The organism is Lysinibacillus sp. OL1 (assembly GCF_004332175.1).
Lineage (GTDB): Bacteria > Bacillota > Bacilli > Bacillales_A > Planococcaceae > Lysinibacillus > Lysinibacillus capsici.
The window spans coordinates 1-57,671 of record NZ_SJDS01000012.1 but is presented as its reverse complement, the minus strand read 5'-3'; the positions used below and the strand labels follow the sequence as shown (position 1 = coordinate 57,671).

General features: G+C 37.7%; 58 protein-coding genes and 1 riboswitch (1 of these 59 running past the window's edge). Of the genes, 41 read left to right on the top strand and 17 right to left on the bottom strand.

All coding sequences use genetic code 11. The features are described from left to right. The 5 genes from EW028_RS19150 to EW028_RS19130 all read left to right on the top strand — a co-directional run. A protein-coding gene (locus tag EW028_RS19150; RefSeq protein WP_004225614.1) for a DEAD/DEAH box helicase crosses the window boundary here: on the top strand, nucleotides 1-198 show its 3' end. Its footprint begins 951 nt before the window's first position; only the last 198 of its 1,149 coding nucleotides appear in the window; its start codon lies off the left edge, out of view; it ends in the stop codon at nucleotides 196-198. Between the two features lies 1 nt (nucleotide 199). Next, entirely contained in the window at nucleotides 200-1,429 is a 1,230-nt protein-coding gene (locus EW028_RS19145) for an aminopeptidase (protein ID WP_131521954.1), read from the top strand. Nucleotides 1,430-1,455: 26 nt separating this feature from the next. Then, nucleotides 1,456-2,358: an SGNH/GDSL hydrolase family protein gene (locus tag EW028_RS19140; RefSeq protein ID WP_131521953.1), complete on the top strand. Its 903-nt coding sequence runs from the start codon at nucleotides 1,456-1,458 to the stop codon at nucleotides 2,356-2,358. 141 nt (nucleotides 2,359-2,499) lie between these two features. Further along, the gene (locus EW028_RS19135; protein WP_131521952.1) at nucleotides 2,500-3,657 is read left to right on the top strand and encodes an exonuclease SbcCD subunit D; all 1,158 of its coding nucleotides are present in this window, start codon (nucleotides 2,500-2,502) and stop codon (nucleotides 3,655-3,657) included. After that, nucleotides 3,654-6,734, top strand: coding sequence for an AAA family ATPase (locus EW028_RS19130; RefSeq protein WP_131521951.1), 3,081 nt, complete (start codon nucleotides 3,654-3,656; stop codon nucleotides 6,732-6,734). The genes EW028_RS19135 and EW028_RS19130 overlap by 4 nt, the downstream gene beginning before the upstream one ends. A 40-nt stretch (nucleotides 6,735-6,774) precedes the next feature. Here EW028_RS19130 and EW028_RS25920 read toward each other — a convergent pair whose 3' ends face one another. Both EW028_RS25920 and EW028_RS19125 read right to left on the bottom strand, forming a co-directional pair. Further along, a complete protein-coding gene (locus EW028_RS25920) occupies nucleotides 6,775-6,897 on the bottom strand; it encodes a hypothetical protein (protein ID WP_004225603.1) in 123 nt (40 codons plus the stop codon). Nucleotides 6,898-6,952: 55 nt separating this feature from the next. Beyond that, nucleotides 6,953-7,276 carry a magnetosome magnetite crystal formation protein family gene (locus EW028_RS19125; protein ID WP_009371560.1) on the bottom strand — a complete coding sequence of 108 codons (324 nt, stop codon included), beginning with the start codon at nucleotides 7,274-7,276 and terminating at the stop codon, nucleotides 6,953-6,955. A 125-nt stretch (nucleotides 7,277-7,401) separates the two neighbouring features. Further along, nucleotides 7,402-7,509, top strand: a riboswitch (TPP riboswitch). A 134-nt stretch (nucleotides 7,510-7,643) separates the two neighbouring features. Here EW028_RS19125 and thiT point away from each other — a divergent pair. Together thiT and map are read left to right on the top strand one after the other, a co-directional pair. Continuing rightward, nucleotides 7,644-8,204: an energy-coupled thiamine transporter ThiT gene (gene thiT / locus EW028_RS19120; protein ID WP_131521950.1), complete on the top strand. Its 561-nt coding sequence runs from the start codon at nucleotides 7,644-7,646 to the stop codon at nucleotides 8,202-8,204. Between the two features lie 162 nt (nucleotides 8,205-8,366). Further along, a complete protein-coding gene (map, locus tag EW028_RS19115) occupies nucleotides 8,367-9,122 on the top strand; it encodes a type I methionyl aminopeptidase (protein WP_131521949.1) in 756 nt (251 codons plus the stop codon). Between the two features lie 28 nt (nucleotides 9,123-9,150). Here map and EW028_RS19110 read toward each other — a convergent pair whose 3' ends face one another. Continuing rightward, on the bottom strand, nucleotides 9,151-9,864 hold the full coding sequence (locus EW028_RS19110) for a hypothetical protein (protein WP_131521948.1): 714 nt from the start codon (nucleotides 9,862-9,864) through the stop codon (nucleotides 9,151-9,153). A gap of 199 nt (nucleotides 9,865-10,063) precedes the next feature. On the opposite strand from EW028_RS19110, the gene EW028_RS19105 reads away from it, so the two are divergent. Both EW028_RS19105 and EW028_RS19100 read left to right on the top strand, forming a co-directional pair. After that, complete coding sequence (locus EW028_RS19105; protein WP_131521947.1) at nucleotides 10,064-10,888, top strand: polyphosphate kinase 2 family protein; 825 nt, start codon at nucleotides 10,064-10,066, stop codon at nucleotides 10,886-10,888. A gap of 161 nt (nucleotides 10,889-11,049) precedes the next feature. Continuing rightward, nucleotides 11,050-11,637, top strand: a complete 588-nt coding sequence (locus EW028_RS19100) for a GNAT family N-acetyltransferase (protein WP_016995361.1) — start codon at nucleotides 11,050-11,052, stop codon at nucleotides 11,635-11,637. Nucleotides 11,638-11,709: 72 nt separating this feature from the next. Here the strand turns inward: EW028_RS19100 and EW028_RS19095 are convergent, their stop codons facing one another. The 3 genes from EW028_RS19095 to EW028_RS19090 form a co-directional block, all read right to left on the bottom strand. Further along, nucleotides 11,710-12,273 (bottom strand): beta-class carbonic anhydrase, encoded by a 564-nt coding sequence (locus EW028_RS19095; protein WP_004225593.1) that lies wholly within the window; start codon nucleotides 12,271-12,273, stop codon nucleotides 11,710-11,712. Between the two features lie 183 nt (nucleotides 12,274-12,456). Beyond that, nucleotides 12,457-12,591 carry a hypothetical protein gene (locus EW028_RS25915; RefSeq protein WP_004225590.1) on the bottom strand — a complete coding sequence of 45 codons (135 nt, stop codon included), beginning with the start codon at nucleotides 12,589-12,591 and terminating at the stop codon, nucleotides 12,457-12,459. Nucleotides 12,592-12,731: 140 nt separating this feature from the next. Then, nucleotides 12,732-13,973 carry an aminopeptidase gene (locus tag EW028_RS19090; RefSeq protein WP_193767403.1) on the bottom strand — a complete coding sequence of 414 codons (1,242 nt, stop codon included), beginning with the start codon at nucleotides 13,971-13,973 and terminating at the stop codon, nucleotides 12,732-12,734. A gap of 191 nt (nucleotides 13,974-14,164) precedes the next feature. Here EW028_RS19090 and motA point away from each other — a divergent pair, with 191 nt between their 5' ends. Further along, nucleotides 14,165-14,968 (top strand): flagellar motor stator protein MotA, encoded by an 804-nt coding sequence (gene motA / locus EW028_RS19085; RefSeq protein ID WP_004225583.1) that lies wholly within the window; start codon nucleotides 14,165-14,167, stop codon nucleotides 14,966-14,968. Then, nucleotides 14,952-15,704, top strand: a complete 753-nt coding sequence (gene motB / locus EW028_RS19080) for a flagellar motor protein MotB (RefSeq protein WP_131521945.1) — start codon at nucleotides 14,952-14,954, stop codon at nucleotides 15,702-15,704. Before motA ends, motB begins: the two co-directional genes overlap by 17 nt. 66 nt (nucleotides 15,705-15,770) lie before the next feature. Here motB and EW028_RS19075 read toward each other — a convergent pair whose 3' ends face one another. Then, on the bottom strand, nucleotides 15,771-15,992 hold the full coding sequence (locus EW028_RS19075) for a DUF1128 domain-containing protein (protein ID WP_016995366.1): 222 nt from the start codon (nucleotides 15,990-15,992) through the stop codon (nucleotides 15,771-15,773). Nucleotides 15,993-16,169: 177 nt separating this feature from the next. Between EW028_RS19075 and EW028_RS19070 the strand changes: the two genes are divergently transcribed. Further along, nucleotides 16,170-16,496, top strand: coding sequence for a YtxH domain-containing protein (locus tag EW028_RS19070; RefSeq protein ID WP_131521944.1), 327 nt, complete (start codon nucleotides 16,170-16,172; stop codon nucleotides 16,494-16,496). A gap of 22 nt (nucleotides 16,497-16,518) precedes the next feature. Beyond that, the gene (locus EW028_RS19065) at nucleotides 16,519-17,436 is read left to right on the top strand and encodes a YihY/virulence factor BrkB family protein (RefSeq protein ID WP_004225576.1); all 918 of its coding nucleotides are present in this window, start codon (nucleotides 16,519-16,521) and stop codon (nucleotides 17,434-17,436) included. A gap of 174 nt (nucleotides 17,437-17,610) precedes the next feature. Here the strand turns inward: EW028_RS19065 and EW028_RS19060 are convergent, their stop codons facing one another. Together EW028_RS19060 and EW028_RS19055 are read right to left on the bottom strand one after the other, a co-directional pair. After that, complete coding sequence (locus tag EW028_RS19060) at nucleotides 17,611-19,515, bottom strand: heavy metal translocating P-type ATPase (RefSeq protein ID WP_131521943.1); 1,905 nt, start codon at nucleotides 19,513-19,515, stop codon at nucleotides 17,611-17,613. A 272-nt stretch (nucleotides 19,516-19,787) separates the two neighbouring features. Beyond that, complete coding sequence (locus tag EW028_RS19055) at nucleotides 19,788-21,326, bottom strand: fumarate hydratase (RefSeq protein WP_131521942.1); 1,539 nt, start codon at nucleotides 21,324-21,326, stop codon at nucleotides 19,788-19,790. A 188-nt stretch (nucleotides 21,327-21,514) separates the two neighbouring features. Between EW028_RS19055 and EW028_RS19050 the strand changes: the two genes are divergently transcribed. Continuing rightward, the gene (locus EW028_RS19050) at nucleotides 21,515-22,315 is read left to right on the top strand and encodes a YwqG family protein (RefSeq protein ID WP_131521941.1); all 801 of its coding nucleotides are present in this window, start codon (nucleotides 21,515-21,517) and stop codon (nucleotides 22,313-22,315) included. 41 nt (nucleotides 22,316-22,356) lie between these two features. On the opposite strand, the gene EW028_RS19045 is transcribed toward EW028_RS19050, so the two are convergent. Further along, entirely contained in the window at nucleotides 22,357-22,542 is a 186-nt protein-coding gene (locus EW028_RS19045) for an SE1561 family protein (protein ID WP_131521940.1), read from the bottom strand. Nucleotides 22,543-22,914: 372 nt separating this feature from the next. On the opposite strand from EW028_RS19045, the gene EW028_RS19040 reads away from it, so the two are divergent. Both EW028_RS19040 and EW028_RS19035 read left to right on the top strand, forming a co-directional pair. After that, nucleotides 22,915-24,099 carry an MFS transporter gene (locus EW028_RS19040; protein WP_131521939.1) on the top strand — a complete coding sequence of 395 codons (1,185 nt, stop codon included), beginning with the start codon at nucleotides 22,915-22,917 and terminating at the stop codon, nucleotides 24,097-24,099. A 238-nt stretch (nucleotides 24,100-24,337) separates the two neighbouring features. After that, a complete protein-coding gene (locus EW028_RS19035; protein ID WP_131521938.1) occupies nucleotides 24,338-24,973 on the top strand; it encodes a hypothetical protein in 636 nt (211 codons plus the stop codon). 325 nt (nucleotides 24,974-25,298) lie between these two features. Here the strand turns inward: EW028_RS19035 and rlmD are convergent, their stop codons facing one another. From rlmD to EW028_RS19020, 3 genes are read right to left on the bottom strand one after another with little or no spacing between them, the layout of a single operon-like run. Further along, complete coding sequence (gene rlmD, locus EW028_RS19030) at nucleotides 25,299-26,678, bottom strand: 23S rRNA (uracil(1939)-C(5))-methyltransferase RlmD (protein ID WP_131521937.1); 1,380 nt, start codon at nucleotides 26,676-26,678, stop codon at nucleotides 25,299-25,301. Between the two features lie 37 nt (nucleotides 26,679-26,715). After that, nucleotides 26,716-27,540 (bottom strand): polysaccharide deacetylase family protein, encoded by an 825-nt coding sequence (locus EW028_RS19025; protein ID WP_009371550.1) that lies wholly within the window; start codon nucleotides 27,538-27,540, stop codon nucleotides 26,716-26,718. 58 nt (nucleotides 27,541-27,598) lie between these two features. After that, nucleotides 27,599-28,516 carry a TIGR01777 family oxidoreductase gene (locus tag EW028_RS19020; protein ID WP_131521936.1) on the bottom strand — a complete coding sequence of 306 codons (918 nt, stop codon included), beginning with the start codon at nucleotides 28,514-28,516 and terminating at the stop codon, nucleotides 27,599-27,601. 204 nt (nucleotides 28,517-28,720) lie between these two features. Between EW028_RS19020 and recX the strand changes: the two genes are divergently transcribed. The 3 genes from recX to EW028_RS19005 are packed head-to-tail and all read left to right on the top strand — an operon-like array spanning nucleotide 28,721 to nucleotide 30,120. After that, on the top strand, nucleotides 28,721-29,524 hold the full coding sequence (recX, locus tag EW028_RS19015) for a recombination regulator RecX (protein ID WP_036219262.1): 804 nt from the start codon (nucleotides 28,721-28,723) through the stop codon (nucleotides 29,522-29,524). After that, nucleotides 29,521-29,850, top strand: coding sequence for a YfhH family protein (locus EW028_RS19010; protein WP_036076977.1), 330 nt, complete (start codon nucleotides 29,521-29,523; stop codon nucleotides 29,848-29,850). Before recX ends, EW028_RS19010 begins: the two co-directional genes overlap by 4 nt. After that, nucleotides 29,851-30,120 carry a YfhJ family protein gene (locus EW028_RS19005; protein ID WP_048394780.1) on the top strand — a complete coding sequence of 90 codons (270 nt, stop codon included), beginning with the start codon at nucleotides 29,851-29,853 and terminating at the stop codon, nucleotides 30,118-30,120. A gap of 36 nt (nucleotides 30,121-30,156) precedes the next feature. Here the strand turns inward: EW028_RS19005 and EW028_RS19000 are convergent, their stop codons facing one another. Beyond that, nucleotides 30,157-31,143 (bottom strand): metal-dependent hydrolase, encoded by a 987-nt coding sequence (locus tag EW028_RS19000; protein ID WP_054549020.1) that lies wholly within the window; start codon nucleotides 31,141-31,143, stop codon nucleotides 30,157-30,159. A 197-nt stretch (nucleotides 31,144-31,340) separates the two neighbouring features. Between EW028_RS19000 and mutY the strand changes: the two genes are divergently transcribed. From mutY to EW028_RS18910, 18 genes are all read left to right on the top strand, one after another. Continuing rightward, the gene (mutY, locus tag EW028_RS18995) at nucleotides 31,341-32,390 is read left to right on the top strand and encodes an A/G-specific adenine glycosylase (protein ID WP_048394777.1); all 1,050 of its coding nucleotides are present in this window, start codon (nucleotides 31,341-31,343) and stop codon (nucleotides 32,388-32,390) included. Nucleotides 32,391-32,467: 77 nt separating this feature from the next. Then, nucleotides 32,468-32,647 (top strand): gamma-type small acid-soluble spore protein, encoded by a 180-nt coding sequence (locus EW028_RS18990; RefSeq protein ID WP_004230485.1) that lies wholly within the window; start codon nucleotides 32,468-32,470, stop codon nucleotides 32,645-32,647. Nucleotides 32,648-32,965: 318 nt separating this feature from the next. Next, the gene (gene ntdP / locus EW028_RS18985; RefSeq protein WP_004230486.1) at nucleotides 32,966-33,517 is read left to right on the top strand and encodes a nucleoside tri-diphosphate phosphatase; all 552 of its coding nucleotides are present in this window, start codon (nucleotides 32,966-32,968) and stop codon (nucleotides 33,515-33,517) included. Nucleotides 33,518-33,696: 179 nt separating this feature from the next. Continuing rightward, on the top strand, nucleotides 33,697-35,442 hold the full coding sequence (locus tag EW028_RS18980) for an ABC transporter ATP-binding protein (protein ID WP_131521935.1): 1,746 nt from the start codon (nucleotides 33,697-33,699) through the stop codon (nucleotides 35,440-35,442). Nucleotides 35,443-35,737: 295 nt separating this feature from the next. Further along, on the top strand, nucleotides 35,738-36,751 hold the full coding sequence (locus tag EW028_RS18975) for an ABC transporter ATP-binding protein (RefSeq protein ID WP_009371539.1): 1,014 nt from the start codon (nucleotides 35,738-35,740) through the stop codon (nucleotides 36,749-36,751). Further along, nucleotides 36,726-37,706, top strand: coding sequence for an ABC transporter ATP-binding protein (locus EW028_RS18970; RefSeq protein ID WP_131521934.1), 981 nt, complete (start codon nucleotides 36,726-36,728; stop codon nucleotides 37,704-37,706). Before EW028_RS18975 ends, EW028_RS18970 begins: the two co-directional genes overlap by 26 nt. A gap of 30 nt (nucleotides 37,707-37,736) precedes the next feature. Further along, complete coding sequence (locus EW028_RS18965; protein ID WP_131521933.1) at nucleotides 37,737-39,353, top strand: ABC transporter substrate-binding protein; 1,617 nt, start codon at nucleotides 37,737-37,739, stop codon at nucleotides 39,351-39,353. A 226-nt stretch (nucleotides 39,354-39,579) separates the two neighbouring features. After that, nucleotides 39,580-40,584 (top strand): ABC transporter permease, encoded by a 1,005-nt coding sequence (locus EW028_RS18960; protein ID WP_131521932.1) that lies wholly within the window; start codon nucleotides 39,580-39,582, stop codon nucleotides 40,582-40,584. A gap of 12 nt (nucleotides 40,585-40,596) precedes the next feature. Then, nucleotides 40,597-41,493: a nickel transporter permease gene (nikC, locus tag EW028_RS18955; protein WP_131521931.1), complete on the top strand. Its 897-nt coding sequence runs from the start codon at nucleotides 40,597-40,599 to the stop codon at nucleotides 41,491-41,493. 278 nt (nucleotides 41,494-41,771) lie between these two features. Next, the gene (locus EW028_RS18950) at nucleotides 41,772-42,389 is read left to right on the top strand and encodes a TerD family protein (RefSeq protein ID WP_131521930.1); all 618 of its coding nucleotides are present in this window, start codon (nucleotides 41,772-41,774) and stop codon (nucleotides 42,387-42,389) included. A gap of 30 nt (nucleotides 42,390-42,419) precedes the next feature. Continuing rightward, the gene (locus tag EW028_RS18945; RefSeq protein WP_048394760.1) at nucleotides 42,420-43,001 is read left to right on the top strand and encodes a TerD family protein; all 582 of its coding nucleotides are present in this window, start codon (nucleotides 42,420-42,422) and stop codon (nucleotides 42,999-43,001) included. Nucleotides 43,002-43,035: 34 nt separating this feature from the next. Then, complete coding sequence (locus EW028_RS18940; protein ID WP_016994007.1) at nucleotides 43,036-43,611, top strand: TerD family protein; 576 nt, start codon at nucleotides 43,036-43,038, stop codon at nucleotides 43,609-43,611. 321 nt (nucleotides 43,612-43,932) lie between these two features. Then, complete coding sequence (locus EW028_RS18935; protein ID WP_131521929.1) at nucleotides 43,933-45,126, top strand: HpcH/HpaI aldolase/citrate lyase family protein; 1,194 nt, start codon at nucleotides 43,933-43,935, stop codon at nucleotides 45,124-45,126. Next, on the top strand, nucleotides 45,107-46,465 hold the full coding sequence (locus EW028_RS18930) for a phosphoribosyltransferase family protein (protein WP_131521928.1): 1,359 nt from the start codon (nucleotides 45,107-45,109) through the stop codon (nucleotides 46,463-46,465). Before EW028_RS18935 ends, EW028_RS18930 begins: the two co-directional genes overlap by 20 nt. Continuing rightward, on the top strand, nucleotides 46,462-47,562 hold the full coding sequence (locus EW028_RS18925; protein ID WP_131521927.1) for a cysteine protease StiP family protein: 1,101 nt from the start codon (nucleotides 46,462-46,464) through the stop codon (nucleotides 47,560-47,562). The genes EW028_RS18930 and EW028_RS18925 overlap by 4 nt, the downstream gene beginning before the upstream one ends. 11 nt (nucleotides 47,563-47,573) lie before the next feature. Beyond that, the gene (locus EW028_RS18920) at nucleotides 47,574-48,386 is read left to right on the top strand and encodes an HAD family hydrolase (RefSeq protein WP_131521926.1); all 813 of its coding nucleotides are present in this window, start codon (nucleotides 47,574-47,576) and stop codon (nucleotides 48,384-48,386) included. 95 nt (nucleotides 48,387-48,481) lie between these two features. Then, the gene (locus EW028_RS18915; RefSeq protein ID WP_131521925.1) at nucleotides 48,482-50,113 is read left to right on the top strand and encodes a YceG family protein; all 1,632 of its coding nucleotides are present in this window, start codon (nucleotides 48,482-48,484) and stop codon (nucleotides 50,111-50,113) included. 22 nt (nucleotides 50,114-50,135) lie between these two features. Beyond that, nucleotides 50,136-51,170: a toxic anion resistance protein gene (locus EW028_RS18910; RefSeq protein WP_131521924.1), complete on the top strand. Its 1,035-nt coding sequence runs from the start codon at nucleotides 50,136-50,138 to the stop codon at nucleotides 51,168-51,170. 122 nt (nucleotides 51,171-51,292) lie between these two features. Here EW028_RS18910 and EW028_RS18905 read toward each other — a convergent pair whose 3' ends face one another. Beyond that, nucleotides 51,293-52,381: an FUSC family protein gene (locus EW028_RS18905; protein ID WP_004230503.1), complete on the bottom strand. Its 1,089-nt coding sequence runs from the start codon at nucleotides 52,379-52,381 to the stop codon at nucleotides 51,293-51,295. 135 nt (nucleotides 52,382-52,516) lie between these two features. After that, nucleotides 52,517-53,803, bottom strand: a complete 1,287-nt coding sequence (locus EW028_RS18900) for a glutamate-1-semialdehyde 2,1-aminomutase (protein WP_131521923.1) — start codon at nucleotides 53,801-53,803, stop codon at nucleotides 52,517-52,519. A gap of 129 nt (nucleotides 53,804-53,932) precedes the next feature. Between EW028_RS18900 and bcp the strand changes: the two genes are divergently transcribed. The 3 genes from bcp to perR all read left to right on the top strand — a co-directional run bounded on the left by bcp (nucleotide 53,933) and on the right by perR (nucleotide 55,914). Then, nucleotides 53,933-54,409, top strand: a complete 477-nt coding sequence (gene bcp, locus EW028_RS18895; protein ID WP_131521922.1) for a thioredoxin-dependent thiol peroxidase — start codon at nucleotides 53,933-53,935, stop codon at nucleotides 54,407-54,409. Then, complete coding sequence (locus EW028_RS18890; RefSeq protein WP_131521921.1) at nucleotides 54,406-55,350, top strand: D-2-hydroxyacid dehydrogenase; 945 nt, start codon at nucleotides 54,406-54,408, stop codon at nucleotides 55,348-55,350. The genes bcp and EW028_RS18890 overlap by 4 nt, the downstream gene beginning before the upstream one ends. A 120-nt stretch (nucleotides 55,351-55,470) precedes the next feature. After that, the gene (gene perR / locus EW028_RS18885) at nucleotides 55,471-55,914 is read left to right on the top strand and encodes a peroxide-responsive transcriptional repressor PerR (RefSeq protein ID WP_131521920.1); all 444 of its coding nucleotides are present in this window, start codon (nucleotides 55,471-55,473) and stop codon (nucleotides 55,912-55,914) included. A gap of 22 nt (nucleotides 55,915-55,936) precedes the next feature. On the opposite strand, the gene EW028_RS18880 is transcribed toward perR, so the two are convergent. Next, on the bottom strand, nucleotides 55,937-56,290 hold the full coding sequence (locus EW028_RS18880) for a YgzB family protein (RefSeq protein ID WP_004230509.1): 354 nt from the start codon (nucleotides 56,288-56,290) through the stop codon (nucleotides 55,937-55,939). A 149-nt stretch (nucleotides 56,291-56,439) separates the two neighbouring features. Between EW028_RS18880 and EW028_RS18875 the strand changes: the two genes are divergently transcribed. After that, nucleotides 56,440-57,327: a nucleotidyltransferase-like protein gene (locus EW028_RS18875; protein WP_016994017.1), complete on the top strand. Its 888-nt coding sequence runs from the start codon at nucleotides 56,440-56,442 to the stop codon at nucleotides 57,325-57,327. The last annotated feature ends 344 nt before the right edge of the window (nucleotides 57,328-57,671 follow it).

The window sequence follows — 57,671 nt, the reverse complement described above, 5'->3', positions numbered from 1 at the left end:
CAGTATTTGCATCGTTCTGGTCGTACTGGGCGTGCTGGAGCAGATGGGGAAGTATTAACCTTATTATCTTATCGTGATGAAAAAACCTATAAAAAATGGACAAGGGAAATTCCAGGCAAGCCTGTGCAAAAAATATGGCATGATGGCGAGCTGATTGAAGGTAATTCTAAAACAATTGGACAGAAGCGAGGGAAATAGTATGACATTTGAAGAGAAATTACAGGCATATGCAGAGCTTGCAGTAAAAGTGGGTGTGAACATCCAACCAGGTCAGTACTTATTAGTCAATACATCTGTGGATGCTTTAGATTTTGCCCGTTTAGTTGTAAAAGAGGCTTATAAGGCTGGGGCAGGTCGTGTTCATGTAAACTTTTCCGATGATGAATTGGATCGTGCTTATTTTGAGCATGCTTCCGATGAGGAATTTAATCGCTTCCCTGAATGGGTTGTGAAAATGCGTGATGAACTGATTGAACGTAAAGGAGCTCTATTATGGATTGATGCAGCAGATCCTGATAAGCTAACAGGAATTCCTGCGGACAGACTAGCAACACATCAAAAAGTATCAGGGGCAGCATTAAAAAACTATCGCAATGCAGTCATGAAGGATTTAATTGCTTGGTCCATCGTAGCTGTTCCTTCAGCTAAATGGGCAGCAAAGGTTTTCCCACGATTAACAGAGGAGCAACAAGTACCTGCATTATGGGAAGCAATCTTTAAAACGGTTCATATTGGAGAAGGCAATGCAGTTGATAATTGGCGTCAGCATGTAGCTAATTTAGAATCTCGTGCACAGCTTTTAAATAATAAAAAGTATGCAAAGCTTCACTATACAGCTCCTGGTACAGATTTAACAATCGCTTTAGCACCACAACATAAATGGCTAACTGGTGGTAGTAAAACACCAGAAGATAATGTCTTTGTGGCCAATATGCCAACAGAAGAAGTTTATACACTTCCATTGAAACAAGGTGTAAACGGTTATGTTCGTAATACGAAGCCATTAGTCTATCAGGGCAATATCATCGATGGCTTTAAATTAACATTTGAAGAGGGCAAAATTATTAAGGCAGAGGCCGAAGTAGGACATGATTTATTACAAGAGCTTATTCAAGTAGATGAAGGCTCAAGCTATTTAGGTGAAGTAGCACTTGTCCCTCACGAATCACCCATTTCAGCGTCGGAGATTTTATATTTCAATACGCTGTTTGATGAAAATGCTTCAAACCATTTAGCTATTGGTGAGGCATATCCGACTTGCTTAGAGGGCGGTAGAGACCTAGAAAATGGTCAACTTGAAGCATTGGGTGCGAATATTTCTGTGACACACGAAGACTTCATGATTGGCAGTGGTGAAATGGACATTGATGGTATTTTACCAGACGGTACGGTTGAGCCAATTTTCCGCAAGGGTAGCTGGGCTTTTTAATTTTAGTCAAGAAAAGAGGGAAGCAGATGAAACGGTTATGTAGCTTGCTAGGTATGACAATATTATTCATGACAATTTGGGTTTCATCTGCTTTCGCTCAAACAGAAACCTATGTGGCTATTGGCGATTCCTTAGCAGCGGGTCAAACACCCTACAAAGAAATTGATGTAGGGTATAGTGATTTGATTGCCATGAAATTAAGTTCGATTGGTCAATTATCATTTTATACAAAAGAACTTGCTTTTCCTGGCTTTACTACGGCAGATGTATTAGAACGAATACGATCTGAGGAAGCGCAAAATTTATTAGCAAATGCGACACTTATTACAATTTCGGCAGGGGCTAATGATTTATTACGTCTTGTCCAGGTAAACCCAAATGCAGGGACCTTAGCTTTTTCACAGCTTCAGACAGATTACGCTTTAAATTTGGCTAGAAAAAATATGCTATCGATTTTGGATGAATTAGAAGAACGTGCGCCTAAAGCAAAAATCTATGTCATAGGGTATTATTTTGCTTATCCAACAGTTCATCCGACGCAAAAAGAAGGAACAAACGCCCAGCTAGTTAGATTAAATGCAATTTTACAACAACAAGCAGAGCAAGCTGGCGCAGCTTATATAAATGTCTATGATGCCTTTGGTTTGAATGCAACCAACTACTTACCAAATAGTGCCGATGTTCATCCAAATATTGAAGGCTATCGACAAATGGCTAACTCATTTTTACAGATTTATAGTGGGAGTGATGCTTTAAACATCTCTTCAGCAGAATTGCCAGAGCCAAATCCCAAATCATTTGAGGAAATCCTAAAGCAACAATCATCAGCGAAGCCTCGGAAGCAAAATGTGGCACAACATCAATCTTCTCGTATGACTTACGTAATTCAGGGATTCCCAGGATATAAGGCATTTATCAAATACATCTAAATAATCGATATCTAAGGCATCTTACCTATTAAGATGCTTTTTTCTATGAAAACCAATTTTGGCTAGAACTACTAAACCTTTAGTGTGCACTAGATGGGGAATAGTCATGCTAAAATATAGAGAAGACTAGGAGGTACTAGAATGAAAATATTTCATACAGCAGATTGGCATTTAGGAAAGCTTGTTCAAGGTGTCTATATGACAGAAGATCAACATTATATTCTTCAACAATTTATACAAGCGATAGATGAGGAAAAACCAGATGTAATTATCATCGCAGGTGATTTATATGACCGTTCGATGCCTCCTATTGAGGCAGTTAATTTACTAAATGATGTATTAGCGAAAATAGTATTAGAAAAGAAGATTCCTGTTCTAGCAGTGGCGGGAAATCATGATAGTGCAGGTCGTTTAAATTTTGGTAGTCGTTTAATGAGTGATAGTGGTTTATATATAAAGGGCCAATTTACAAAAAATCATGCACCTATTGTTTTGAATGATCAACATGGAGAAGTACATTTTCATTTAGTGCCCTATGCAGAGCCAGCAGCTATTCGCAACATCTTTGAAGATGAGTCAATCCGTTCTCATCAAGACGCCATGCGAAAAATTATTGAGCATATCACAGAAGACATGGACACAAGTAAGCGTCATGTTTTTGTTGGACATGCCTTTGTGACGAAGTATGGTGAGGAGGAAGCAAATACTAGTGATTCCGAGCGACCCCTTTCCATTGGAGGCTCAGATTGTGTGAATGCAGCTTTATTCAAACCTTTTCACTATACGGCGCTTGGGCACTTACATAAGGCACATTTTGTTTTAAACGAAACCATACGCTATTCAGGCTCTATCTTAAAATACTCGTTATCTGAGCATTTACATGAGAAAGGTTTTTTAATCATTGAATTAGACGAGCAAGGTAACACCACAGTAAGTAAAAGAAAGCTTGTGCCAAGAAGAGATCTACGAGTAATAGAAGGTCAATTAGAGGAGTTATTAACCCTCACACCAAGTGAGGATTATGTCTTTGTTAGATTGACGGATAAAATATCTGTGACTTCACCAATGGAACGCATTCGTAGTGTATTTCCGCACGCTATGCATGTGGAGCGGAAGGTACTAAGACAAGATATGCCACGTGAACTACAAGTAGTAGAAGCTGAAAAACTAGAAGATATTGATTTATTCCGTTCATTCTTCACCAATATTATTGGCATTCAGCCTGATGAAGATACGGAACGCCTATTCACAGAGATGTTACAGGAGTTATTAGATGAGGAGCGAGAGACTGTAAAATGAAGCCTTTAAAGTTAACAATTACAGCGTTTGGTCCCTATAAAGACACGGAAGTAATTGATTTTCAAGAGCTAGGGGAGCATCGATTGTTTGCCATTTCTGGAAAAACTGGTGCTGGTAAAACAACCATTTTCGATGCTATTTGCTATGCTCTTTACGGATCAGGTAGTGGGGAGGACCGGCAGGATACAGCTTTACTAAGAAGCGGCTTTGCACATGATGAAGTTTATACAGCTGTAGAACTCGTCTTTGAAATGCATGGAAAAGTCTATCAAATAGTACGACAGCCAGGTCATATTAAAGAAAAAAATAAAACGGTTACTGGAAAGAAAATAGAGCTAGCAGAAGTAAAAGAGGGAAAGCTGGATTATAGCATTGTAGAGAAACAGCAAACGCTTGAAGTCGATAAGAAATTGCAGGAAATTATAGGTCTCACAAAAGATCAATTTAGCCAGATTGTCATGCTACCTCAAGGTGAATTTAGAAAACTATTAACCTCTGATTCAACAAATAAAGAAGTAATTTTACGGAAAATCTTTAAAACTGATCGTTTCGGTGTCATGGCAAAAAAGCTTGATGCCAAGCGTAAAGAAGCAGAAAGTGATCTTGAACGTGCCAAACAATTAAAAGAACATTTACTTGGTCAAATTGTGGGCGCCTTACCACAACGTTCTTCCGCTTTATTCACATTGATTGCGGATAATACCGAAAATTTACATCAACTGACAGAGGCACTTGATGAGGAGCTTAGCTACTATAAGAAATGTGGAGAAGATGAACAGTCATACTATGAAGAAGCGTATAGCCTTCATCAAAAAGAGCAGGAATATTATCGCTTAGCAAAAACGCTAAATGAGCAATTTGATGAACAAGCTAATCGACAGCAACGGCTGCAAATGCTTTTACAACAGCAGGATGTATACCAAGCAAAGGAGAAGGAGATTGCTTTGGCAGAACAAGCAGAGCGACTTGTGCTCCTCGAACAACAATGCAAGGATTTACGTGCTGAACTGAATGTAAAAGAACTAGCTTTTCAACAAGCAAAAGTTACGCAACAGCAGTCACAAGAAAAGTTGCAAGAAGCACAAGAAAAATATGAGATAGAGCAGGCTAAAGAATCTGAACGACAGCAAATCTTACAGCAGGAAATGCAGATGCTAGCGCTTTTACCGAAATTTGAAGCCTATGAAAACAATATACAACAGCTGCAAATAGCGGAGCAATATGCTGAAAATGCAAAACGAGCAGTAAATGATAACATCAAACTTTTGGAAAATGAACAAAAGCAATTACAGCATTTTTCTCAATCAGTAGAAGGCTATGAAAAACAGGTTGAACCCTATGAAAGCTATTTAGAACAATTACCGAAACTACGGGAACAGGTTGCTTTAATCAAGCAAGCAGAGAAATATAAACATGTCGTAGAGTTAGCTAAGCAGGATGTAGTTGCTTCAGAAAGTCTCTATCAAGAAAGTAAAGAGGCTCTTCAACTTTTGCAGCAACGATGGCTGACGAGTCAAGCTAGTATTTTAGCAGAACAGCTGAAGGAAGGAGAACCCTGTCCTGTTTGTGGTAGTATGACACATCAGAAAGCACACAATGAGCAACTGGAAATTATTGAGCTTGCTCAAGTGGAAGCATTAAGAGCGAAGGCATCATCAGACGAGCGTAAGTATTTAGAGAAAGAGGCATTTTTAGCATCAGCGCAGCAGCTTCTTCAAGATACATGGCAACAACTTGAGGCGCAGCATATTAAACAAGAAGACCAACCACAGATCATCGCTACTTTACATGAAGTGGAACAAGAGATTGCAGCATTAAAAATTATTCAACATCAATTAGCTGATGTGCGATTAAAAATAAAGCATCAGCATGATCGAATAGAGCAGCTACGAAATAAGCATATGAAGCTAGAGCAATATTTAGCAGAGAAGATAAAAGAATGGACAAAATTACAAGCGGTTGTAGACGAACAACTTAAGCAGATGCCCCCTAATTTACCAACTTTACAGCAATTAAAGCAACAACTTAATGAAGTTAGTAAACAGAAAGAAGGGCTTCAAAAAAGTTGGCAAGTGAGTCAAGAAAATTTGCATGTAGCAAAGGAAGCAGCTAGCAATGCAACACTAACAGTAGAAATTGCCAAACAGTCCTTTGAGGAATTACAGCTTAAAATGAATGAAAAGCTTCAGCAATTTTCAGCAGATATGCAAGAAATAGGTTTCGAAAGCTATGAGGCTTATGCAACTGCTAAACGGAGTGCCATACAATTGGATGCACTTCGAAAAGCATGTAGCGACTATGCTTTACAAGTACACACGTTGCAAATTCAGATTACCGAAGGGGCTACATACCTTCAAGGAAAAGAGAAGCAAGATTTAGAGGCGATGGAAGCAAGAGTAGAACAGCATCGAGTTTCCTATGAGGAAGCATTTAAACGTTTACAACAGATCAATGGCTTTATACAAGCATGCCAAGGCTTTAGTGAAAAGGTGGAAGAAATAGCGAAAGAGCTTCATTTACTTGAACAAGAAGCAGGGCGAGTAAAGGAGCTCTATGGATTATTAAATGGACAAAACTCGAAAAAGCTATCCTTTGAGCGTTATATACAAATTAACTACTTAGATCAAATTACAGAAGCTGCCAATATACGTCTGTATCATTTATCAAACGGTCAATTTGAGCTTAGACGTTCAGATAGATTAGAAAAGCATGCGAAGCAAAGTGGCCTTGGTCTTGATGTTTATGATGCTTATACAGATCAATTACGAGATGTCAAAACTTTATCAGGTGGCGAAAAATTTAATGCTTCGTTGAGCCTTGCATTGGGGATGGCAGATGTGATTCAAAGCTACCAAGGTAATATTCATATTGAAACGATGTTTATTGATGAGGGCTTTGGCTCGCTCGATGAGGAATCACTAAATAAAGCAATCGATACATTAATTGATTTGCAGGATTCGGGTCGTATGATTGGCGTTATTTCGCATGTACCTGAATTGAAATCTGCAATGCCAGCAGTTTTACATGTAGAAAAAACATTGAATGGCCATAGTCAAACCCATTTTGAAGTGAAATAAAACGAAGGCGTATTTCCTCTAAAAGGAATACGCCTTCATTTTATTTTTTTCGAGTGGTGGTTGTAGGCGTTGTGCCCTTTTTTGCAGCCATTACTTTTTTTACGATAGGAATAACAATAGGTGCTAACTTAACGGCGGTTTTTACAACGTTTGATACTTTCATCCCAAAACAGCTCCTTTTACAATTACTACTACCTGTTTCACTTAAAAATAAAACATTAACGGATAACACGAACAGCCTGAATTATATTCCAAATCACAATACCTAGTGAGACGAGAGCATAGATGGCGAATGAAGCAAACCAAATAATCATCACCGTCTTGTTATTGGAGGTTGGATCTAAACTAAATGTAGAAAAAACAAAGACAATAAAGAATAGAATGCCAAAAACAAAAGGTATTAAATGAGAGACAAGTGCACGAATCGAATGGCTTTTTACATCACTGTCTTTTGTTACAAAATATACAATTAATGGAACGATAAAAGGGGCGAAGAAAATACTAAGATAACTAAAGGCAGCTAAAATTTTTTGATTCTCCATAGTTGTACCTCCTTTTTAAATATTTACGCATGAAAAACAGCAAAGTTTCAAAAAAATGATGTATGGAAGGTTGTAATCCTTTAATCCTTTGCGTACAATGAGAGTGTTCAAATAAATTCAGATGTAACGACCACAAGGGGAGCTGATGATGTCAGCTGAGACTGGGCACGTAATGCCTTGACTCTTCGAACCTGTAAGTTAACGCTTGCGTAGGGATGTGGATAGAAACCGACACTTGTACGATGTGAGGCTCTGTCCTGACATCGTTTTTTCGTCCTTAAAGGAAAAAAGGTGTCAGAAAGAGACATATCAGCGCTTTTCTATTCCTGCTCTTGTATCCTACATCGGAACAAAGGAGAGAATATGTATGGACAAAAAAAGACTATTAATGCTTGTGGAGATTGCGATTTTTGCAGCGATTGGTCTCGTACTGGATCAGGTTTCCTTTAAAGTATGGGCACAAGGCGGCTCAGTTAGTCTTGTTATGGTACCAATTATGTTAATAGCATTTCGCTGGGGCTTAGTAGCTGGGCTAACAACTGGATTACTCGTAGGTGTAATGCAAACCATGTTTGGTGCTACGATTGTGCACTGGCTACAAGGATTACTAGATTATGGCGTTGCTTTTACTGTTGTAGGATTAGCGGCGGTTGTACGTGGACCAGTATTAGACGCTGCTAAACATATGAACAAAACAAAAATGGCACTTTATATAATCATAGGTACCGTTTTCGCAGGCTTCTTACGATACACAGCACATACAATTGCTGGTGCTGTATTTTTTGCCGAATATGCGGGTGACCAAAATGCATGGATCTATTCCATCATCTACAATGGTACATATATGCTACCAGCAACCATTTTAACGGCTGTCGTTGGTGTTCTTTTATTCACAGCCGCTCCACAATTAATGCAAAGAAAATTTTAATGCTAGTCCCTTCACATGAGTGGAGGGACTTTTTTGTCGTGAATAACTCTTTTAGCACTTTGCAAAGTAGGAAAGCATACAATATTTAAAGCGTTTATCGTTATACGCATAAAAAGTTATGTTATATTAAAGAATAGATATTAGATGAAAGGGACGTTATACATGATTGTAAAAACGCAAGAAGAGATTGAAGCTTTTAAAAAAATAGGACGCATTTGTGCTGAAATTCGCGAAGCAATGAAAGCTGCAACAAAACCAGGTGTTACAACACTTGAGCTTGATGAAATTGCTGGTCGCATGTTTGCAGAGGCAGGCGCGATTTCAGGACCAAAGGGAGAATATGATTTTCCAGGGTATACATGTATTAGTGTCAATGAAGAAGTAGCACACGGTATTCCAGGAAAGCGTGTTATTCAAGAAGGAGATATCGTAAATATTGATGTTTCTGGCTCTTTAAATGGCTATTTTGCTGACACAGGTATTTCATTTGTTGTGGGTGATGGCTATGAGGACAAAGAAAAGCTTTGCCGTGTTGCTAAAAGTGCCTTTGATCGAGCAATGACAAAGGTAAAGGCTGGATCTAAATTAAATCAAATTGGTAAAGCTGTTGAACGCGAGGCAAATGCTAATGGGTTAACTGTTATTATGAATTTAACAGGTCATGGCTTAGGTCAATCTTTACATGATGAACCAAACCATATTTTAAATTATTACGATGCATGGGATGCTACTATTATGAAAGAAGGTATGGTCCTTGCGGTTGAGCCATTTATCTCAGCAAAGGCAGAGCATATCGTAGAAGCAGGTGATGGTTGGACATTCGTGACACCTGATAAATCACTTGTAGCTCAAATCGAACATTCAGTCATTGTAACAAAAGATAAACCAATTATCTTAACGTCATTAGACGAAGAATAAGATGTAATGAAAAATCCTGCTAACCAAATTATTTTTGGTTAGCAGGATTTTTTTTAATAAATAAAATGCCAACAAAGAGAACACCACATAAAAATAAAGCGGCTGTAGTGACAAGTAGCTCATCAAAACCATTATGTATGGCGATTCCAATATAAGCCCAAATAAAAACACTTGGATACATAACATCAAAGTGATGGAAACGGATATGTAGCGCAATGGCTCCACCTAAAGTAAGTAAAATCACTGCCCAAAGAGGTGTGCTAAGACCAAAGCCGTTCCAACCATAAGCCGTTAACGTAAAGCTTGTATTTGTGATAAAAATAAATGTCATCCATGCTAAATAAACAGAGAAAGGAATACGACCAAACAAGGATTTGTCCTGAAGAGGGTACGTATTATACAACATAAATAAATACAAGACTAAGAGTAATGTAATGCCAAGAGAAACAATAAATAACTCATGGTGCCAGACATATATCGTCAATGCTTGTAATATATTTATGCAGCTAAAAAGCGCAGACTGTTTCAAAGTTGTCTTTTTCATGTTCATAACTAACCAATAACCGAGTAAAAAATAAATGATAATCCAAATTACATGACTTACACTAACTGGTGCAAATACAACAGAAAAACGATTAGCGATTTCTAGCGAAGATTGACCGTTGATGTTCACGAAAAAGGATGAAAAGGTTAGGATGATTGAGACAAGATAAGAGATTGTCATCATGATAAACCGAGGCATGTTTTCCTCTCCCTTCGTGTTAGATTGTATAGGGAAAAGACAAATAAGTATAGTACTGTCACTTTTTTTATTATAACGGAAATTTCCAACAATGTATCGTGTTGTTTTACTATTAATACCTACAATTTACCATGTCTGATAGGCATCCACATATTTCTTTAGTACAATAAGAATAGTCAAATAAAAGGAGTGAAGTTTCATGACCCAAAATTTAAAAAATCTAGATCTAACTGTTGAACTAGACAAAAAGATGTATAAAAAGAAATTAAAAGTACTCCAATATGAAATGTTGAACGCACAACAATTTTTATTAAAAAACAAGATTGGCTTGATCTTGGTTTTCGAAGGAATGGATGCGGCTGGTAAAGGTGGCGCTATTAAACGATTAATCGAACGTGTCGATCCCCGCGGTTATGTTGTACATCCTATTTCTGCCCCTCAAGCTCATGAATTACGCTACAATTATTTACAACGATTTTGGAGAAAGTTGCCTCAGCATGGGCAAATCGCTATTTTTGATCGCTCGTGGTATGGCCGCGTATTAGTGGAACGCATCGAGGGATTCGCAACAAAAGATGAATGGTCTCGTGCTTATGAGGAAATTAATAATTTTGAGAAGATTTTAACTGCAGGAGATTACATAATTATTAAGTTCTGGCTTCATGTTTCAGATGAGGAGCAATTAAAACGCTTTAAAGAACGTGAACAAAACCCTTATAAATCTTGGAAGTTAACTGCCGAGGATTGGCGCAATCGAGATAAAACACCTCAGTATATTGAAGCAGCGAATGCAATGTTTGAAAAGACAGATAAAAAGGATGCACCATGGATCTTAGTCGCTGGAGATGACAAAAAGTATGCACGGGTTCAGGTGCTACAGGAAACTATTGCACACATTGAACGAGAGGCTCAAAGACGTGGTCTTCATTTAACAAATGTGTTAGACAATACACAACTAGAGGATGCTGATTCCTCCAGCTTAGAAATAGTAAATGAGAAAAAGAAAGAACAAAAAACTAAATAATTGAATTGTGCTGCTATGACAATAAGACATAAGCTGTTTTGGTTGTAGCAGCCTCTTTTTTTACATACAATGAAATATAAATAGGGTTTTGCAATTATGGCTTATAGCCAATGTAACAAAGAGAAATGGATTGATTTTTATTGGAAGGCTAGTGTGGAGAAATGGTGCTTAAAATTTGGAATCTATTAAGAAAAAAGGGTGGGAATGTGGTAACAATAAAGGGGGAAAAATGCTACATCCGCACATTCCAAGAAAAAGATGCACGAAGTTTAACGGGTCTCGTAAGCCGTAATAAATACTTTTGGTCTATATACGAGCCACTGCAAAGACCTGAATACTATACAGTCGATGCTCAATACAAAAAAATTCAAGAAAGTCTCTATTTAATGGAATCAAAGCGTGAATTTACTTTTGGTATTTTTGAGCATGGTACAAATAATCTAATAGGGCATATTGCACTTTATGCTGTCAAACGCTTACCGTACTCGAGTGCATTTGTTGGCTATGCGATGGATGAGATTTATGTTGGAAAGGGCATTGTCACAGAAGCTGTGAATATGGTGGTCCGATTTGCATTTGAACAAATTGGTTTACATCGTGTAGAGGCCTATGTATCGACACAAAATAATGCCTCCATGCGTGTATTAGAGAAGGCTGGATTCCAGCAGGAGGGTCTGCTAAGAAAGCTACTGTATATCAATGGTCATTGGGTAGATCACTATATGTACGCACGTTTAGAGGATGAATAGAATAATAAGTGCCTATCTTCTACATAGTGAGGATAGGCACTTGTTCTTTTATTAATGTATCAAAAAATAACTTTATTGCTTATTTCCATCTTCAATTAAATCTAGATGACCTGTATTTGGATCAATTATTAAACCATGAACAGGTACGTCTTTTACCATTAATGGATGATTACGAATCGTATCGACACTTTTCTTAACACTTGTTGCTACATCACCGAAACCTCGTAAAAATTCTTTCAAATCAAAACCAGAATATTCCAACATTTTGATTGTTTCTGGGTCGATGCCTCGTTGTACCATTTCGCTAAGCATGGCGTCAGGATCAACCGCACTCATACCACAGTCATAATGTCCAACAACATACACTTCATCAGCTTGTAGGCCGTAGACAGCAACTAATAAACTACGCATAACTGCACCGAAAGGATGGCTCACTAACGCACCAGCACTTTTCACTATTTTTACATCGCCATTACGCAAATTCATCGCTTTTGGTAAAAGCTCTACAAGACGAGTATCCATACAAGATAAAACAACAATACGTTTATCAGGATATTTCGTAGTGATGAATGGCTCATATTTTTTTTCTTGTACAAACTCTTTGTTAAATTCTAGAATATCTTGTAACATTGTCATGAATATTGCTCCCTTCCTTACAAAAAATATTGTAGAGCAAAATTTTCAATATGCAAACAATAAAGACTTTATTCAGATAATTTTTACAATAAAGGAGCAGTTTCATACGCTTTAGTAGATGAAATAAATAACTTGTAAGCTATAAAAAAACAGCTACCTATAATAGTAGCTGTTTTTTATACATTAAAATTTTTCGTTTGGCTTTGGATCTACAGTTACTGAAGACTTGCTATCTAAACCAACTTGTAGGTAGTGGATGAAGAATCCCGTTGAAATTAATAAAACTGCTGAAAAGCCAAGAACAGTTGTAATGAACATTATTAGAGCTCCTCTCTACTTAAATGATCTACTAAAATTCCCTAAAACAATTATACAATAGGTTACTAGGAAAATCTAAGGATAATTTATGACAACCTTAACATACTTAGCCTAGAATACTATTAGTAGGAATGGATTATTTAGAATGCCCAATTTCCATCACGGAATATTGGGTCTATTTGATCATCATGTGTTATTCCATCTATATTCATCTTGGTAGAGCCAATCATAAAGTCTACATGTGTTAAGCTTTGATTGAGACCATGCGCACTTAGTTCCTCAGAGGTCATTTCTTTGCCGCCCTCAATGCAAAAAGCATAGGCACTACCAATGGCAAAATGATTGGATGCATTTTCATCAAACAATGTATTGTAAAATAATAGGTCGGATTGTGAAATAGGTGATTGATGTGGTACTAATGCTATTTCACCAAGGTAATGAGCCCCTTCATCTGTTTCAATAAGAGAAGCTAAAATTTCTTGGCCTTGCTCCGCCTTGACGTCAATGATTCGACCATCTTTAAATGTTAATGTGAAATTATCTATAATATTGCCGCCATAGCTTAAAGGCTTAGTGCTTGATACATAACCATTAACACCTGTTTTTAACGGTGCTGTAAAAATCTCTTCAGTGGGCATATTGGCCATAAATGTTTGGCCTTGTGTACTTATACTACTACCCCCTGTCCACACATGGTGTGGAGGCAGCTCAATTGTTAGATCTGTGCCTGGTGCAGTATAGTGTAGTGACTTAAATTGCTTTGCATTTAAATAATCAGCTTTACTATGTAATTCCTGATCATGGGCATGCCAAGCTTCAACAGGATTTTCAACGTCTATACGTGTGGCTGCAAAGATAGCTTCCCATAATGCATTCATTTGCTGTTCTTCTGGAAGGTGAGGAAAGACCTTTGCTGCCCAAGCTTTAGATGGAGCAGCAATAACAGACCAGCTAAACTTATCTGCTTGTAACCATTGATAATAGTTGGCAAGTGCTTGGCCAGATGCTTTTTGGAATGCCATGATTCTATCACGTTCAATACCTTTTAATAAATCTGGATTTTGTGAGCTAATGCTTAAAAAAGCAGCGCCATGTTCAGCTAACCATTCACGTTCCTGCACTTTCCAAGGTGGGAAGAAATCAAATGAGTCTTTTGGTGCCCCCTCATAGCGAGCACGTACAAGTTCATCATCGGATATATCGACAAAAACTTGTTTTGCACCATTTTTATAGGCAATTTTAGTAATTATTTGTGCGAGTTTTAGGTTATCAGTCGAACAGCTTATATAAAGATACTGATCTTTTTGGATATTTACTCCTACTTTCACCGCTAACTCGGCATATTTTAGTAATTTTGTGTCAAACGATAATAACAAAATCATATCCCCTTTCAATTTAAGACAGTTAAGTGTAATATTCTTAATTCAATATAATCAAAAATGGTCGAAATGTGAATAAAAAGCATTAATTACATCGAAAAATATATGAAATACATTTATACTAGGAATATATATATTTAAAATATGGAAAAAAAGACGAAATAACATTAGATAGTAGATTTGGAGGTTCTAGAATGGATAAGTCGTCGATTATAGGGTTAATACTTGCTTTAGTAGCACTATTAACAGGGATGGTAATGAAGGGTGTAAGTTTATCTGCATTTTATAACCCTGCAGCTATCCTAATTATCATTTTTGGTACTATTTCCGCAGTAACTATTGCCTTTCCTATGCAGGAGTTAAAGCGAGTGCCGAAGCTATTTAAAATTCTTTTTAAAGAAACAAAATTAGCAAATGATATAGAGATTATTAAAATGTTTTCACAATGGGCTGACTTAGCTCGTCGCGAAGGGCTATTAGCACTTGAAAGTAAGGCCTCAGAGATTGAAGATCCATTTTTAAAAAATGGCCTTACATTAGCAATTGATGGTCAAAATGCTGACTACATACGTGATGTCTTAACAGAAGAAGTAGAAGCGATGGAAGAGCGACATACTAGTGGAGCAGCTATTTTTACACAAGCAGGTACATATGCACCTACTTTAGGGGTTCTTGGTGCAGTAGTAGGGTTAATCGCCGCATTGGCTGATATGAATGATATCGAAAAGCTAGGACATGCTATCTCAGCTGCCTTCATGGCTACATTACTCGGTATCTTTACAGGGTATGTTTTATGGCATCCATTTGCGAACAAGCTAAAACGTAAATCTGCTTTAGAGGTAAAACAAAAGAGAATGATGATTGAGGGTATCCTTTCAGTATTAGAAGGGGAGGCTCCACGTGTAATTGAACAGAAACTATCATCATACTTAACGATGGAAGAACGTCGTCAAATTTCTGGTGAAAGCGGGGCGGGTGGCCTTGGCAAAGAAAGCTAAGAAAAAAAAGCATGATGAACATATTGATGAATCCTGGTTAGTGCCATACGCAGATATTTTAACTTTGCTGCTAGCCGTGTTCATTATTTTGTTTGCCTCAAGTTCAGTCGATCAAGAAAAGCTAGAAAGAATGTCGGCAGTTTTTAATCAAGTCTTTGATGGTGGAACTAGTTTTCTAGAGCAACCTGCACCAGTCCCTACTCCGAATGCGGATAGCGACCAAACGCCACAGCAAAACTCTGCCTATTTAAAGGATCAACAGGAGTTAGCTGAAATAAAAGATAGTGTGGATAATTTTATTGCAGTCAATGAAATGGAAGGTCAATTTGCCACAGAAATGACGGATGAAGGGTTGCTAGTGACAATCCGTGATAGTATTTTATTCGATCCAGGGCAGGCAACAGTTAAACCTGAGTATGTCCCTATTGCCAAAGAGCTATCAACTATGCTGGAATCTGATCCAGCTCGAAATATTGTCATCACAGGTCATACAGATAATGTGCCAGCAGGTCCGAATTTTACATCGAATTTTCAGTTATCTGTAATGCGTGCAACTAAATTTTTAGAACTGCTTATTGAAAGTAATGACAAATTAGATCCTACGCGCTTTAGTGCAAAAGGAAACGGTGAGTATCGTGCAATTGCACCAAATGACACAGCCGAAGGACGTGCGAAGAATCGTCGTGTGGAAGTATTAATTCAACCATTAGTTACTGAGGATGGTTCAGAAACTTAGAGTACACAGTAATAAAAAGCTATTAGCAGAAGACAAATGTCTTAGGCTAATAGCTTTTCATTTTACCTATTTACGCAAAGATCCTAATTCAGCAACAATCGCTTGCATTTCGCTTGGACTAAAAGTTTCTCTCTTCATAACCATTTCATATAGATACACTAAATCTTCATAATTTGCTTCATCGAAGTTTTCTGATTTCATTGCATCGACATTCACCATACGAAGCTTGTCCTTCATTTGATCAACCATATACACAACGTTTTCTTTAGATGGAACTGATAAATCCATTTTTTACCCTACCTTTCGTCATCCTCGCACATATCATTTCATTGAATAAAAAAAATGTCAACTCTGTATTTAGGCATTGCTTTAAAAATAGACGGTTATTGGGTAGAATAAGGGCAGAAGACTGTTTATTTATGAAATAATAGGGAATAGGCAACTATACAAGCAGGGGGTTTTATTATGGGTCAAAGTAAATTATTAGTATCTATTGTAGCAGGAGCAGCTGTAGGAGCAGCATTAAGTATGTTAGATCACGCTACACGAGAAAAAACAATTGCCTCAACAAAAAAGATGAAGGAAGCCATCTCATACTATGCTGCAAATCGAGAAGAATTGCAGGTTTTGGTAGAGGAAAAAGTACTAGCAGCAAAGGTGCTTTGTGAAAGTGTGTCAGATAATGTCAACACAATTGCTGAAAAGGTGGATGAATTTAAGGATTTACCTTCCACGATACAGGGAATGATTGAAGATACGAAATCAGCCTTTACTTTACCTCATAAGGAGTAAAGGTCGTTTTAGGAGGAAATGTATGGAAAAGAATAAAGCAACATTGCATAACGCTTTTGGGTTTGTAAAGTCGTTTGTCTCTCCAGAGGAGGGAGCGATTGATATTATGACATCCAAGGGTTTTATCCAAGATTTAATAGGTCGGCTCAAGCGAGTTGAAATATCTGCGCTTGCTGCACAATTGGCTTATTTCTTTTTACTATCGTTCTTCCCCTTACTTATTTTCTTGGTGACACTCCTACCATATCTTAACTTAGAAACAACTCAGGTTTATTCGTTTTTAGTGAATATCTTACCTGATGAAGTGTATAAGCTTATTGAAAATACACTGAATGAGATTTTAACAAATCGCAACAGTAGTTTACTATCGATTGGGGTTTTAGGTACAATTTGGTCTGCATCTAAAGGCATTAATGCACTGCTTCGTGCTTTAAATAAAGCCTATGATACAGAAGGGAGAGCAGGCATATTAGATAGGGGTTTATCACTAGTTTTTACAATCGCTCTCGTCATTGTTATTGCCGTTGCGCTCTTATTACCGGTCTTTGGTCAGCAAATTGGACATTTCCTATTCTCAATCGTCGGAATAGAGGAGCAATTTGAATCAGTTTGGCATAGATTAAGATGGTCAATCCCGCCATTATTGATTTTCATCGTATTAATGGGCATCTACTGGTTTGTGCCAAATACAAGTCCTCGTTTAAAAATAATGGGCGTATGGCCAGGAGCGTTATTTGCCACGCTTGCTTGGTTAGCAGTCACATATGGTTTCTCTTTTTATATTAATAATTTTGCAAATTATTCTGCTACATACGGTAGTATTGGTGGCGTCATTATTTTAATGCTCTGGTTATATTTTACGGGAATCATTTTAATCTTTGGTGGCGTATTAAATGCTACAATGCAGAAAAGAGCACTTCAAAAGGAAATTCGTCGATAAGGAAATGAATTCATTATAAAAAGCCTCGCTAAACTCCTAAAGAGTAGCGAGGCTTTTTTAACTTGATTTTAGCTGATTAAATGCATCAATTATTCAATAAAAGCCTTAACGGATGGCGCAGGAAGAGGAGCTTTTAAGCAAGCTGGACTCAATTATGCTGAGGCTTAATTGATGTTAAACATTTTTATTGAGCATACGTAAACCATTTAGAATAACTAGAATTGTACTACCTTCATGCCCGATTACGCCTAAAGGCAAGTCGACAACTTGTAAAAAGTTAGAGGCGATTAATAAGACAATAACCCCGATAGAAAAGAAAATATTTTGTTTCACAATACGTTGCATTTTACGTGATAAACGAACAGCATAGGCGATTTTTGATAAGTCATTTTTCATTAGCACGACATCCGCTGTTTCAAGCGCCACATCTGTACCTTCACCCATAGCGATGCCAGTAGTTGCGGTAGCCAATGCAGGGGCATCATTAATACCGTCGCCGACCATGCCAACAAATTGATGTTGTGTAAGTAGGCGTTTCATTTCAGTTACCTTCGTTTCTGGCAGACATTCTGCGACGTATTCAGTAACGCCAGCCTCCTTCGCGATAACTTTCGCTGTTTTTTCGTTGTCACCTGTAAGCATCACCACTTGAATACCAAGCTCTTTTAATAATGTAACAGCCTTTTTAGCTTCGGAGCGCACAGTATCCTTTAATGCTGTTAATGCAACAATACCATGTTGATCGCGAATGAAAATAACTGTTTTTCCCTCTTCTGTAAGTTTAGTTACAGCACCATTTGCAAAACTGTTAGCAAGTTGTACATCAACAAACTCTGGTTTGCCTACTTGATACTCCTTGTTTTGAATCGTTCCTTTAATACCCCAGCCAGGAATATCTTCAATTGTTGCTTGTGGCAGTATGTCGATTCCTTCAGCCTTAGCATAGGAGGTAATCGCTTGGGCAAGGGGATGATTGGATTGAGATTCAATTCCTGCAAGAATTGCTAGAGCCGTCTCACGTTCTACTCCATCACGGACAATAAAATCTGTAACAACTGGTTTTCCTTGCGTTAAAGTACCTGTTTTATCGACCGCCAATGCACGTAACACACTAAGATGCTCTAAATGTAAACCACCTTTAAATAGCACACCATTTTTTGCACCATTTGATATAGTAGCGAGTGTTGCAGGCATAATGGAGGCAACGAGTGCACAAGGTGAAGCAACCACTAATAACACCATTGCTCGGTAAAAGGTTGTTGTCCAGTCCCAGCCGAGTAAGAAGTGGGGAAGAACCATCATAATGGCAACACCAAGTAAAACAAATTTTACATAAGTCCCTTCAAACTTTTCGATGAATTGTTGAGAGGGAGATTTTTCACTTTGGGCACTTTGAACGAGCTGTATAATTTTTTGGAAAAGGGTCTCTGAATTCGCCTTTGTCATTTCCATAGTAATAGCACCATTTAAGTTGACTGTGCCTGCAAAAACTTCGTCTCCTTCGCTTTTTGAGATTGGCAGTGGCTCACCGCTAATAGCTGACTCATCAATAGAAGATTGGCCTTTAAAAATAATGCCGTCTGCTGGAATTCGTTCGCCCGGTTTAATCAATAAATGATCCCCGATTTGTAATGTGGAAACTGATACTTTCATAGGCTCAAATCCGCCACGCACTAACCAAGCTTCTTCTGGCTGTAAATTCATAAGTGCAGATATTTCGCGATGACTTTTATTCATCGCATAAGTTTCAAGTGCACCACTTACTGCAAAAATAAATATTAGGATGGCCCCCTCTGTCCAATAGCCAATTGCAGCTGAGCCAATTGCAGCTAATACCATCAACAGCTCAACATTTAGCTTTCGCTCTTCTATGGTTTCTTCAATGCCTTCTTTTGCTTTCGCGAAACCACCTACACAAAAGGCAATTAAATATAGTAGAACAGAAGCTGTTGTTTGTCCACTTGTGTCTAAACGCCATGCTAGTAAGATGAAAATTCCAGCCATTAATGCAGCAATTAATTCTGCATGTTCTTTTATTTTCTCAATTATGTTTATGTTTTCTCGATTAGAGTATTCCATCTTTATCCCTCCTGATAATGAAAATCAATATCAAAACCTTTATAAATTAGCGTTGTTTTGAGCTATTCAATTGAAAATGGATTTCAATTACCATCTCTTTTGTTTAGAATTATTATAACAAAGGAATTTATAAAAATAAAGTAGGAAGTTTGATGGAGATTTTTAAACAATTTGCGAAAGGATTGAAAAAGGCACAGTCTATTCACTAGGAATATTCTGTGCCTTACAAAATTGTGCAATAAAACGAGTTACTACTGCTACCTATTATTTAATTAGAAGACTCTTTCTGCATGCAAAGCTAGTTTTTCTAATGATGATTTATCCACATCTGCATGTAGTGAGTTACCATGTGAATCCATTGTTACAACTGCTGTAAATTTTTCAACATTTAAGTGCCACATAGCTTCAGGGATACCGAATTCCATTAAATCAACACCATCAACGCCTTTAATACAATCCGCATAGTATTGTGCTGCTCCACCGATTGCATTCAAGTAAACGCCACCATGCTCATTAAGCGCTTTTAATGTTTTTGGTCCCATTCCACCTTTACCAATAACAGCACGGATACCGAATTTTTTCATGATATCGCCTTGATAAGGCTCCTCACGAATTGAAGTAGTTGGACCAGCCGCTTTCACTGTCCAGTTGCCTTCTTCGTCTTTTGCCATTACAGGTCCACAGTGATAGATAACTTGTCCATTTAAATCAACTGGTGCATCGTGGCTCATTAAATGGTGGTGGATGGCGTCACGGCCAGTATACATACGACCAGTAATCGAAACGACATCTCCAACTTTTAATGAACGAATTTGTTCTTCAGTAATTGGCGCAGTAAGTTCTACTACATCTGTAGTTGTATCTTCTGTTGTAGCAGCAACTTCATTTTCTTTGAAGGTAATTTTTTCACCTTCTTGATAGTGCCAATTCAAAATTTCGCCAGTTTGAGGATCGATGTCCACAGCCATACGACGGTAAGCCCAACAATTATATGCTACTGATACATAGAAAGAGGCAGGAATACGGTGCATTACGCCAATTTTACAGCCTAATAATGTTGCTTCACCACCGAAGCCCATTGTACCGATACCAAATGTGTTAGCCGTTTTAACAACGTATTCTTCTAACTTAGCAAGATCTGCATTTGGATTTGTATCTTCAACATGGCGGAATAATTGCTCTTTTGCTAAATCATAGCCCGAAGAACGGTCTCCACCAATACCTACACCAATGAAACCAGCAGAACACCCTTGACCTTGTGCTTGGTATACAGAGTGTAAAATACATTTACGAATACCATCTAAGTCACGCCCTGCACGACCAAGACCTTCTAATTCACATGGTAGACTGTATTGAATGTTTTTATTTTCACAGCCGCCGCCTTTGAGAATTAACTTAATTGTAATGTAATCTTTTTCCCATTGTTCAAATTTCATTACTGGCAAACCATCACCAAGATTATTACCACTGTTTGCACCAGATAATGAATCCACCGCATTAGGACGTAATTTAGCATCTGCAGTTGTATCGCTGATTGCTTTTTTGATTGCAGCTTTAATTTCTAATTGGTTTACGCCAACAGGAGTATAAATTTTGAAAGTTGGTAGCCCTGTATCCTGACAAATTGGTGACACGTTATCTTCTGCCATAATAATATTATTTGCGATTGTGTCTAAGCTCATTGCTGCACGAGTACCAGCATTTTCAGCTTCTTTTGCTTTTTTAATAGCACGACGTACATCCTTAGGTAAATTCGTAGATGTTTCAGTAATTAAATCGTAAAGACTCTTCTCCAAATTTTGTAGATTCATTGGTATTGCCCCCCATAGAAAAATTGATTATTTCCACGTTACATTATACTCTTTTCAACTAATGAAAAAAAGAGTCCTTATCTGAGACCGCTAAATTAAAGCATATTTTAATAATATAGAAGGAGAGTATTGATTTTACAGAACGTTTGTTCTAAAATAGAATAAATCCAATATTAGGAGGAACTTGCATGGCTGCTAAAACTTTACTTGAATTACCAGAAGCATTCGAGCAATATAGACCATTAATAGAGGGGACAATGAAGCCTGTTGTAATGGTTAATACGGAGATAAGCAAGACAACTTTATTTCAAAGTAAGTTTGCAGGAGATCCTTATTTCCCATTGGCGATGGAATATCCAAAAAACATGAAGGGACAACCGTTAAAGCTATTAGCTCAAATTAACTTTGCAGAGGTTCCTATGCATTTACCCAATTTCCCAGAAGAGGGAATATTGCAGTTTTATATTGATGGTTATGACGATGTTTTAGGAATGGATTTTGATAATGGACAAAAACAAGAAGGCTTTCGTGTAATATTTCATGAACAAGTTATGCAAGATGAAGCACAGCTTATACAAGACTTTTCTTTTATAGAAATAGATGATGAGGAATTATATTTTCCTGTCGAGCGTGAAATGGCATTATCCTTTACTACAGGCGTTGAGCCGATGTCGATTGATGATTTTAGAAGCAATGAAAAGTATGCTAGCATCTTAACAGCTTTGGAGGATGACGAAGCATTAGAAGACAGCTTCTATGATGCTATGACTGGTGATGGTTGTAAAATTGGAGGCTATCCATTCTTTACGCAAGAGGATCCTCGAGCATATGGAGATTATAAAGATTCAATCATTTTGCTGTTACAGATTGATAGTGTCGGCGACAATATTCTTTGGGGTGATTGTGGCGTTGGCAATTTCTTTATCACAGAGGAAGAGTTAATGAATAAAGATTTTAGCAAGGTACTTTATAATTGGGATTGCCATTAAAAAACAAGCGAGCACACGATGCTCGCTTGTTTTTTTATTCATTATTGTTCACGAGCATGAAATTGCTCCATTTTGTCCTCTAAATCATCCATCATTTGGATTAAGCGATCAATATCTTCTATCTCAGCTGTTTCAGGATCAAGGGCATCTAATACTTCTAAAAACATCTCCAGACGCTCTTTTAAATAGGTTACTTGTTGCTCTTTATTAGTGATTGGCTTTGACATTCGTACACCTCATTTCATCCCTTTCATCGTAGCCGATTTGAGCTTAAATTTCAATGTTTAGGGAAACACCTAGGACTAAGAGATTAATTTTAAAAAAACAATAGACGGAATATTTACAATATTGAGTAAGTATGTTAAAGTTGTTTTAAGATAAAGTAAAGGAGCTGATTGAAAAAAGTCATCTGTAACGCTAACTCGAAAAGGAGGGAGTTTAAACAAGTAATCGGTAATATTCAAAAGCCGAAAATCGTGTTTATACAATTAAATGAGGATAAGTATTAGTTAAGCCTTAGCGTAAAATCACATGTGGTGAGCGCTAAGGCTTTTTGGTATGCTGTTCTTTGGAAGAATGACTAGATAGTGGAGGGAAAAATGACGTACTTCTCAGATTACAGCAAGAAAAGATTTACCATTTTAGTAATAATTGTATCCATATCAGGCTTTTCACAAGGGATGCTATTACCGCTTATTTCGATAATTTTTGAACGTGATGGGGTATCCTCTGCATTGAATGGCTTGAATGCAACAGGCTTATACATAGGAACATTATTGATTTCACCATTTATCGAGCAGCCCTTACGCAGGTGGGGCTATAAACCGATTATTTTAATTGGTGGAGCACTAGTTTTTGCGTCTTTACTTGCATTTCCTCTATGGAAAAGTGTGACCTTTTGGTTTGTCCTTCGTTTATTAATTGGCGTAGGCGATCATGCCTTGCATTATGCGACACAAACATGGATTACAAGTACAGCAGATCATAAAAGCTTAGGAAAGGGAATGGCCATCTATGGCTTATCATTTAGCATAGGTTTTGCTGTTGGACCACTTATGGTGAGGCTAATTGAAATAGCTGAGGCGCTACCGTTTATCGTATCTTCAATAATGTGCCTATTAGCATGGTCCTTTGTATTTCTCTTACAAAATGAAAAGCCTGAGCGTTTAACAGGTGACTTAAATGCCAGAGGGTGGCAACGGTACAAAATGGCTATTTTATTTGGGTGGATTGCCTTTTTAGGTCCATTTGTTTATGGCTTTCTGGAGTCTTCACTAAATGCCTTGTTTCCTGTCTATGCACTACGCAAGGGCTTTGAAGTCGGCATGATTCCTATCATTTTATCTGTTTTTACATTTGGTGGTATTTTAACGCAAGTGCCGCTTGGTGCACTAGGAGATAAAGTAGGGAGAAGGAATATTTTGATGATTGGGTCATTTGGTGGCGCAATTATTTTTGCGATTGCAAGTTTTTTAGAGCATTCACAATTCGCTGTGGCGGTCGCATTTTTCTTAACGGGTACGCTGGTTGGCTCGATGTTTTCTTTAGGAATTACATTTATGGCTGATTTGACACCAAAGGAGCTACTGCCTACGGGGAATTTACTATGCGGAATTGCTTTAAGTATTGGTAGCTTAACAGGTCCATTTTTAGGTGGAGTTTATTTAGAATATGTAAAAAATTATAGCTTCCTTTTACTTGTGGCTATGCTTTTGCTAGCCGTTGCAATCGTTTTATTTATATTTGGACGCCGCATGCATCAACAACCAACGATGGCAAAATAAAAAGAGCGGGGCTCATCTCCCGCTCAAAAAACAAAAAACGCCCAGCAAATCCGTGCTGTTATGGCGTTTTTTGCGTAACAAGGATGTTCCGTCCAAGTTACATAGGTTTGGCACCTAGAAAATTATTATACAGACATGTTCTAATGAAAGCAATAAAAAATAAAATGGGTATTTTTGGACATTATCTATCTTTCTATTTATAATAAAGGAACACTTGCTTAAAAAGGAGGTTTTTATCATGACAGAAATGAAAAAACTATCCATCCACCGTGCTTTAACAGAATTAAAAATGCTGACTCTACGAATTGAAGCAGCAACAAATGAGGTTAGCGCAGTCGTAGCTAATCGAAAAAGCAATCGTAAAATTAATGGTGTAGACATTCCTGAATATGAAAAACAAATGCAAGCATCCTATGATAAAGTGCTAGGTTTAATTTCCTATCGAAATAAAATAAAAGCACTAGTTGTGCAGTCCAATGCAAACACAAAGGTGTTGGTGGGCAAAGAGGAAATGACTGTAGCGGAGGCAATTGAACGGAAACAATCCATTCAATACGAAAAGAATTTGCTAGAAGTTATTCAGCATCAGCATCGTTCAGCTATCAATACGGTTGCCAAAGAAAATGATGCATTACCTGCAAAGCTGGAAACCTATTTAATTAACATATTGGGCAATAAAGATAAACAATCACCAGAGGAAGTTAAATTACATACCGAAACATTTATGAAAAGAAATGAGTTTGAAATCATTGATCCCCTAAATGTTAAACAACAAATTGAGAAATTGAGCAATCGGATTGAAGAATTTGAATCAGAGGTGGACGCTGTCTTATCAGAGTCGAATGCCACAACCTTTATTGAAGTACACGTTTAAAAAGATTTGCATGTCCTAGCGAAAATGGAAAACGAAAAGTCACTCGCGCTTCAAGGCATGTGTGCGAGTTAAAACGTAAAACATGCCTTACTCCAATGGTAACTTTCAACTAAACTGATTTGAAAGCTCAAAGGTAAAAGGTGAAAGTACAAAGCTTACGTTTTAAAGTTCTTTGGATAAAAGCTGAAAATTTAACATTTAATAATCATTTAAATCCTGGGTTATTGGTTAAGGTATCGACTTTTCTGGACCATCCATCATCCACCAGGCAGCTTGTGCTGTGCATTAGAAAAAGGACGTTTCTAAAAGAAACGTCCTTTTCATACTATTTGTTTTTTAAAACAAGTTTTGCAACGCATTCCACCTGCGCCGTTTGTGCGAACATATCCACAGGCTGAATATACTCAACATGATAAAGCTTCGTTAACTGTTGTAAGTCCTTTGCCAAAGTGGATGGGTTACAGGAGGTATAAACAAAACGTTTAGGTTTTAGTTTAAGGACTGTTCGAATAAATTCAGGTGCTAGTCCTGTACGTGGTGGATCTACCGTAATCACATCAGGAGTAAATCCTTCCTTGCGCCATTTTGCTAGGACACTTTCCGCTGTACCGACTGCATATTTCGTATGCTTGAAGCCATGGTTTCGAGCATTTTTACGAGCATCCTGAATGCTTTCAGGAATGACATCCATTCCACGAACTTCCTTCGCTTTATCCGCTAACCATAATCCAATTGTGCCAACGCCACAGTATGCATCAACCACTGTTTCTTTTCCCGTTAAAGCAGCAGCTTTTTTAATTTCATCATAAAGATGAACTGTTTGCGTTGGATTTAGTTGGAAGAAGGCGCGAGCGGATAAATCAAAAGCCAATTCACCAAGCTCTTCATGAATGGTTTCTTTGCCATCAAGTACAACAGTTTCATCACCGAAGATTAATGATGTTTTTTCACGGTTAATATTTTGCGCAATGGATACTATACTCGGATCAATTTTTTTAATACGTGTAATCAATTCAGCTAAATGAGGGATTTCTTTCCTTGTTGTGACAAGAACGACTTGTGTCTCCCCGGTACGAATACCTGTACGTACAACAATCGTACGCACTAAACCATCTAGCGTACGACCATCGTAAATAGTGATATTTAGCTTTTGCAAAATTTTTCGAGTGGCAACGGTGATTTTGGAAGTGATCGGATGTTGAACAAGGCAATCATTAATGTTTAACAGCTTATTACTTCCTTCAGCAAATAAACCTGCGTAAACACGCTTGCCTTCTTTACGTACTTGGAATTGGCTTTTATTACGATAATGCCAAGGATCATCCATGCCAAGTGTTTTTCGCACTTCAATTGTTTCGAGTAAAGGTTTGGCATAACGCTCTAATGCTTGTATAACTATGTCTCGCTTTTCTATTAGCTGTTTTTCATAGGTCATATGCTGAAGCTGGCAGCCGCCGCACTCATTGTACACTGGGCACGGTGCTTCCTGACGATGTTTTGAAGCTTTACGAATGGCTAAAATCTCTGCTTCAGCAAAATTACGTTGTGTTTTTGTTACTTGAGCTGTGATCTCTTCACCAGGAATGGCTCCTTTTACAAATATCACATTACGTTTATAAAAGCCTACACCTTCACCATTAATGCCTAGCCTTTTTATTGTTAGTGGGAATTTTTGTCCCACGGTCATTGTTGTTTGCTGCGTCAAACGTTCCACGTCCCTGCTCTATATTGTCATCTCCCCATTATAGCGAAGGAGCAGGCGATTGCAAAGCAACAGGGAAATCTTCGTATTCTAATACTAAATCATCAAGCGATAAGAACGTATAACCTTGCTTTTTAGCTTCTGCAATAAACATTGGTAATGCTTCGGCATTATCCTGTGCTACGGTATGCATTAAAATAACGGCACCAGGATGCAGTTGTTCCATAAGTGCATTATAAGCATAATCTGCCCCACGACGCTCATCCTTCATCCAATCCTTAAAGGCCACAGACCAGAAAATATGACGATAACCTTCAGCATTGCCCACCTCTAGCACTTTTGCATTAAAAATTCCTTCAGGTGGACGAGCGTATGTTGTACGATCGATGCCTGTCAATTCACGTAACTTGCCATCGAACTTTTGCCATTCTGCACGCATGCCATCTGGCGAAAGTCGAGCCATATTAGGGTGTCCATATGAGTGATTCCCAATAGTATGACCATCCTTCACCATACGTTTTACTAAATCGCTTGCACTGTCTAAGTAATGGCCTGTTAAAAAGAAAGTAGCAGGTACATTTTCTTTTTTCAATGTATCCAAAATACTTTCAGTAAAGCCGTTTTCATAGCCATTATCAAATGTTAAATAGGCAATTTTTTTATCTGCCTTCCCTTTATAAATCGCACCATATTTGTCGAGTAACTGATCGAGCTGTGCTCCTGCCTCTGCCTGCTCACCGTTTTTAGCACGTTTAAAACCCCAATGGTGTTCATCAGAACCAGCAGCAAAAAATGGATTAAAGCTAATTCCTGCGGCAATAATAAAAGTAGCAATTACCGCACCAACAATATGTTGTTTCCACATAAAAAACGCATCCTTTCTTTTTCATTAGAATGCGTAATTACTTAAAAAATTATCCAACTTAATTTTTTCTATTTTGAGCCTTTAACAAATTTTCAAGTGCTTGCTTTAAATAAGGGTATTTAAATATAAAATGTTGTTGTTCTAATAGGGTTGGTAGCACTTGTTGTCCTTCTAAAACAAGTATGCTTTGTTCACCGAGAGCTAAACGCATCGCAAAGCTAGGAACAGGCAGCCAATGACGTCTGCCCATGACTTCGGCAATCGTTTGACCAAATTCCTTCATTCTCATAGGATGCGGGGCTGTTATATTAAATGGTCCATGAATATTTTCATTTGTAATAGCAAAATAAATAGCACGTGCTACATCTTCAATATGTACCCATGAAAGCCATTGCTCCCCAGAGCCAATCGTTCCACCTATATGCATTTGATAGGGCAATAGCATGGGTGGAAGTGCGCCACTATTTCTACCTAAAATGACACCAAAGCGTGCAAGAGCCACACGAAAACCTAATGCTTCTGCTCGTTTCGCATGTCGCTCCCAATCGTGGACTGTAGTGCCTAAAAAATCAGTTGCGTAATTTGCAAAATCTTCATCATAGATGGCTTGTGTGGAAGTCGGGTATATACCAACTGCACTAGCATTGACAAGGACTTTTGGTTTTATCGTGAGCATGTCCATTATACGTATAATCTCTAGTGTGGCATTCATTCTGCTCCAATAGATAGCTTTCTTTTGCTTTTTTGTCCAACGACCATTATTTAATGAAACACCTGCTAAATTCACAAAGGCATCTACACCTTCAAAGATGGCCAAAGTTTGCTCCTGCTGATGTAGCCATTGAACATAGTGAACGCCATTTTCTAGTTTGGACTCATGACGCGTTAAGACAAAAATGTCATGTCCGTTGTCCTGCAATAGCTGTATAAGAGCTTTTCCAACAAAGCCAGTGCCACCTGCAATCACTATTTTCATAACAAGCACCTCTTTTCTCGAATAAAACGCTTACTAATAAGTTTATCATGTAAGCAAAAAGTAAACATCCTTAGGCATTAATTGCAGATCAGGAAGTTTACCCATGGAAGGAAGGGAATGCCCGCGAACAAAGGGAAATTAACCGTGCTAATTGTCAGATCCCCCATCAAGAAATGCTATAATGATAATAGTGAGGTGTTTGCTATGCGTATGATTACGAAAATTGCACGTCAAAAAAACAATCCTGAACGCTATAATATCTATTTAAATGAAGAGTATGCTTTTCCGGTTGATGAAGCCATTCTAATTCAATTTGGTTTAACAAAGGGAAAGGTGCTCGATGAATTCGAAATTCAAGAGATTGCCTATGAAGATGAGATACGTAAGGCATTTAATAAGGGGTTAAACTTCCTTTCATATCAAATGCGAAGTGAGCATGAGGTTAAGAAAAAACTGCTCAACTTAGAATTTGGAGAAGCTGTAGTGTTAGAGGCAATCCAAAAGTTAAAATCCTATGGCTTTATTAATGATGAAAACTATTCAAAGGCTCTTCTTGATACAAAGAAAGCTACTATGAAAAAAGGACCAAGAGCCATTAGACAAGACATGATCAAAAAAGGCATTGAGAAAAACTTGCAGGATGAGGTGCTTGCTACATATAGTTTTGAGGAACAAGTAAAACTGGCGAAGCAACTGGCAGAGAAAATTGTTCGAGCGGAGAGCAAGAAGACCCCAACACAGATTAAGACCAAAATTCAGGATTACTTATTAAGAAAAGGGTATGCTTTCTCGATTGTAGAAGAGGTGCTTAGCCAAGTTGAGATAGGGCAGGATGATGACAACTGGCAGCAGCTACTTGATGCTCAAGGCGAAAAAGTTTGGAAAAAGTACGTATCGAAGTATACTGGTTATGAGCTAAAAATGAAGGTTAAACAGGCGCTCTATCAAAAGGGTTTTCCTATAGAAGTAATAGATCGTTTTATAGAAGAGAAGGAGAATGAAGAATGAGTGAAAAAAATTATGCAGCTATGTCTGAACATGAATTGCGAGAGGAAATTGCTTTTCTAAAAGAGAAAGCTCGAAAGGCAGAACAGCTAGGGATCATCAATGAGTTTGCTGTTTATGAACGCAAAGCTTTAATGGCTGCGGCTTATTTAGTGGATCTTGATACAATCGTTCCAGGAGAAATGTATCGTATTGATGGTTCAGATAATGAGTTTTTCCAAGTAGATTATTTGAAGGGTCGCTTTGCTTGGGGTCATCGTTTAGGTGGAGACAAGTACCAAGAGGCACTACCAGTATCTATCCTTTCACCAGTAAAGGTGGGCAAATAAATGGATGAAAAAATTGAGAAACTAACACAAGAGTTACTTGCAAAGAATCCTCAGATGTCTGTTGGACGGGCACAGGTTTGGGTGGAGTTGTTATGGAGTGACTTTGAATCAACTGCCGCGAAAGCAGGGTATGATTATCGTGGGGCAGAGTATACAGAAAATCTTGTTCGTCAATTAATTGCAAGCTATGGTGATAAACTACATGCTTTTGCAGGGCGCAATCCGAAGTATATACATTTACTAGATGCTAGTGATGATATGGTACAATAATAAAAACCCTGACCAATATTGGTCAGGGTTTACTGCTTAATTACTCGCACCAATTTGTAGTTTTTTCTGGAGCTTATCTTCTGTAAAAATCCAGCCTGTGTAAGACGTAATAATGTCATTCGCATCATTTAAATGTGCTACGGCAACGAAAGGATAGCGATTGTCACTACGGTAACGCAAATCGATTAACCTTACTTCTATTAGGCCGTTTTCAAGCTCGGAAATCTCCCATCGATACATAGGAGAGAAAGACACAAATGCAGCTAAGTTAGGATCTTTCATTGCAGCATCTACAAGCGCAGTTTTAGGCAAAGGCTTAATTTCGAATTTATCGTAAATATTAACAGTCCTTCCATAAGCACGGCCAACATAATAATGAGTTTTTGACTTTGCTGCGATTCGCCAGTGGAAGAAGCGCATAGTAGGTGCTACAATGACATATTCTTCATCTTGAATAGTATGATGCACCGCGTTTTTTACTGCTTTTTGCACAGCAAATCGTAAAATATAGTAAATCACGATAACCACGTACATGATACTGAATGTCCATACTGGATTTGTACCAAATGCCCATAACACAATACCTACACAATGTAAGGTAAAAATGATGGGATCGAAGGTATTAATGACACCTAACGCAACCCATTTTCGAGAGAAAGGTCGAATTGCTTGTGTACCATACGCGTTAAAAATATCGACAAAAACATGAAGTGCAACAGCTAAAAATGTCCAAAGCCATAAATGTAACACATTCACATCTTGCAAAATCAGTGATAAAACAATTGTAATTAAAATAGGCCATATAGCTACAGCTGGTAGTGAGTGTGTAATTCCACGATGATGTCTGATATAGATGGCGTTATTACGTAGTTTTAACACAGTGTCGACATCTGGAGCTTGTGAGCCAATAATTGTACCTGCCATTACTGCTGTAAAAGTCATTGAATGATTGGCTACTACAGGGTCAGCTAATGCAAGACCGCCAAGGGCAATACCCATAACGAAATGTGTACCTGAATCCAAAAATATCCACTCCTAGTATGCATTAAAATCGAGTACAATGTGCATACAACTTTATTTCGAACATAATAAAAGGTATATTGAAATATTCTGACACTCGTGCGAAAGCGACGATTATTGTCGATCTTCCACGAATATTCTTTTCTTCATTGTATACCCTTTTCATCATAAATTAAATCGTAAAAACAACGGAGGTCACTGTGAATTACCCATATGTAACAGAATTTCGACAATCATTAGTTGACTGGTTTAACACAGAGAAGCGTGATTTACCGTGGAGACACACAACAGATCCTTATAAAATTTGGGTATCTGAAGTGATGCTACAACAGACACGTGTCGACACAGTTATTCCTTATTACAATCGCTTTATGGAAAGTTTTCCAACATTAGATTTGCTTGCAGAAGCACCCCAAGAATACTTATTAAAGCATTGGGAAGGTCTTGGCTATTATTCTCGTGCTCGCAATTTACAAGCAGGTGCTCGTGAGGTTATAGAAAATTACGGTGGTATAGTACCTGACAATCGCCATGAAATATCTAAATTAAAAGGTGTTGGTCCCTATACTGCAGGTGCTATTTTAAGTATTGCCTATAATAAGCCTGAACATGCAGTTGACGGTAATGTTATGCGGGTTCTAAGTAGAGTGCTTGATATACATGAAGATATAGCTATTCCCAAAACGAAGAAAATTTTCGAAAGTGCGGTTGAGGAACTAATTGATCCTGATCATGCTTCATCGTTTAACCAGGGCTTAATGGAGCTGGGTGCACTTATTTGTACACCTACCTCTCCAAAATGTTTATTATGCCCAGTCAGAGAGTATTGCACAGCTTTTAATGAGGGAGAACCAGAAAAATTACCTGTCAAATCAAAAAAGATAAAAATGAAGCATCTCACATATGATGTTCTCGTATATGAAAATGACAAAGGACAATTTTTAATGCAACAACGTCCTGAGCAAGGCCTGCTAGCTAATCTATGGCAATTTCCAATGATTGATACAAGCCAATCTTCGGTAGAAAACTTTACAATGGAATATAAAGTAATTGTCCAAGCCAAACATGAATTACTTACATTTAAACATGTTTTTTCACATTTAACTTGGCATTTAAATAGCTATTATATAAAATGCGAATCGACTGAGCTAGGTGATTGGCTAAATCGTGAGCAAATAGAACTTTTACCGATGCCTGTGCCTATGCTAAAAATTTGGGATGAAGTAAAAAAGCAAACGGCAGGAAAATAAAACCTTCTTAAAATCATTGATACATGAGCATAAAAGTCATCACCTCCGTACACAATAACTAGCGTGGAGGTGAATGAATGATGAAAAAACAAAACAACCAAAATTTCCAACCGAATAAAAACATGCAACGTCAAAGTGAAGAGTTTGGTTATGAAACGGATGTAAATGAAGTACAAAAGCAAAATGCGAAAGCAGAGCAAAAGAAAGCTCCAGCTTCTGGCCGTTTCTCAAAAACTAACCAAGATTTAGGTGAGTAACACTTTGTAACTGCATAATTGCATTTACCTCTAAGGGGCTGTCTTAAATCCGAAAAGATGAAAAAGACAGCCCCTTTCAAATTGTTTAGGTAAGTAAATCGTCAGCATAAAAGGAAATCCTCTATAGCATTAACTAAAAAATCCCATCAACGCTGACATTATAATAAAATTCGCTTATAATTGACTAAATTTTATACAAATTCAAAATAGCGTAGTGAAATTTGTGGTTTTCTAACTACACCTTTCGCGTACACATTGCTATAATATACTAGAGACTGCTAGATTTAGGTAGCATAGACGAAAAGGTGGGCTAACAAAATGGCATTACCGGTAGAAGGAGAAACGATACAAATACATAGTTATAAGCACAATGGCCGTATCCACCGTGTTTGGCAAGAAACGATGGTTTTAAAAGGAACGAAAAATATCGTAATCGGTGCGAATGAACGGACACTTGTGACAGAATCCGATGGTCGTACATGGCTAACGAGAGAGCCTTCGATTTGCTACTTCCATGCGGAACACTGGTTTAATATCATCTGTATGCTACGTGAAGACGGTGTGTATTATTATTGCAATCTAAGCTCACCATTTGTTTTCGATAATAATGCCATTAAATATATCGACTATGATTTAGATATTAAAGTTTTTCCTGACATGTCTTATACCCTTTTAGACGAGGATGAATATGAGCTCCATCGTAAGGAAATGTCTTATCCTGATGTCATAGATAAGATTTTAAAGCGCAATGTCGATAAATTAATAAGCTGGATTCAACAAAAAAGAGGACCATTTGCACCCGATTTCATCGATGTCTGGACAAATCGTTACAAGTTCCAGCTTGATATGCAGTCAGATGATCAATCATGACACCTATTAGTTTAACTAATAGGTGTTTTTTTATTGGAGGGGAACAGAGTGTTGTTAAGGCAAAGGTAAAATAGTCCGCTATAAAGTCATCATAACTGTATTTTAATCAAAATATTGCTATAATACATAGGGCATTCATCTTCGAATGTCTGTTTCTTTTGTAAGGATGTGATGATAAATTGGGAAGCATTAAGCGATATATGCGCTTTGTTAAACCCTATACATGGGAAATTATTTTAACGATTATCATTGGTATAGTAAAATTTGCTATTCCACTATTTATTCCACTGCTCATTAAGATTGTGCTAGACGATATTATTGCAGCAGATGACTTAACAGATGTAGAAAAAACAAAAGAACTATTTTATTGGCTAGGTGGCACTATTATTGTATTCTTTATTATCCGTCCACCTATTGAATATTATCGACAATATTTTGCACAACACGTAAGCAACAAGGTGCTATTTGATATTCGTAAGGAAATTTATGCACATTTACAGCGTTTAAGCTTAAGGTACTATGCCAATACACGAGCAGGAGATGTTATTTCAAGAGTAATTAATGATGTTGAACAAACAAAAACCTTTGTCATGACGGGTTTAATGAATGTTTGGTTAGATCTGGCGACAATTGTAATTGCGATTGCCATTATGCTAACCATGGATGTTAAGTTAACACTAGTAGCGTTAATCGCATTTCCATTTTATGCTTTCAGTGTGAAGTACTTTTTTGGCAAATTGAGAGATTTAACACGGAAACGATCTCAAGCTCTTGCAGGTGTACAAAGCTATCTACATGAACGTGTAGCTGGTATGAGCATTATTAAAAGCTTTACTTTAGAAAAGCATGAACAAAAATTGTTCGATTCAGCAAACGGTGAGTTTTTAGAAAAAGCGCTTGATCAAACAAAGTGGAATGCAAAATCATTTGCTGTCGTGAATACCATTACAGATGTAGCGCCATTACTAGTTATAGCCTATGCGGGCTATCAAGTAATAAATGGGTCACTTTCAGTTGGAACAATGGTTGCTTTTATTGCTTATATTGAACGTCTGTATGGCCCACTTCGTCGACTTGTTAGCTCGTCCACAACTTTAACGCAGTCAATCGCTTCAATGGATCGAATGTTCGATTTAATAGATGAGCCTTATGAAGTGAAGGATAAGGACTATGCTGGTGAACTCCCACGTGCAAATGGGCAGGTTCGCTTTCACAATGTATCCTTCCAATATGAAGAAACTGGCTCACCTATTATAGATGCTATCGATTTAACGATAAATCCTGGGGAGACTGTTGCCTTTGTAGGGATGAGTGGTGGTGGTAAGTCAACGATTATCAGTTTAATTCCTCGCTTTTATGATACAACAAGCGGGAAAGTGACCATTGATGGAAAAGATGTACGGGATGTTACTTTACATTCTTTACGATCTCAAATTGGTATTGTCCTGCAAGACAATATACTTTTTAGTGACTCTGTCAAAGAGAATATCTTAATGGGGAAACCAGATGCAACAGATGCACAGGTCATCGAAGCAGCGAAAGCGGCAAATGCCCATGACTTTATTATGAGTCTGCCTAATGGTTATGACACAAAGGTTGGGGAAAGAGGAGTAAAGCTCTCTGGCGGACAAAAACAACGAGTTGCCATTGCGCGTGTGTTTTTAAAAAATCCACCAATTTTAATCCTTGACGAGGCTACTTCTGCATTAGATCTAGAAAGTGAAGCACTGATTCAAGAATCATTAGACAAGCTTGCTCATGAACGAACAACTATTATTATTGCGCACCGTCTTTCTACAATTACCCATGCTGACAAGATATTCGTCATCGATCATGGTCAATTAATTGAAAGTGGAACACATGAACAGCTAATGGACAGTCAAGGGACATATTATAATTTATTCCAAGTACAGCATTTAGATTAAAATTTTCCGTAAAATACATGGTTTAAGAATTTTTTCAAAAAAAGTCTTTCATTTATTCGAAAATGGAAGGCTATTTTTTTTTGAAAAATGTAAAAAATTATCTCTTTATAAGATTTTATTATTATCGAAGGCGATTATTGTAGAAATTCTATGTAATTTGCAGAATATTAATGATTGAAAGAGTAATGATTTTTAGTTAGAATTATCTGAAAATAAGGAATTTAACGAAAGTTATAGTATTCTATTAATATTATTATACATTTGAGTAAAATATAGGTAGGGTGGGGCGTTACACATGAGGAAAAAACTACTAGAAATAAAAGGTTTGAAAACAACCTTTTTCACAGATAATGGGCAAATTCCTGCTGTAGACGATATCGATTTTTCTGTCCATGAAGGAGAAATTTTAGGGATTGTAGGAGAATCGGGAAGTGGTAAAAGTGTTACGTCGCTGTCCATCATGGGATTAATTCCATCACCACCAGGTAAAATAACTGGTGGAGAAATTTTGCTAGATGGCAAAAATATTGCTAAATGTACGGACAAACAAATGCAAAAAATACGTGGTAAAGACATTGCAATGATTTTCCAAGAGCCGATGACTTCGCTAAACCCTTTGTTCACGATTGGTGATCAGTTAAAGGAAGCTATATTAATCCACAATCCAAAATGGTCAAAAAAGGAAGCGTTTGCAAGAGCGGTTGAAATTATGAAATTGGTAGGTCTACCACGTGCTGAGGAATTGCTAAAGGACTACCCACATCAGCTGTCTGGCGGTATGCGTCAACGTGTGATGATTGCTATGGCACTTGTCTGTGACCCTCAAGTATTGATTGCGGATGAGCCTACAACTGCATTGGATGTTACGATACAAGCCCAAATTTTACAGCTTATGAAAGACTTAAATAAACGATTGAATACAGCTGTGTTGTTAATTACACATGATCTGGGGGTTGTCGCGGAAACTTGTGAGCGAGTGATTGTTATGTATGCAGGACAAATAGTGGAAGAGGCGCCGATTCATGAAATTTTCACTAATCCTAAACATCCCTATACACAAGGACTCATTCAATCAGTACCTGACATGCGTTATAAAAAGGAAAATTTATACTCCATTCCTGGAAGTGTACCGAAACCAGGAAGTATTCAGGTAGGCTGTCGTTTTGCGGCACGCTGTGAATATGCAATGGAACGTTGTTTACAGGAAACACCACCTTTATTTGAAGCAGCAGAGAATCATAAATCGAGATGTTTTTTACTAGAGAAGCAGGAGGTGGAGCAACGTGTCGAAAGCGTTATTAAAGGTTGAGGGATTAAAAAAATATTTTCCGATTCGAAAGGGAGTCCTTAATTCACATGCCGGGGATGTAAAGGCTGTAGATGATGTTTCCTTTGAAGTATTTGAAGGAGAAACATTAGGAATTGTTGGCGAATCAGGCTGTGGTAAATCCACAACGGGTCGCTTATTAATGCGTTTACTAGAGCCAACTGGAGGTAAAATAGAATTCGCAGGTAAAATGATTTCAGAATTATCCAACAATGAAATGAGGAAGGCACGTAGAGATATTCAAATGATTTTTCAGGATCCCTATGCCTCACTAAATCCTCGCCATAACATTGGCAAAATTTTAGAGGAGCCCCTTATTGTTCATGGGATAGGTAATGCCAAAGAGCGAAAACAGAAAGTGTTGGAGCTACTTGAGATTGTTGGATTGAATGAGTATCATATCAAGCGCTATCCGCATCAATTTAGTGGAGGGCAAAGGCAACGTATCGGCATTGCTAGAGCCCTGATGACCAATCCACGCTTAATTATTGCGGACGAGCCAGTATCTGCACTTGATGTGTCCATTCAGGCACAGGTTTTGAATTTATTGCAAAAGCTGCAAAAGGATTTAAAGCTAACTTATATTTTTATTTCCCATGATTTAGGGGTTGTACGTCATATCAGTAATCGAGTTGGCGTTATGTATTTAGGTAAATTAGTTGAGCTGACAGCGAGTGAGGACTTATATGCTGAACCGCTTCATCCATATACACAAGCACTTTTATCTTCGGTTCCTGTTCCAGATCCTACGTTTGAACGGGAACAGATCATCATTTCTGGAGATATTCCAAGTGCATCAAACCCGCCAAGCGGTTGTACATTCCATACGAGATGTCCATTTAAAAAGGATCAGTGCTCACAGGTAGTACCTAAAATGCAAGAAGTGAAACCAGGTCATTATGTTGCTTGCCATCTTTACGAGGCACTACAACATTAAATGATATAAAAACTCATAGGGGGAAATTCGATGAAGAAAAAGAAGTTTTGGACTTTAGGTGTAATGCTACTCCTTATTCTCTCGACAATCTTAGCAGCATGTGGCGGCTCAGATAACAAGGATACGGGTAGTAAAGATACTTCAACTGGTGGCGATACAGCTAGCAGTGGAGAACCAAAAATTTTAGTCTATGGTCGTGGTGGAGATTCTGTAGCACTTGACCCTGCTGTTGTTACAGACGGTGAATCCTTCACAGTGACAGCTAATATTTATGAAACACTTGTAAACTTTGGTGAACGAGATGTAACAATTCAACCAGGCTTAGCCAAATCATGGGAGGCATCAGAGGATGGTTTAACGTATACTTTCCAGCTACAAGAAGGTGTGAAATTCCATGATGGCACAGATTTCAATGCTGAGGCTGTTGTTAAGAATATTGAACGTTGGAAAACAGGTGCGGATAAACATCCTTACTTTAGTTCGCAATTTGTCGTTGGTGACAAGCAAGTAATTGAATCTGTAACTGCAGAGGGAGACTACACAGTTGTCTTTAAGTTAAGTCAACCTCAAGCACCATTTTTGAAAAATTTAGCAATGTCTCCATTTGCAATTGCTTCTCCAACAGCATTTGAAGCAGATGAAGAAGGTTTATCTGCAAATCCTGTAGGAACAGGTCCATTCAAGTTTGTTAGCTGGGTACGTAATGATTCAATCACAATTGAGAAAAACCCAGATTACTATATTGATGGCTATCCTAAATTAGATAAAGTAATTTATCGTTCTATTCCAGAAAACTCAGCACGTTTAAATGATTTATTAGCAGGCAATATTGATGTAGCTGATGGCTTAAGTCCTTCTGATAAAGGAACAATTGAAGGCGATGCAAATTTACAGTTAATCGAACGTCCATCTATGAACGTTGGTTACCTTGGTTTAACTGTTACACGTCCACCTTTTGATAATGTAAAAGTACGTCAAGCAGTCAACTATGCAATTGATAAACAAGCATTAGTGGATGCGTTTTATGAAGGGCTAGCTGAACCAGCGAAAAACCCAATGCCACCAGTAATTTCTGGTTATAACGATGAAGTGACAGGCTATACGTATGATCCTGAAAAAGCGAAAGCATTACTTGCTGAAGCAGGTTATGATGGCAAGGAAATTGAGCTATGGGCAATGCCAGTACCACGTCCATACATGCCAGACGGACAAAAAGTGGCTGAAGCGATTCAAAAGAACTTAGAAGACGTAGGTATTAAATCTAAAATTGTGTCATTTGAATGGGCTACGTATTTAGAAAAAGCTCAAAATGGTGAAGCGGATGCATTCCTACTTGGCTGGACAGGCGATAATGGGGATGCGGATAACTTCCTATACACGTTATTAGACGCCGATAATATTGGTTCTAATAACTATACGTTCTATGATAATCCAGAATTACACAAGATATTAACAGCTGCTCAAACTGAGATCGATGAAGACAAGCGTAATGAACTTTATAAGCAAGCTCAAGTAATTATTTCTGAGGATGCTCCATGGGTTCCACTTGCTCACTCTATTCCAATTTTAGCTGCTAACAAGAAAGTTACAAATTACATTGCGCATCCTACTGGCTCTGACCGTTTAGATGCAGTAGATATTCAATAGTAAATTTCATCATTTTTTAATTGAACAAAAAAATGTGAAGAATCTGCTTGCTTTTCTGCGGGTAAGCCGTGGAAATCTCGCAGATTCTTTTCAAGTAAAGATAATGATTATTTCCTGTATGAAAGAATTCAACTAAACATTCAAAACCGTTTAGTGAAGGCTCAACCTTTCAACAGTATATAAAGACTTCACAGTAGATTATGAAAATCATAGAGAGGTGATGAAAATGCTTCACTATATGGGGAGACGTTTACTTCAACTAATCCCAGTTTTGCTTGGAATGACTTTTATCGTCTTTATGTTGATACGAGCAATCCCTGGAAATCCAGCACAGGTTATTTTAGGACAACAGGCAACAAAAGAGGCGGTCGAGGCGTTAAACGCAAGTTTAGGATTAGATAAGCCGTGGTATACACAATATTTTAGTTACTTAGGGGGTATTTTTCAGGGAGATTTAGGAGTTTCCCTACGTACGAAACTACCTGTATCAGAAGAAATTTTCCCATACTTAGCAGCAACAGCCGAACTTGCATTATTTGCGATGATTATTGCGATCGTTATTGGTGTGAATGCTGGCATTATTTCTGCATGGTTCCAAAATTCTTGGTTTGATTATACAGCGATGATCATAGCGTTAATCGGTGTTTCTGTACCCGTGTTCTGGCTTGGATTGATGGAGCAATGGACATTTAGTAGTAAGCTTGGTTGGCTGCCTACATCTGGTCGAGAAGATGTGCGAAATCCAATTACCGCCATAACCCATTTTTATTTACTAGATACACTCATTCAAGGCCGCTTTGATCAATTCATCGAAGTCATAAAGCGATTAATATTACCAGGAGTAGCACTTGCAACGATTCCGATGGCTATCATTGCAAGAATCACAAGGTCTTCTATGCTGGAAGTTATGCGTTCAGATTATGTAAGGACGGCAAGAGCAAAAGGACAAAAAATGTTTATCGTTGTTTATAAGCATGCATTAAAGAATGCGGTTATTCCTGTGTTAACGGTAATTGGTCTACAAACTGGATTACTGCTAGGTGGTGCCATTCTAACAGAGACGATTTTTAGTTGGCCAGGAATTGGTCGTTATATTTATGATGCGATTGGCTTCAGGGATTATCCTGTTATTCAATCAGGTATTCTCATCGTTGCATTTATTTTCATCATGATTAACTTAATCGTGGATTTACTGTACACAGTAGTCGACCCACGGATTAAATACAAATAGAAGGGAGTTGCAATGATGACTGGAGCAATCGATATAAAAAAAGAAGTAGCACCAGCTCGAGAAAAGGCAGTAGGTCCATGGCTCGAAGGCTGGCGTAGTTTTAAAAAGAGTAAAGTATCCCTTGTGGGAGCAGGAATTGTTATATTTTTCATTTTACTGGCTGTCATTGGTCCGTTCATTGCACCGCAGGGCATCAATGAACAAGATTTAACGAAGCGCTTACTGGCACCATCCGCTGATCATTGGTTTGGAACGGATGATTTTGGACGGGATATTTTTTCGAGGATTATTCACGGTGCAAGGATATCGCTATGGGTAGGCTTTTTTTCTGTTATTTTGTCCGTGATAATTGGTAGTTTACTTGGCATCATTGCAGGTTATTATGGAAAATGGATCGATACGATAATTTCACGTATTTTTGATATTATGCTAGCTTTCCCTAGTATGCTACTAGCGATTGCAGTAGTATCAGTGCTGGGTCCATCTTTACAAAATGCATTAATCGCCATTGCTATTATTAACGTACCGAATTTTGGGCGCTTAATCCGTTCTAAAGTTTTAAGTGTCAAGGAAGAGGAATATATAGTAGCGGCAAAAGCAATTGGCATGCGTGATGCACGAATTCTATTTTCACATATTTTGCCGAATTCCATAACCCCAATAATTGTACAGGGAACACTAGCAATTGCGACAGCCATTATTGAAGCGGCAGCATTAGGTTTCCTTGGGCTAGGGGCTCAAGCTCCAGCACCAGAATGGGGCAAAATGTTAGCGGATGCACGGAAGTTTTTATTAAATGCTCCGTGGACGATGATTTTCCCTGGTTTAGCTATTATGTTAACAGTTTTAGGCTTTAATCTAATGGGGGATGGACTACGAGATGCACTTGATCCAAAAATGAAAAGTTAGTAATTAGGAACAATAGCCTTCTACAAGTTAGAAGGTTTTTTTAGCTGCGTGGACCAATGGATATAAAAGGAACATTTTTACTACAAAAACGTTCTATAGTATAGAAAAAGACATGAGGGGCTTTCAAAAATAAGAGAAAACACCTTTTCGGAGCCATTAATTGAATTTTTTGTCACGTTATTTTAGACTTAATTTAAGTAGAAATCTTTTAGCTTAGTAGATTATTGCTTACCATAAAATCTTTCGACTGAAATACATATTTTAGGAGGGTGTTAGAATTGGGGATTAATTTACAAAAAGGACAAAGAGTTGATTTAACAAAGGGTAACGCAGGATTAAATAAAATTAAAGTTGGTTTAGGGTGGGACCCTGTAGGCCAAGAGAAAAGTGGCGGCTTTTTAGGTGGTTTATTTTCTAGCAGAAATAGTGGCAGTGGCAGAAGTATCGACTGTGATGCTTCAGTATTAATGTTACAAGATGATAAGGTTGTAGCGGGTGACGATGTTGTTTATTTCGGGAAATTAACAAGTAGCTGCGGTTCTGTTCGACATTCAGGTGATAATTTGACAGGTGATGGCGATGGTGATGATGAGGTAATTACAATTGAACTATCGTCTGTACCTTCGCAATATAACAAGCTTGTGTTTGTTGTAAACATTTATGATGCGGCAGGTCGCAATCAACACTTCGGTATGATTCAAAATGCATATATTCGTGTATATGATGACAGGACAGGAAGCGAATTAATTCGCTATAATTTAACTGATAATTATTCGAATTTAACGACGTTAGTATGTGGAGAAATTTACCGTCATAATAACGAATGGAAATTTGCTGCGGTTGGTACGGGAACAAATGACATAAAGCTTGGCGACGTTGTTCGAAGATATCAATAAATAATTGACTAACTAGGAGGAATAAAAATTATGGGCATTTCACTACAAAAAGGTCAGAAGGTAGATTTAACTAAAACAAATCCAGGATTAACGAATGTTGTTGTAGGTTTAGGCTGGGATACAAATAAATATGATGGTGGTCATGATTTTGACTTAGACTCCTCTGTATTTTTACTTGCTGATACAGGTAAAGTTGCAGATCAAAATGATTTTATTTTCTATAACAACACTACAGGTGGCAATGGTTCAGTTGAGCATTCAGGCGATAATTTAACAGGTGTAGGCGAAGGTGACGATGAAGTGGTGAAAGTGGCATTAACTCAAGTACCTGCCCATGTTCAGCGACTAGCTTTCACAGTAACCATTCATGATGCAGAGTCTCGCAGTCAAAACTTCGGTATGGTGTCTAATGCCTATATTCGTATTATGAATGCTGCTTCCAACGAAGAAATTATTCGCTATGATTTAGGCGAGGATTTCAGTATCGAAACAGCTATTGTTGTAGGAGAATTATATCGTCATAACGGAGAATGGAAATTTAATGCGATTGGTGCAGGCTATCAAGGTGGCTTAGCTGCTTTATGTAATGATTATGGCTTAAGTGTAAACTAAAATTTCATCTTTGGACAGAAAGGGAGATTTTTGAATGGCTATACAATTAAGTAAAGGGCAACGTATTGATTTAACAAAGCAAGATCCAGGCTTAAATAGCATTGGCATTGGTTTAGGCTGGGATGTAAAGCAATTTGATGGTGGACAAGACTTTGACTTGGATGCATCTGTATTTTTACTAGATGCTTCAGGTAAATGTCGGAATGAACAGGACTTTATTTTCTATAATAATCTAGCGAGCCCAGACCAATCTGTTGTCCATACAGGAGATAATCGTACAGGTGCAGGGGATGGGGATGATGAAAAAATTCTTGTCAACTTAAAGCAAGTATCACCTCAAATTGAAAAAATTGTAGTGACGGTTACTATTTACGATGCTGAGGGACGTCATCAAAACTTCGGGCAAGTCTTAAATGCCTATGTACGATTGACGAACGAAGAGTCGGGGTCAGAGGTATTGCGCTACGATCTAGGTGAAGATTTCAGTATTGAAACGGCTGTAGTATTTTGTGAGCTTTACCGACATAATGGTGAGTGGAAATTTGCTGCAGTAGGTTCAGGTTACCAGGGTGGACTAGCTGCTTTAATCAATGCATATGGCCTACAGTAACTATGGGACATAGGGGCATGGTAAAGGAGCGGGTGTAGATGTATTAAATGAGATATTCAATACATATGCACAGTTTTAACACTAGCAGATGTAACAAGGGCTTATCGTAATGCACTGAAAATATGTGTTAGTATTTTGGGGCTACCATCCTTCGCATGAAATTTTCGTTATTATTTTAATAGCTAAATTCTTATTGACATTTGTGGTTTACAAGTTGAAAAAGAAAACAGCAGTGTAAACAAGGCACTGTATTAGTCTGTATGGAACAGGCTGATACAGTGCTTTTTTCACAAAAGGCATAGTTACTGGGGAGAGGATTAGATGCAACACTTTGCAACAGAAGCAGAGACGATTTTTTATAAGAAGCCACAGCCGTTTACAAAATGGGAAACGTCGGATATTTTGTCATATGCCTTAGGTGCGACTTTGTATATGCCAGCTTCCATGCCTACGATTGTGAGCTTGATCCGATCACAAAAATATAAGGAACTCACATCACTCGTCATTGATTTGGAGGATGCAGTTGGAGATGCAGAGTTAGTAGATTGTGAAGCTAAGCTGATAGAGGATATTAGTGAATTATATGCACTCTATCAGCAAAAACAGCTATTACTTCAGGAGCTCCCTTTACTTTTTGTTCGAGTACGTCATGTTGAGCAATTTCAAAAGCTAACAACTGTTTTAGGAAAAAAGCAAGAAATATTAACTGGCTATGTCTTTCCGAAATTTACAGCAGAACAGGGTGCTCGTTATTTCGAGTTGCTTGAACAAACCATTTTAGAAAATGATTTAATTTTATATGGTATGCCAATTTTAGAAAGTCGTGAGGTCCTATATAAGGAATCTCGCATGGAAGCGTTATTAGACATTAAAGCAGTTCTACATCAATACAAAGCCCGTGTGTTAAATGTACGAATTGGTGCTACCGATTTTTGTGGCATTTACGGAATTCGACGCCGTATGGATTCTACCATTTATGATATTAGTGTCATTCGCGATTGTATTGCAGATATTGTTAATATATTAGGCCGTGAGGAAGATGGTTTTATTATTTCTGGGCCTGTGTGGGAGTATTTTAATAATCAGCGTGTATTAAAGCCCGCACTTAGAGTGACACCATTCAGTGAGAAAGGTGCGCTTGATACAAGGAAAGCATTATTAGACGATTGTTTAGATGGATTAATGAAAGAAGTTTTAATGGATAAACAAAATGGCATAGTGGGAAAAACAATTATTCATCCGAGCCATATCCGTGTTGTGCATGCCCTCTATGCTATTTCGTATGAGGAATACTTAGATGCGCTAAGTATTATAGAAAATAATGATGGACAAAAAGGTGTTATGAAAAGTCACTATGCTAATAAAATGAATGAAATGAAGCCACATATGAGATGGGCACAACGGATTTTAAAACAGGCTCATGTCTATGGTGTTTATCATGAATCTGTCGATTTTGCTTCACTGTTATTACAGTCTGAAATAGGTGGTAGTGTATATGCAACAACAAATGAGTAAATTAAGCATTTTACCGAATTATTCAATTGATATTGAAATTACCTACAATCCACATAATTTTGCGCTAACCGACTTGTTTAGAATGGCGGCTCGGATTAATAAGAAGAGACAATTTTTGTTTGTAAGCACGGTACTAGGCAAACATTTGGCTGTCCGTCCGCAAATCCCTTTACTGACAGGAACTCTTTTAGCTATGCTATATCAGCAGCACCTTACTGGACAAAAGGTAATGGCTTCGTCTGTCGTTACAGCTTTAAAAGATGAATCTAATTTGGATGAAGTACAAAAATCCATAGAAGGAACCCTAGAATTAACGGATGAAACATTATTTATTGGCTTTGCTGAGACGGCAACAGCACTTGGACACGCAGTATTTAATACCTTTCACTCGAATGCTATGTATATCCACACAACACGTGAAGTGCTGCTAGATTTTGAGCCATTTGTTACGTTTGAGGAAGAACATTCACATGCGACAAGCCATAGAATTTATACGGAGGAACCAGAACTTTTACTGCAAGCTAAGCGCATTGTGTTAATTGATGATGAGATTACTACTGGAAATACGGTCATTAATATGATTGAGACATTAAGACAGAAATTTCCTTTAGTGAGACAATATGCGGTACTATCTATTTTAGATTGGCGTTCCCAACAGCAGCAAACAATCTTTAAGCAGTTAGAAGTACAATGGGATATCTCTATAGAATTCATCTCCATTATGTGTGGGAATTTTTACTGTTCAGGCATTCCAAGCTTAACCAGTACACAACCTAACTTACTAACACAGATTGCACGAGATATGGATATTTGTCCGATTCAAGTATCTGCTGATCGCAAATCCTATCGATCTGTTGCGGAGAATGGATTAATAAATAAGCATCCCTATTTACTAGCAACAGGGAGATTTATGCTCACGTCAAAACAGCATGTTGACCAAAAGCAAACGATACAAGCTATTGCTATGCAAATACAAGAGCTAAGAACAAATGGGCCAGCGCTTGTTATTGGCACGGGTGAGTTCATGTATGTTCCTATGCAAATTGCCTCTTATTTAGGGAATGATGTTTATTTTCAGTCAACTACTCGTAGTCCAATCTATTGTACAGATGATTTAGGATATACGATTAACGATAAAATAGCCTTTGAAAGTCCAGAAAATAACGGGGTCACTAATTTTTTATATAATCTTCAAAGCCAGTCTTACACGGAACTTTTTTTCTTAGTGGAACGTATAGCAAGTAAAGAGGTAGTTGCTCGTGTGGTAAAGGCATTACAAGAAGCCACTAACGCCAAAGTATATGTAATTAGTATGCATGAATTGGAGGTAGAACGATGATATCGACTTTGCAGCCAGATAAAATGGGGAGTTATGCACCAGAGGACGTTATTTTTTTATTGCGTGATATTGGAAGTGCATTCCTTGAAATGGATAATGAGAAACGTGAACTACTCATTCAATCGGGTATACATTATTCGGAAATGCTGCCAGTGGAGAAGCAACCATCGGATACCTACATGAATCTTTTTTATAAAGCGCTAGATGTTCATGCAGAAAGAATAGCAATCGCCGTTGGAGTAGTGGCAGAACAAATCATTGAAAATAGAGGATTAAAAAATTTAATTCTTGTGAGTTTAGCTCGTGCAGGTACACCCATTGGTATTTTAATCAAACGGTATATAGCCATGCATTATCATGTGAATGTTCCACACTACTCCATCTCTATACTGCGAGGTCGTGGGTTTGATGAAATGGCAATTCGTTATATTTTGACACAGCATCCTCTAGGAAGTCTGCAATTTATTGATGGTTGGACAGGAAAAGGGGCAATTACCAATGAATTAATTCAATCCTGCCAAAAGTTTAATTTACAATACCAAGAACAGTTAAGTGCCGATTTAGCTGTTTTGGCTGATCCTGGCCATTGTGCAGCTATTTATGGAACTCGTGAGGATTTTTTAATACCATCTGCTTGTTTAAATTCCACTGTATCTGGATTAGTAAGTAGAACGGTATTAAATTTGCAGTTTATGGATGCAAACGATTTTCATGGTGCAAAATACTACAAAGAATTAGAGGCAATAGATGTCTCCAATCTGTACATAGAGCGTATCGTCACATGTTTTGAACAAGTACAGAGTAAAATTGTGCAACAAATTCAAGAGCAAGAAATCTCTCCAATTACTTGGGAGGGTATGAAGTCCGTGCAAACAATTCAACGAGATTTTGGTATTGATAATATTCATTTCATTAAGCCAGGTGTTGGGGAAACGACAAGAGTTTTGCTGAGAAGAATACCTTGGAAGATTTTAATTAACCCACAGTACATGCATGAATTGAAACATATTTTATTATTAGCCCAAGAAAAAAATGTATTGGTTGAAGAGTATTCGAATATGTCCTATGCATGTTGTGGTTTGATCAAAGAATTATAGAGGAGAATATGATGATATTATTTACATCTGATTTAGATAGAACCCTTATTTATTCTAAACGCATGATGGAGATGTTTCCGCCAGCAACAGAGACAATCGTCGTTGAACACAAGGTCGAAATAGCAATGAGTATGATGACACAGGCAACAGCACCCCTATTGCAACAGGTACACCAACAAAGTTTATTTGTACCTGTTACGACAAGAGCCTTACATCAATATAAAAGAATCCATTTTATTCATGATTTATGCCCTGCTTTTGCAATTACAAGCAATGGGGGTACAATAGTAGAAAAGGGTCAGCCATATGAGAAATGGACACAAACATTATCTAGACGTATTGAAGATTCCTCGATCCCTCGTATGGATATGCTAAAGCTTTTTCAGACGATTAAATCTGATACATGGCTACAACGATCTCTGTATATAGATGAACTTTTTTATGTACATCATGTAGATATTGATGTTTTACCATCCGATGAATTACAAGCGATGATTCAAGAGTTTGATATGCATGGTTGGCATGTTCTGCTACAAGGGAAAAAATTGTATTTTATGCCCAAGGTGCTGACAAAGGAAGCGGCTATAGAATATATAAAAGAGTTCTGTACATACGATGTGCATATAGCAGCAGGTGATTCTATTATGGATTATGGCATGCTTGCAATGGCTGATTTAGGTTTTACACCAAATCATGGCGACTTAAAGGATAAACAGCCAAAGTTTTTACAAAATACAACTTACTCGCCTCACAATGGTGAAGCATTTACAAAGAATTTATTGGAAACAGTTTTACAGATGGCATCACAACAAACGATCGTATAGATGTTCAAATATTTTTGTTGTCATTAGGTGAGACGTCCTATGACAAATGAATGCTTTAGCATAGGCTGAGGATGATTTTTAGGAGGTGCGTTTGTATGCAAACAATCACAATTAAATCAGTGTTGGAGCGTCATCCTGATGATTGGCTACAGGCGTTTCAAGATTCACCAAAGGATCGTGCATTTTATGAAACAACAGAGCAGCAAGTGAGCTTTAGTAGAATTGGTGTTCGTGTATTGGGCGTACCAATCGAAGAAGATGATTATTTCAATTCATTATTTACATTGTCACAGAACACTAACATCCATATTTTAAGTGAAGAATTAAATAAACATATTGAACCAAAAGACTTTCAGGCAATACAAACAATCCTTTCGCAGCATCAACAAACTCCACAAGGTCTATCTATAAATCGTTTAGTGGCAATGATGTATGGTTATCAATTAATTCCTAAGCATGATGACAGTGTAATGAATCGCCATTTACAGTTAGCAACCATTAAAGTAGTAGAGCTCTTTCAAAAACAGCAATCGTTAGGTTTGCTAGCAAATGACTTTCGCCGTTTTTTAATTGATATGGTGAAATGGTTGAAAAACCATTGGATTCTATGGACAAAATCCATGAAACCAACAGATGATTTTCCTAAAGTAGTTTGGTATGGGGAAGCAACTCTAAGTCAGCGCTATTTCTTATTGTTATTAATGGAGCTTGGTTGTGATGTGTTAATTTTTCATCCAGCTAAAATAGATGAATTTGCTGAGATTGATCCTAACGATACTTTCTCTATCACATATGCATATGCCAATCAAACAACTTTACAGCCATTTCCTGATAAGTTGCGTGACCGGCAGGCAACGGTTGGATATCGATCTAGTCAGCATTTTGAGCAATTAATGCATGATCAGCAATCAGGTGTCTATAAGCCTTGGCAGTTTAAAGATTTTATGCCACGCTCCTTAACATTACGGATGACATATGATGATATTTTTATTTATGCAAAAGAGAAAGCTTTGGTTCGACCACAGTTTGAAGTAATTGGGAATGAGATTGTCATTCCAGTCATATTTGCCAAAATTAGTGGGGTTTCGAGCAGACGGGAAGAATACTGGTATTATATGCATCAGTTATTAGCAAATCCGCAAACTGTTTTTGTCCAGAAATTCCCCTATGCACCAACGAGTAGAGCCAATTTTCACTTTCACTATAAGCACTGCCTAGTAAATGGAGAACTATCAGTAGAGCGTATTATGCAAAGTGATTGGTGGCAATACGGTGAGTTAACATTGGAGCTACAGCGTGCGATTGCACACACGATAAAAACTTCCTGTGAGCAGCCCATGTTGAAACAGCAGCCAAATGAGACCTTATATGATTTACAGTTATTTTTATTTAAACAAATGACGATGATTCCACAGGAGATCCTAAGATTACTACAAAGCTTTGACTATTCCCAAGAGGTACCGAAGCTGGTATTATACCAAGCACCTCAACAACCAGCTTTATCACGTGAGGATATAGCGTTATTGGCCTTTTTAAATCGGTTTGGTGTGGATATTGTTTTTTATAATCCGACAGGTCAACTAGATTTAGAAAAGTATTTGCAAGAGGATAGTTATGATGTACACCGTTTAGAGCATATGCTGTTTGACTTGCACTATGAAGAACCAAAGCCACAGAAAACTGCACCCGACAAAATCATAAAAAAACTCTTTAATCGTTTTTTCTGATGATAGGAAGGAGGCGGCACGAATGTCGAATAACTCGTTGATGCTGAAGCAGCTGACACTGGAAACAGCAGAAGCCTTCAAAGAACAGTTAAGGGATCATGCAGAGGTACGGCAAATTGCCAATCAAATCAATATAAAAAATCAGATAGAGCTATTAGCTTTGGGAAAAGAGCCGTCCACAAAATTAGCTACATTTGCAGATCAAATTTTAGCCATCATCACCCAGTCAACAACTTTCGAATCAAATGAATTATTTAAGCAGCTTGAAGCCCTTATGCAGACATTCGACAAACAAGATTTTACAGAGCAAAAGGGATTTTTTAAAAAGCTATTTGCACGTAAGATCAAAAATGATGGCGATTTATTTACGAAATACAATGGACTGGGGAGAGATATTGAGAAAATCCATTATCAATTTGTACTGATGGAAGAGGAATTAGCAAGGGATAATCGAGTACTTGCACGTTTATATCAAGAAGACCTCATGTACTATCTTGAGCTAGAAAAGTATATCGTAGCAACTGACATGAAACTTCATGAGGTCCAAACAACATTGATTCCGATGTATGAAAAACAGAGTGAAGCAGGTAATCAGCTGGCGAAAATGGAGCTAAATCGTTTGCAAGCTATTGCAGAGATGCTCCAGCAAAAAATAGATGATTTAGAAAAATCGCGTATGGTGGCTATTATCACAGCCCCTCAAATCGATATGCTACGTAATGGTAACAATGAATTGATTGAACAAATTAATGGGGCTTTTGTTAAAACCATTCCTGTTTTTAAAATGGGTTTGATGAATGCAGTTAATGAGAGACGTCAACAATTACAAAATCAATCAGCCGCTGCCTTTGAAGATCGTATGAAGCAATTTGGGGGAGCTAGCAAGGAAGCGGTGCAATTAAGTACTGCCATGGCTCAACAATCCAGCACTACCCAGACTCTTGAAGAAATGTGGGATACGATTGTATCAGGCATTGCCAATTATCAGCAATTACGTGATGAACAAACGGTTAAACGCCAACAAGCAGAGCAACAATTGCTAACATTGCGTTCTTAGCTTCTTTCCTCTAAGTAGATTACTACTTGGAGGTTTTTTGTATAAAAAAAGCGACAGAATTACCGCATTCAATGGGTGATCAAAGCCCCCTGAATCAAGGTAATCTGTCGCCAAAATGTTAGCTATATGAATTCCTCTTCAAATTCTACATTGATTTCATGTCCATGATAGCTTTGGTAAGAAACAATAAGTGTATCAAGATGTTCTAAGTTTTCCTCATAATCTAAAATACGCGATAAAATATAGAGTAGGTGATAGCTAGAAAACTCCGTATCGCCTTCTTCACGAGCAAAGTTGATTTGCTTAATGAAAATTTCCATCAGCTCATTACGTTGGACATAGTCAATGCTTTTACTCCACTCTGAATGCTCAGGCTTTAGTTTTCCTGTATATTTTAAGAGCAATTGCTCATGGTACGTTAGCAAGGAATCAAGTCTTTCCTGAATCATTAAATGAAATTGTGTAGGGAGCTGCGCTAATTCATTTTCGTGATTATGCAAACGCTGTAGCAACTCCAAGCTTTTCTTGGAAGTTAAAATCATTTGACGATAGACTACTAGTTTACGTGCTTTCACATATTTTTTATTTTTAAAATAATTACGCTCTTCCTTATATAAATCATACAGCGTATCCACTCGTAGCATACGGTTTTTAAACTTACTTAATGCTGTCTTTGTGGATGTGTGCTCAGAAGCTTGACGTACAGCCAGTCGTGTCCAACGAATAATATCATCTTGTAAAATATAAATTTTGCGAAATAGTTTTACCTCGTATTTAGGTGGTAAGAACACAAGGTTTACGACAAACGCTGCTAATACACCAACTAATATCGTAACAAAGCGTATTAAACCAAATGTTAAAAAGTCATCCCCTTGAAATTCCATAATAGCCACAACTGATACCAACGCTAGCGAAAGTGATTTTTCCAGTTTAAACTTTAACATTAAACCAATAGCTATTATGACAGCTATACCAATGGCAACGACATGATGGCCAAAAAGTAAGCCGAAAATGACAGCAATTGTCGCACCTATGATATTCGCTTGTACTTGCTCTACAATGGTTTGGTAAGAACGATAAATAGAAGGCTGAATAGCAAAAATAGCTGCAATTCCAGCAAAAACAGGTGAAGGTAATTTTAACAACTCTGCAATAAATAATGCAAATACGATAGCTACACCAGTTTTAAATACACGGGCACCTAATTTCATAAAGATGTCCTTTCTGTCTAATATTTTTTAGCTTCTTTACATTATAGAAGGAAGTGCTCATAAAATACATAGATTTGCATGGATGAATAAGAAAAAGGCGACTTCTACTTGCAAGTCGCCTTTTTCTTGTCAAGATTACAATTGAGAAAACGCAATATCTACTGCTTCAATTGTTTCCTGAATATCTGCTTCTGTATGCTCAGTTGTTAAGAACCATGCTTCATATTTAGAAGGAGCTAGATTAATGCCTTGCTCAAGCATAAGTTTAAAGAAGCGTCCGAATATTTCACCGTCAGAGTTTTCAGCTTGCTCATAGTTTTCTACTTTCACGTCTGTAAAGTAAATAGTCAGCGCCCCTTTGAGACGATTTAACGTGATGGTTACGTCATGTTTTTTAGCAGCAGTTAAAATTCCTTCTTCTAAAATTGCGCCCAATCTATCCATTTCATCATAAATGCCTGGCGTTTGTAGCACTTCTAGGCAAGCAATACCGGCTTGCATAGATGCAGGATTTCCAGCCATCGTACCCGCTTGGTATGCTGGACCGAGTGGTGCAACAGTATCCATAATCTCTTTACGCCCGCCATATGCACCGATTGGTAAACCACCACCAATAACTTTACCAAGTGCAGTTAAATCAGGTGTGAGGCCAAGTAAATTTTGAGCGCCACCGTAGTGGAAGCGGAAGGCCGTGATGACTTCATCATAAATCGTTAAGGCCCCTTTTTCTTTAGCAGTAGCGTGTACTAATTCAAGGAAGCCAGGATTCGGTTCAACAATACCAAAGTTTCCTACAATTGGTTCGATTAAAATAGCTGCAATCTCCTCGCCCCATTTATTCATGGCTTCTGTAAAGGCTTCAGGGTTATTAAAAGGTACAGTAATAACTTCTTCAGCAGTTGAAGTTGTTACACCTGCTGAGTCTGGTGTTCCTAATGTTGCTGGACCTGATCCTGCAGCCACTAATACTAAATCGAAGTGTCCGTGGTAGCAACCAGCAAATTTCATGATTTTTGTACGGCCTGTATAGGCACGTGCCACACGAATCGTTGTCATAACAGCTTCTGTACCAGAGTTGTTAAAACGTACTTTATCCATCGATGGAATGGCTTCCTTTAACATTTTTGCGAAAGTAACTTCATATTCAGTCGGCGTCCCAAATAATGTACCATTTTCAGCAGCATGCGTTATGGCCTTTGCAATATGAGGATGGCCATGACCAGTAACGATTGGACCATATGCTGCTAGATAGTCGATATAACGATTGCCATCTACATCCCAAAAATAAGCGCCTTTTCCTCGCGCCATGGCTACAGGAGAACCGCCACCTACTGCTTTATATGAACGAGAAGGGCTGTTTACACCACCAACAATATGCTGTAATGCCTCTGCATGTATTGCTTCAGATTTTGCATGATTCATAGAATTGCCTCCTAACTTTTTATACGTAATCTATTGTAGACCTATCAGTGTAAGAAATCCAAAGAAATTAAGGGATATGACTTGATTTGTTACTTAGAGTAAAATAGGACCTACAGAGGAGGAGATTATATGACATTACTAGAAGGACAAAAGGCGCCAGATTTTTCTCTATTGAACGAAAAGGGCGAGATGGTGCATTTAGCTGATTTTAAAGGAAAAAATGTTATTTTATACTTTTATCCAAAGGATATGACACCAGGTTGCACGACGGAGGCATGTGATTTTCGTGATAAGTTTGAAGACTTCAGTCATTTAAATGCTGTTGTTCTGGGTGTTAGCCCAGATAACGCAAGCAAGCATACAAAATTTATTGATAAGCATGGTTTGCCATTTTCATTATTAGTGGATGAGGACCATGCTATTGCTGAAGCATATGGTGTATGGGTTTTAAAGAAAATGTATGGACGTGAATATATGGGCATAGAGCGTTCAACGTTTTTAATTGATGCTGAGGGGAAGCTTGTAAAAGCTTGGCGCAAAGTTCGAGTGAAAAATCATATTGAAGATGTATATACTTATTTAGCAGAACAGGAGGCAAAACAATGAGAATCTATTTTACATTTGAACCTAGACCAGATTTACGAGAACCATTAGTAGCAGAATTTCCGCAGCTTGAATTTATCTTTGAAAAGAGCTTATCAATTGAAGAGCTTCAACAAGCGGATGTATTAGTTACATATGGTGAAGATTTAACAGAAGAGAGTATTCAATCTGCGACTAAGCTAAAATGGATTTTTGTTGCATCAGCAGGTATAGAAAAAATGCCAGCTCAGGCTATTATTGAACGTGGAATTCTAGTTTCAAATGTTCGTGGCATTCATAAAACGCCTATGGCTGAATCCATGCTTGCTCATATTTTAGCCATTAAAAGAGCTTTGCCTTGGATGTATGAGCAGCAAAAGAAAAAAGAATGGTCGAAAAAAACACAACAAACGGAACTACGGGATAGTACGGCACTTATTTTAGGGCCAGGTGCCATTGGTTCGGAAGTTGGACGTTTATTGCAAGCTTTTGGTGTTACGACGATTGGCTGTAACCGCTCTGGTAAAGAAGCAGCCTATATGAATACGATGATTAGTTTTACCCAATTAAAAGAAGCTCTACCTCATGCAGATATCGTTATTTCTGTACTACCAAAAACAACAGAAACGACCCATTTATTAAAAGAAGAGCATTTTGTTGTGATGAAAAATAATGCGATCTTCATGAATTTTGGTCGAGGTAATTTAGTTGATGAAAAGGTACTCTTGCAAGCAATTGAAACCAAACAAATAGGACACGCAGTTTTAGATGTATTTGAAGAGGAGCCTCTGGCATCTGACAATCCATTATGGACATTACCAAATGTCATAGTATCACCTCATGTATCCAGTCATTCTTCTCGTTATGTTGAGCGTAGCTTAGAAATATTCAAGCCAAGCCTAACAAAATGGCTAAAGGGTGACAAGGATTTAGAAAATGTTATGGATTTATCGAGAGGCTATTAAGGAAAAAACATTGATTTATTGAGGATAGGCAATGTGTGATTGTTGACGAAGTAGTACGAATTGGATACACTATTTATAACAATTATAAATTAATAATACTTATGGAAGAGGTGCATGACGATGTCTGCAACGCATTTACAAGATGCACTGGACACGTTGAAAACAACTGGTGTACGTATTACTCCTCAGCGTCATGCTATTTTGGAATACCTAATTCAAACAATGGCACATCCTACTGCCGATGAAATTTATAAAGCTCTTGAGGGTAAGTTCCCTAATATGAGTGTAGCGACTGTTTATAACAACCTGCGTGTATTTCGTGAAGTAGGTCTTGTGAAAGAGCTAACTTACGGGGATGCTTCAAGTCGCTTTGATTTCGTGACAAACGATCATTACCATATGATTTGTGAATGCTGTGGTAAGATCGTCGATTTCCATTATCCTGGACTCGACGAAATAGAGCATTTTGCATCACAGGTAACAGGCTTTGATGTGCATTCGCATCGCTTAGAGATATACGGCACTTGTCCATCATGTAAAGTTGCTACTGCTAAAGTACAATAAAAATCCTAGCTCTTAAAAAGGGCTAGGATTTTTTTGTTTTATTATTATAGGATTGATCGAACTCTTTACCTTCTAGAGTAGGATCAAGTGTTAATGGCTCATTGCAGTACATGCACATATCTACTCGGCCTAAAACCTTTGTATGTTTATGGCAATTAGGACACTCTACCTGAATAGCTCTTGTTGACAGTAATCCGATCCACGCATATACAACTGTGCTACCGATAATACAAAGAACACCTAGTGACATGAAAATTAAAACTAATATCGGGCTGTTTTTAAAGAAAATGCCTCCGTACATGACAATAAAACCAAAAAAGATTAGTGCTAATGCGAATGAACGAATTTTATTAATTTTACTTTTATAAGGTTTCATATTTCATCTTGCCTCCCAATCTAAAATCTACTATAACATATAAGGGCAAAGTATTTTAGCTTTGAACTGAATGAAAGAAGGAATACTTTTAGAGTATGTCGAATTTTTAACGGAACAAAACAACCTATATGAATAAAGGAGGGCTGAACATGGAGCAAGTACTGCGTCCGATATATCAAGAACGTGCGAGTCAGTCGAATACATTAGGCGTAATTTTAGTGGAAAAGCGTGAAGAACAAAGTAACGTTACAGATACATTTGATACGGTTTTACTCATTATCGTAAAAGAAGCAGAGCAACCAGTCTTTTCAAAACATTACTTATATGAAGGAAATAAAATCGCTCTACATACTGTTACGGAGAAATTAATTCGAAAATGGTTACTCATCGGTTCAAATAGAAAGGTTGTTGATTGGATATTCTTCGGTAGAGTATTATTTGATCGGAATGAATTTCTGCATAAACTAAAAATAGAATTGCAGGAATTTCCGTATAGTGGTCGTAAAATTAAAACAGGTATTCAATTTTCAAAGTTAATTCGTCGCTATTTGGAGGGGAAAGAATACTTTGATAAAGGAAGTTACTTAGATGCTTATAATCATGTTGTGGATTCGCTACATCATCTAGGCCGCCTATCTATTATCGATAGTGGCCTGTATCCTGAAGTAACTGTTTGGGCACAGGTGAAAAAAATCGAGCCAGCCATCTATAAGCTGTATGAAGAGCTAGTGACAAGTAATGAGCCAATAGAAAAGCGCTTAGAATTATTGTTTTTAGCAAGTGAGTTTTTAATCCACTCTCGTACACGAGATGGGGCACAGCATATATTAGAAGTCATGCAAACAAAAGAAATGTGGACTATTCAGGAATTACATGATCATCATGAGCTCGTGAACTACTCCGTGGATTTAGAAGTGTTTGTTGAGTATCTAGTGGATAAAGGCTATATTCAAATTGAACCCATTGCAGCGAAAAATGATAGGATATTTCACCGTCATTACAAGGTAAATAAAGATGCTCTAGAAATGGGGCAATGACTGTAGTATGCTTGTAATCGAGGTATCTAAAAAATACCTCGATATTTTTTTAGAAAAGTAGTTGACGAATAATATCTTAGTATTGTATTATATTAATTGTCGCTAAGACATAAACGAATAACTCAGAAAAACACAAAAAACTTTTTTAAAAAAGTTGTTGACATGTTTTGAATGAGATGTTAATATAAAGAAGTCGCTGAAAAACGACTTAAATAATGAACCTTGAAAACTGAACAAGCAAAACGTAATCAATAAAGTTTTAAGTAGCTAGCTTCGGTTAGTGAACAAAACAAAAATTTTGGACATCAAACATGATGCCAGCAAAACAATTTGAGCTAATCAAA

What these genes read in the sequence shown, in the direction of transcription:
- EW028_RS19145 (WP_131521954.1), top strand. Translation starts at nt 200, where the DNA reads ATGACATTTGAAGAGAAATTACAGGCATATGCAGAGCTTGCAGTAAAA.
- EW028_RS19140 (WP_131521953.1), top strand. Translation starts at nt 1,456, where the DNA reads ATGAAACGGTTATGTAGCTTGCTAGGTATGACAATATTATTCATGACA.
- EW028_RS19135 (WP_131521952.1), top strand. Translation starts at nt 2,500, where the DNA reads ATGAAAATATTTCATACAGCAGATTGGCATTTAGGAAAGCTTGTTCAA.
- EW028_RS19130 (WP_131521951.1), top strand. Translation starts at nt 3,654, where the DNA reads ATGAAGCCTTTAAAGTTAACAATTACAGCGTTTGGTCCCTATAAAGAC.
- EW028_RS25920 (WP_004225603.1), bottom strand. Translation starts at nt 6,897, where the DNA reads ATGAAAGTATCAAACGTTGTAAAAACCGCCGTTAAGTTAGCACCTATT.
- EW028_RS19125 (WP_009371560.1), bottom strand. Translation starts at nt 7,276, where the DNA reads ATGGAGAATCAAAAAATTTTAGCTGCCTTTAGTTATCTTAGTATTTTC.
- thiT (WP_131521950.1), top strand. Translation starts at nt 7,644, where the DNA reads ATGGACAAAAAAAGACTATTAATGCTTGTGGAGATTGCGATTTTTGCA.
- map (WP_131521949.1), top strand. Translation starts at nt 8,367, where the DNA reads ATGATTGTAAAAACGCAAGAAGAGATTGAAGCTTTTAAAAAAATAGGA.
- EW028_RS19110 (WP_131521948.1), bottom strand. Translation starts at nt 9,864, where the DNA reads ATGCCTCGGTTTATCATGATGACAATCTCTTATCTTGTCTCAATCATC.
- EW028_RS19105 (WP_131521947.1), top strand. Translation starts at nt 10,064, where the DNA reads ATGACCCAAAATTTAAAAAATCTAGATCTAACTGTTGAACTAGACAAA.
- EW028_RS19100 (WP_016995361.1), top strand. Translation starts at nt 11,050, where the DNA reads ATGGTGCTTAAAATTTGGAATCTATTAAGAAAAAAGGGTGGGAATGTG.
- EW028_RS19095 (WP_004225593.1), bottom strand. Translation starts at nt 12,273, where the DNA reads ATGACAATGTTACAAGATATTCTAGAATTTAACAAAGAGTTTGTACAA.
- EW028_RS25915 (WP_004225590.1), bottom strand. Translation starts at nt 12,591, where the DNA reads ATGTTCATTACAACTGTTCTTGGCTTTTCAGCAGTTTTATTAATTTCA.
- EW028_RS19090 (WP_193767403.1), bottom strand. Translation starts at nt 13,973, where the DNA reads ATGATTTTGTTATTATCGTTTGACACAAAATTACTAAAATATGCCGAG.
- motA (WP_004225583.1), top strand. Translation starts at nt 14,165, where the DNA reads ATGGATAAGTCGTCGATTATAGGGTTAATACTTGCTTTAGTAGCACTA.
- EW028_RS19075 (WP_016995366.1), bottom strand. Translation starts at nt 15,992, where the DNA reads ATGGATTTATCAGTTCCATCTAAAGAAAACGTTGTGTATATGGTTGAT.
- EW028_RS19070 (WP_131521944.1), top strand. Translation starts at nt 16,170, where the DNA reads ATGGGTCAAAGTAAATTATTAGTATCTATTGTAGCAGGAGCAGCTGTA.
- EW028_RS19065 (WP_004225576.1), top strand. Translation starts at nt 16,519, where the DNA reads ATGGAAAAGAATAAAGCAACATTGCATAACGCTTTTGGGTTTGTAAAG.
- EW028_RS19060 (WP_131521943.1), bottom strand. Translation starts at nt 19,515, where the DNA reads ATGGAATACTCTAATCGAGAAAACATAAACATAATTGAGAAAATAAAA.
- EW028_RS19055 (WP_131521942.1), bottom strand. Translation starts at nt 21,326, where the DNA reads ATGAATCTACAAAATTTGGAGAAGAGTCTTTACGATTTAATTACTGAA.
- EW028_RS19050 (WP_131521941.1), top strand. Translation starts at nt 21,515, where the DNA reads ATGGCTGCTAAAACTTTACTTGAATTACCAGAAGCATTCGAGCAATAT.
- EW028_RS19045 (WP_131521940.1), bottom strand. Translation starts at nt 22,542, where the DNA reads ATGTCAAAGCCAATCACTAATAAAGAGCAACAAGTAACCTATTTAAAA.
- EW028_RS19040 (WP_131521939.1), top strand. Translation starts at nt 22,915, where the DNA reads ATGACGTACTTCTCAGATTACAGCAAGAAAAGATTTACCATTTTAGTA.
- EW028_RS19035 (WP_131521938.1), top strand. Translation starts at nt 24,338, where the DNA reads ATGACAGAAATGAAAAAACTATCCATCCACCGTGCTTTAACAGAATTA.
- EW028_RS19025 (WP_009371550.1), bottom strand. Translation starts at nt 27,540, where the DNA reads ATGTGGAAACAACATATTGTTGGTGCGGTAATTGCTACTTTTATTATT.
- EW028_RS19020 (WP_131521936.1), bottom strand. Translation starts at nt 28,516, where the DNA reads ATGAAAATAGTGATTGCAGGTGGCACTGGCTTTGTTGGAAAAGCTCTT.
- recX (WP_036219262.1), top strand. Translation starts at nt 28,721, where the DNA reads ATGCGTATGATTACGAAAATTGCACGTCAAAAAAACAATCCTGAACGC.
- EW028_RS19010 (WP_036076977.1), top strand. Translation starts at nt 29,521, where the DNA reads ATGAGTGAAAAAAATTATGCAGCTATGTCTGAACATGAATTGCGAGAG.
- EW028_RS19005 (WP_048394780.1), top strand. Translation starts at nt 29,851, where the DNA reads ATGGATGAAAAAATTGAGAAACTAACACAAGAGTTACTTGCAAAGAAT.
- EW028_RS18990 (WP_004230485.1), top strand. Translation starts at nt 32,468, where the DNA reads ATGATGAAAAAACAAAACAACCAAAATTTCCAACCGAATAAAAACATG.
- ntdP (WP_004230486.1), top strand. Translation starts at nt 32,966, where the DNA reads ATGGCATTACCGGTAGAAGGAGAAACGATACAAATACATAGTTATAAG.
- EW028_RS18975 (WP_009371539.1), top strand. Translation starts at nt 35,738, where the DNA reads ATGAGGAAAAAACTACTAGAAATAAAAGGTTTGAAAACAACCTTTTTC.
- EW028_RS18965 (WP_131521933.1), top strand. Translation starts at nt 37,737, where the DNA reads ATGAAGAAAAAGAAGTTTTGGACTTTAGGTGTAATGCTACTCCTTATT.
- EW028_RS18960 (WP_131521932.1), top strand. Translation starts at nt 39,580, where the DNA reads ATGCTTCACTATATGGGGAGACGTTTACTTCAACTAATCCCAGTTTTG.
- nikC (WP_131521931.1), top strand. Translation starts at nt 40,597, where the DNA reads ATGATGACTGGAGCAATCGATATAAAAAAAGAAGTAGCACCAGCTCGA.
- EW028_RS18945 (WP_048394760.1), top strand. Translation starts at nt 42,420, where the DNA reads ATGGGCATTTCACTACAAAAAGGTCAGAAGGTAGATTTAACTAAAACA.
- EW028_RS18940 (WP_016994007.1), top strand. Translation starts at nt 43,036, where the DNA reads ATGGCTATACAATTAAGTAAAGGGCAACGTATTGATTTAACAAAGCAA.
- EW028_RS18935 (WP_131521929.1), top strand. Translation starts at nt 43,933, where the DNA reads ATGCAACACTTTGCAACAGAAGCAGAGACGATTTTTTATAAGAAGCCA.
- EW028_RS18930 (WP_131521928.1), top strand. Translation starts at nt 45,107, where the DNA reads ATGCAACAACAAATGAGTAAATTAAGCATTTTACCGAATTATTCAATT.
- EW028_RS18925 (WP_131521927.1), top strand. Translation starts at nt 46,462, where the DNA reads ATGATATCGACTTTGCAGCCAGATAAAATGGGGAGTTATGCACCAGAG.
- EW028_RS18920 (WP_131521926.1), top strand. Translation starts at nt 47,574, where the DNA reads ATGATATTATTTACATCTGATTTAGATAGAACCCTTATTTATTCTAAA.
- EW028_RS18915 (WP_131521925.1), top strand. Translation starts at nt 48,482, where the DNA reads ATGCAAACAATCACAATTAAATCAGTGTTGGAGCGTCATCCTGATGAT.
- EW028_RS18910 (WP_131521924.1), top strand. Translation starts at nt 50,136, where the DNA reads ATGTCGAATAACTCGTTGATGCTGAAGCAGCTGACACTGGAAACAGCA.
- EW028_RS18905 (WP_004230503.1), bottom strand. Translation starts at nt 52,381, where the DNA reads ATGAAATTAGGTGCCCGTGTATTTAAAACTGGTGTAGCTATCGTATTT.
- EW028_RS18900 (WP_131521923.1), bottom strand. Translation starts at nt 53,803, where the DNA reads ATGAATCATGCAAAATCTGAAGCAATACATGCAGAGGCATTACAGCAT.
- bcp (WP_131521922.1), top strand. Translation starts at nt 53,933, where the DNA reads ATGACATTACTAGAAGGACAAAAGGCGCCAGATTTTTCTCTATTGAAC.
- EW028_RS18890 (WP_131521921.1), top strand. Translation starts at nt 54,406, where the DNA reads ATGAGAATCTATTTTACATTTGAACCTAGACCAGATTTACGAGAACCA.
- perR (WP_131521920.1), top strand. Translation starts at nt 55,471, where the DNA reads ATGTCTGCAACGCATTTACAAGATGCACTGGACACGTTGAAAACAACT.
- EW028_RS18880 (WP_004230509.1), bottom strand. Translation starts at nt 56,290, where the DNA reads ATGAAACCTTATAAAAGTAAAATTAATAAAATTCGTTCATTCGCATTA.
- EW028_RS18875 (WP_016994017.1), top strand. Translation starts at nt 56,440, where the DNA reads ATGGAGCAAGTACTGCGTCCGATATATCAAGAACGTGCGAGTCAGTCG.